Genomic DNA, 57671 nt, shown 5'->3' with positions numbered 1-57671 from the left:
CTGCCTCAGGATGACTTGGAGTGGGAGAACCAGAAGAAGGTGACTGCCGAGGAGCGCCAGCAGAAGGGGCAGGTCGGGGTAGCCAACCTGCGCGCCCTGTTCAAGAAGGACTAGCCCTGTACCGTGATGTTCCGTCCCAGCAAGGGGGGAATATCGATCCCCGGCATGGGCGGAGCGATGAAGCGCCCCTGGCCCTGCTCACACCCCAGCTCGAGTAGTTTTTGGTACTCGAGCTTGGTCTCGATCCCCTCGACGATAAGCCGAAAACCGAGATCCTGACTGATGTCGCGCATGGCGCGGATCAGGGCCAGATCCTTGGGCGATTGCAGCATGCGATGGGTGAAGCTGTCGTCGACCTTGATGTAGTCCACCGGATAGTGGAACAGGGCATTGAGGGAGGAGAAGCCGGTGCCGAAGTCATCCAGGCAGATTTGCAGCCCATGGGCGCGCAGCTCGTGCAATATGGTCAGGGTATCGGTGTCGAGGCGCGACAGCTCCCGCTCGTTGAACTCGAACACCAGATTACCGATCGGCACGCCACTCTCAGTGATGATGGTCAGTAACTTATCGACCAGCTCCTGACTGGCCAAATGCTTGCCAGAGAGGTTCAGCGACACCTTGATGCTGTTACCGCCCAGTTGGGCCAGCCAGTTCTGCAACTGCTGACAGGTGTGGCGCAGGATCAGCCTATCTAGCTCCAAAATGAGGCCGCACTGCTCGGCCAGTGGAATGAAGTCGAACGCATCCTTGAGTATCCCTTCCTGAGTCAGCCAGCGCGCCATCACCTCAAGGCCAGCCAATTGGCCATCGCTCAGCCGGATCACCGGTTGGAAGTAGGGCAGGATGCGCCGCTCCTCAAGGGCCTTGGCCAGCTCCAGCTCGGGCGAGAGCCAGTCTCTGTCTTGGCAGGCCTCCGAGTAAATGACGATGCGATTGCGCCCGCTGCGTTTGGCCTGGTACATGGCTAGGTCTGCCTGGTGCAGCAGCTGGCTTACATCCGAGGTGTGCTCGGTGACGGTGGCGACCCCCATGCTGAGCTGCACTTGCAGTTCGTTGCCAAGCAGCCGGAATGGGGCTGCGTGGCGCTCGAGGATGCGGCTCAATACCGGGCTGATGGTGCTGTTATCTGTGCTGGCATCGAGGTAGATCACAAACTCATCTCCACCGAGGCGGGCCACCAGATCATTTTGTCGCACACAGCTGCTAAGGCGGACGGCGATCTCCTTGAGCAGCAGATCCCCCACCTTGTGACCCAGGGTGTCGTTGATCTCCTTGAAGTGATCCACATCGATAAAGATCAGGGTGAAGCCGGGTGAGCGGTGCCTGTGGTAGTGCTTCATTGCTTGATCGAGTCGGTTCATCAGGAAGGCGCGGTTGGGCAGCATGGTGAGCGGGTCGTGCAGGGCATCGAATTGCAGTTTGCGCTCCAGCTCCTGGTGGCGTTTGAGCTGCTTTTGCAGGCGTAGGTTGGCTTGGCGTAGCTGGTGCAGGCGCAGGTCGATCGACTCAAGGGATCTCAGTTCGGCCAACTGTTCACGGATCCGTTGCAGTTCCATCACCATGGTGAGCTGTCCGCGCAGGAAGTCGATGAGCAGCCGCTCGTCCGGGCCCGGTGCGTGCGGCAGGCTCAGCAGCAGGTGGGCGAAGTAGTGGTGTTGCAGCCGCAGCGGATGGCTGATCCAGAAGCGGCCGTGGCGCTCTGTCTCCATGGTATGGGTGGTGTGACACAGACTCTGTAGCACCGCCTCGCCCAGCTCGGTGTGCTCGGGGTAGAGTGTCCGCCCATGGTACTCCTCCAATTGCAGCAAGATGAAGTCGCAGGCGCCCAGCACGAACTGAGACGCAGCATCGAGCTGGGCGTAGAACGCTTGGGAAGGGAGGCTGTTGGCCAGCCGCATCACCCGGTTCAGGCTCTCCATCTTCTGCTGCCAGTCGGGCTGACGCTGGGCCAGCGGTGAGAGATCCTGGCCTATCTGGGCATCGGTCTGCGCCTCGCTCATGCGGTTGGCCAGGCACTCGAGCAGCAGGTTGAGGGTCGGCTGCTCGCTCGGGGTGGTTTTGGCCAGCAGGCGGATCACCGGCCCGTTACTGACGCTTTGCTGGCACCAGCCGGCTTCCTCTTTGAGGTGGCCGAGCAGATCCAGCATTCGCTCCGGATCCGCCTTGAGCTGCTCTTTCAGGCTGTCGTTGAGGCCGAACTCGTAGATCCATTTCAACCCGGAGCGGGTATAGCCAAGCAGGGCAAAATGGCTGAGGGTGCAGTGGGTCGCGAGGTGTTGGCGCAGCTCGTCGTACTCTGTCGAGGTCGCATGCTCGGGGGAGGGGAAGTTAACGATAGTGGTGACCAGCGCCAGCAGCGATGGTGTCGCTGAGCGCTGGGAACTGTGTGTGCTCATGAGCGGGCCCTTGCTTGACACTCCTTAAAGCGTAGCTGGGCCCGACAGGATAGAAAGGGTTGCACTTGCAGCCCTTTCAAGCAGTTACAGCTTGTCGATCATGAAGTGGATGGCGTTCTCAATCTCTTCATCGCTGCAACTGGCGCAGGTGCCGCGGGGCGGCATCATGCCTAACTTGCCGGTGAAGCCTTCAATGGCGTGTTTCTTGAGGGTATCGAAGCCCTGTGCGATACGCGGCTCCCAGGCCGCCTTGTCACCCCGCTTGGGGGCACCGGCAACGCCGGTATCGTGGCAGGCAAAACAGGCCCCCTTGAAGACCGTCTCGCCGTCGCGTGGGCCACTCGAGGCCGCTGGCGCAGGGGTGGCCGCCGTGGCGATCCCCTCCAGATCCTTGGCGGAATAGACGCTGCCTACCGGCTTGATGCGCTCGGCGATGGCATCGGGTGACAACGCCTGCTCTGCCGATTGTACTGTGGCCGAGAGACAGAGGGCCGCCAGACCGGCAGCTAGCAGATGGTTCAATTTTGGTAACACGCGCTCATTCTCCCAGCAGACATACATTGTCCCTTGTAATGGCGGGATTATAACCGAACAGTTACAGCCATTTAAGCGCTTGTGTGTGAAGTGTTAAGCAATATGGATGTAAAAAAGAAGGGGAGCCAGTGGCTCCCCTTCGTCTGCCTGATGAGCGATCAGTGACCGCCCGCCTTGGCTTTGTGCGGGAGTGACTCGTCGAACACCGGCAGCGGTTTGTGCTCTGAGGCCAGGTAGGTGTAGATCACCGGCAGCACAAACAGGGTGAACAGGGTGCCGATGGCCAGCCCCGCCACGATGACGATACCGATACTGAAACGCTGGGCGGCGCCGGCGCCGGTCGCGTAGAGCAGCGGGATCAGGCCGGCAATCATGGCCGCAGTGGTCATCAGGATCGGGCGCAGACGCACCTTGGCGGCGGCCATGACGGCCTCCATCCGGTTGCGGCCATGCAGCAACTGCTCCTCTTTAGCCACCTCACAGATCAGGATGCCGTGCTTGGTAATCAAGCCGACCAGGGTGATGAGCCCCACCTGGGAGTAGATGTTCATGGTGGCGGCGCCCCAGGCCAGGGCGATCAGCGCCCCGCTGATGGCCAGCGGCACCGAGACCATGATGACCAGCGGATCGCGGGCCGACTCGAATTGGATCGCCAGCACCAGGAAGATGATCGCCAGCGCCAGGGCGAAGGTACCGTACAGGGCGCTCCCTTCGGTGACGAACTGGCGGGCTTCCCCCATGTAGTCGTAGCGATAGCCCTGCGGCAGCTTCTCGTCGGCGGTGCTGCTCAGCCAGTTGATCGCATCGCCCATGGTGGTGCCTGGCATCAGCACGGCCGAGATGGTGGCCGAGTTGAGCTGGTTGAAGTGGGGCAGGGCGCGCGGCTCACCGACCACCTCGATGCTGATCAGGCTGCCAAGCGGCACCGACTGGCCGTCGGCGGCGCGCACGTAATAGCCCTTGATCGACTCCGGGTTGAGGCGGAACTTGCGTTCCACCTGCGGGATCACCTCATAGGAGCGGCCATCCAGATCGATCCGGTTGACGTAGCCGTCGGCCATCATGGTGCCCATGGTGATGCCGATGTCCTGCATGGTGATGCCGTAGGCCCCCGCCTTGTCCTTGTCGATCTTGATCTTCATGGTGGCCGAGTCGTAGTGCAGATCCAGCTCGGAGTAGATGAAGTGCCCGCTCGACTGCACCGCCGCCAGCACTTCGCTCGCCACCTGGTAGAGGCTCTCGAAGTTGTTCGGCGTGGTGATCACAAACTGCACCGGCAGGCCGCTGGAGGCGCCCGGCAGTTCGGGGAACTGGAAGGTGGTGATGGACATGCCAGGCACATCCTTGACCAGTTCGGCCACCCGGTCGAGCACCTCTTTCTGGCTTGCGTCACGCTGGCTCCACGGCACCATGGAGGCGATACCGAAGGCCTGGTTGGCGTTGAAGACCCCGGAGAAGACCTGGGAGAAGGCCACTTCCGGTTGGTCGTCGAGCACCTTGTTTACCTGCTCCATGGTTCCCTGGATATAGTCCAAGTTGACGTTGGAGGGGGCGGTGCCGAGCACCGCCATGACGCCCTTGTCTTCGTTCGGTGCCAGCTCGCTCGGGATAAACTTAAACAGCAGCGGCAGGCTGGCGAACACGATGACGGCGAACACCACCACCACGATGCGTTTTTGCATCACGGCGTGGAGCATGGCGTCATAGCGGGTGGTCATGCGCTCGAGCAAGTGGTGCACTTTGCTCTCGAACTTGCCCGGTGCCTCGTTGGCCCTGAGCATCTTGGAGCACATCATGGGCGACAGGGTCAGGGCGATGACGCCCGAGACGAACACGGCGCCGGCCAGAGTCAGGGCGAACTCCTTGAACAGGGAGCCGGTGATGCCCCCCATCAGGGCGATCGGTGCGTACACGGCCGCCAGGGTCAAGGTCATGGCGATAACCGGTACGGCGATCTCGCGGGTGCCGATGATGGCGGCGCGGAACGGATCCTCCCCCTCCTTGACGTGGCGATCCACGTTCTCCAGCACCACGATGGCGTCATCCACCACCAGACCGATCGCCAGCACCATGGCCAGCAGGGTCATCAGATTGATGGAGAAGCCGAACATCTGCATCACCATGACCACGCCGATCAGACTGAGCGGAATGGTGATGATGGGGATCAGCACGGCCCGGAAGGAGCCGAGGAACAGGGTGATCACCACCAGTACGATGGCGGCCGCCTCGACGATGGTCTTGATAACCTCGCTGATCGACTCGTTGATCGCCACGGTCGAGTCATAGAGGACGTTGGCCTCCATGGTGCTCGGCATGTTGCTCTTGAGATCCGGCAGCATCTCCAGCACATCGTGGGCGATGTTGATCGGGTTGGCGGTCGGGGCGGCGTTGATGGCCAGCACCACGGCTTCGCGGCCGTTGGCGGTGGCGCGGTAGGTGTCGTGGCTCTTCTCCAGCGAGACGTGGGCGATGTCGGCCAGGCGGATCACCTTGCCGTCGCGGGTGGCGACCACCAGACGCTCAAGCTCCTCGGTGGTGTTGACCTGGGTCTCGGCATTGCCGTTGTAGAGGGTGAAGTAGCCGGTGGCCTGGCCGGTGGCAGACTGATAGTTGTTGCTGCTGAGCACGCCGGTCACGTCGGTGGCGGTCAGGTTAAAGGCGGCCATCTTGGCCGGGTCCAGCCATACCCGCAGGGCGTACTTGGTGCCGCCGTACATGTCGACCTTGGAGACGCCGCCGACGGTGAAGAGCTGGGGCTTGATGACCCGCTCCAAGTAGTCGGTGATCTGGCTGGCGTTGAGCTCGGGGCTGGTGAAGCCGATGTAGAGCACCGCTGTGGTTGAGCCGGTGGACATGGTCACCGAGGGGTCTTCTGACTCCTTGGGCAACTGGGATCGCACCGAATTCACCTTGGCCAGAATATCGGAGAGGGCCGCATTCGGGTTGGTGTTGAGCTTCATGTAGGCGGTGATGGTCGAGCTGCCAAGCTGAGTCGACGAGGTCATGAAGTCGATGTTGTCGGCCTGGGCGACGGCCTGCTCCAACGGCTGGGTGATGAAGCCCTGGATCAGGTCGGCGCTGGCGCCATAGTAGCTGGTGCTGACCGTGACGACCGTGTTGGTCATCTCGGGGTACTCTCGCACCTGCATCTTGAACACGGCCTGCAACCCGAGCAGCGCGATCAGGAAGCTGATCGACAGGGCCAGGATGGGCCGTTTGATGAATATGTCGGTAAAGCGCATCTGTCTCTCCGCGTTTTACAGCATGGGGGGCTGGTCGGGGACGTGCAGGCTGTCATCCTGCACCAGCTTGACTCGGGAGCCGTTGCTCAGGCGCACCTGGCCGGACATGACCACCTCGTCGCCGGGCTTGAGGCCGCTGACCACATGGGCATCATTGCCCTTGCGTTCGCTCACCTTGACCACGACCTGTTTGACTCGCTTGATCTTGACCGGCTTGCCCTCTTTGTCCTTCTGCTCTTGTTCGGTGACCACATAGACGTTTTCGCCGTACAGGGTGAAGGTGATGGCAGTTTGCGGCAGGACGACCTGATCCTTGATGGCCGGCAGCTGTATGCTGGCGCGGGCAAACATACCGGAGCGCAGTTGCCCGTCGTTATTGGGGATGTCGGCCTGCACCTGGATCAGGCCGCTCTGATAGTTGACGGCCGGCTCGATGGCACTGATATGTCCCTTGAACGGACGGCTCGGGTAGGCATCGACGTTGATGAGGATCGGCTGATTGAGGCGGATGCGCGAGATGTCGGTCTGCGGCACGGTGAAGCGCAGGCGCATCACGCTGGTGTCTTCCAGGCGTACGATGTCGGTACCCGGTTGCAGATACTGACCGAGGAAGACGTTGCGCAGGCCGACCACACCGGCGAAGGGGGCACGCACTTCACGGCGGGCGATGGTCGACTTGAGGCTCTCGATATCGGCCTCCAGCGAGCGGTAGGTTGCCTCGGTATCGTCAACCTGATCGCGGGAGATCGATCCCTTGGCGAACAGGTTCTGATACCGCTCGAACTTGGCCTTGGCGGCCGGCAGCTTGGCCATGGAGGCCCGCAGATTGGCTCGCTCGACGCTGGCATCCAGGCTCAGCAGCAGCTGATCGGCCTTGATGGTGTCGCCCGATTCGAAGGCGAGGCTGTCGATGGTGCCGGATTGTTCGGTGCTGAGGGTGACCCCCTGGTTCGGCTCGATGAAGCCGATGGCCTCGATGGTCGGTACCCAGTCACGGGCCGCCACCACGTGAGTCGTGACCGGATACTCAGGTTCGGGGCGGTTGGCCAGATAACCGGCGATCATCTTCTGCTTGAACACGTTGAAGCCTATCACGCTGCCGAACAGAGCCAGCGCGATGAGCAGCATGATGCTCATCCATTTCTTCATGGGGGTCACTCCTGAGATGGGGTAGTCGGTTGCAGCACGGCTCGCCAGCTGGCGAGGATCACGCTGTCGATCTGGGATGCGTCGAGCGGCTCATCCATCAGACGGATGAGCTGGGCAATATGCACGACTGAGTCGAGGCTAAGGGTACAGAGCACCCGGCTGGGGAGATCAATGAAGAGCCCCTGCTGGCGTCCGTGTTCGAAGAAGTCATAGAGCGGCTGCCACATCGCCTGGATCTGAGGATCGCGCTCTATCTCCTCGTAATGGGGAGAGGCTTCGTATTGAGACTTACAGCACAGGCAGTCGGCATCCTCGGTAATCAACCGGTAAGCGTTGAGCCAGAAGCGGCGGTACTGCTCGAACGGGGTCAGTTGCGGGTCATGGTCCACATAGAGGGCCTCCAGCGCCTGCGCATTCACGTGTATGTAGAGCTGCCGCAGCAGGTCATTTTTGTCGGTGAAGTAGCGATAGATGGTGCCGGTGGCCACATTGGCATGCTTGGCCACCATAGACATGGAAAGACCATGGAAGCCTTTCTCGGCCAGAAGCTCTTCGGTTGCCTGAAAGATTCGTTCGCGTTTGTCCATAATCGGCGAGGATGTGAATGAACGTTCATTCATTGTAGGTGGGCGAGGCTTGAAGTCAACCCTGCTTCCCCCCACAAGTCATGCCCAGATGGGCATTATTGCCCCTTTTTTCTCCCGAGTGGATTAAAAATCGGCACTCACACCCCAAATTGAAAAAAAGACTGGACAGTACCAGGGGTGCCCATTAGTATTCGCCCCGTTCGACAGCGTGGCGCCCGTAGCTCAGCTGGATAGAGCGCTGCCCTCCGGAGGCAGAGGTCACAGGTTCGAATCCTGTCGGGCGCGCCATTTGTGCGTACCAAAGCGCGGGTGAGAAGTTGTCGAAAACAGCTGTGGTGGCTGTAGCTCAGTTGGTAGAGTCCTGGATTGTGATTCCAGTTGTCGTGGGTTCGAGTCCCATCAGCCACCCCATTTAAGCTGAACCGAATTTGCGAAGGTGGCGGAATTGGTAGACGCGCTAGCTTCAGGTGTTAGTGCCCCCCGGGCGTGAGGGTTCAAGTCCCTCCCTTCGCACCATCACTACCAAGCATTCGGGGCCCGTCAGGGTCTTTTTGCTTTCTAGAATACCCCTCGGTGATTAGCGCAGTCTGGTAGCGCATCTGGTTTGGGACCAGAGGGTCAGAGGTTCGAATCCTCTATCACCGACCACTTTCTTCTCCGGCATTGACCGGGAGATAAAAAACGGGACCTTGCGGTCCCGTTTTTTATTGTGTCGCCGCCATCACACCGCGCTGGCCATCGCGCAGCAACGCTCGAGGTAGTCGGCCACCCCGTCCTCGTCAGCGGTCAGGGCACGCGGATAGCCAGGCAGCGCCTTCACCAGCCGGTCATGGGCATTGCCCATGATGACCCCTCGCCCCACCATGCTCAGCATCTCGACATCGTTCATGCCGTCGCCAAAGGCCACCGCATCCTCAAGGCGCAGGCCACAGCGCGCCAGCACTGCCTTGACCGCGCTGCCTTTGTTGACGCTGCCTTCCATCACCTCCAGGCAGTCCGGCAGGGAGAAGGTGACGTTGAGTCTGTCGCCGTAGCGTTCATTGAGCAGGCGTTCGATCACCAGCAACTTCTCGTGGTCACCGGTGTAGAACACCTTGTTGACCCGATCCAACGGGTGGCTGGCGAAGTCGGTCTTGGTGTAGCTGAAACTGGAATCTTTGTGGAACTCCAGCAGCCAGGGCATCTCCTCCTCAACCAGCCACTCGTCACCGTAATAGACGTTGAGGTGCAAGGAGGGGTCGCGCTCCAGCATCACCAGCTCGCGAGCGGTGGCCTCGGGCAGGGTCTGGTTGAAGATGAGGCGATCCTCGCTGTCGTGCACCACGGCGCCGTTGGAGGTGATGAGGTAGATATCTAGGCCGAGCAAGGCTCGGATCTGACGCACATCGACATAGTGGCGGCCGGTGGCCATCACGAAGGTGACCCCCTGTTGCACCAGTTCGTGCAGGGTGTCACGGGTGCGCCCGGAGATCTGGTGGGCGCTGTTGAGCAGAGTTCCGTCGAGATCGGAGACCACAACCTTATACATCATCACCTCGGCTACAAAAAAATGCGCAGGCAGTGTACTGCAAGCACACCCACCACCCCATTTATTTAGCGGCGCAAAAAATAGCCGCGCCCTGTGTGGCAAGAAAAAAAGACCGGCCATGAGGCCGGTCTTCTTGGTCGGCGGGGATCAGGCCACGAAGACCAGATAAACGGCGAAGGCCACGATGAAGCGATAGATGGCGAAGGGGACGAAGCTCAGTCGGCGGATCAGGGCGAGGAAGGTCTTGATGGCCAGCATGGCAACCACGAAGGCAGTGACGAACCCCACGGCAAACATGGGCAGATCGGCCATCGAGAGCAGCTCCCAGCTCTTGTAGAGATCAAGCCCGGAAGCCCCCAGCATCATGGGCACTGCCAGGATGAAGGAGAACTCGGCAGAGGCCTGACGATTGATCCCCATCAGCATACCGCCGCTGATGGTGGCGCCGGAGCGGGAGAAGCCGGGCCACAGGGCCATGCACTGGAACAGGCCAATGCCGAGGGCCTGTTTGTAGCTGATGTCGTCGAGGGTCTCGGTGCAGATGGGGGGGCGGCGCAGCTCGGCGAGCAGCAGCAGCAGGCCGCCGACTATCAGGGCGCCCATCACGGTCACCGGGCCGAACAGGTGCTCTTTCAGGAAGTCGTGCACCAGAAAGCCGAGGATCACCGCCGGCAGCATGGCGATCAGTATGTGGAGCAGGGTCAGGGTACCGTGGGTGGTCGTGGGCTTTGCCCCAAAGTGGATACCGATGAGGCCAAACATGCGACGCCAGAACACGACCACCACGGCGAGGATGGAGCCAAGCTGTACCAGCACTTCGAAGGTCGCCGCCTTGGGGCCTTCAAAACCCATTAAATGGCCGACGATGATCATGTGGCCGGTAGAGGAAACGGGCAAAAATTCGGTCAGCCCTTCGACAACGCCGAGAATAAAAGCGACGAGCAGGGGATAAGTATCGGTCATAGGTGGTTCATATCCTGAGAGGCAATAAATAACGCGCCCCGGGGTCCTGCCGGGGCGCGCTTATCTTGCGGGATTGTGCGGGCTAATACCACGGGAAAATGGTGACGTTTACGTGTCACGTCCCCAAAAAGCGGTAGCGGGTACGGTGGCGGTAGTGCTCACCAGGCAACAGCCAGGGATCGCCCAGCTCCGGGCGGTTGGGGCTGTCCGGTAGCTGCTGCGCTTCGAGGCAAACCCCGGCGTAATCCTCATGCACACCGCCCTGCCGATCCGGCGTGCCGGCCAGCCAGTTACCGGTATAGAGCTGCACCGAGGGCTGGTCGGTGTACATCTCCATGGTGACCCGGCCATCGCCCGAGACCAGGCGGGCAGCCCACTGGGCCTCACCCGGCGTGAGCACAAACGCGTGATCATAACCACGGGCCTGACGCTGCTGCGGGTGGCTGCCCCAGTCGGCAGCGAGGCGCCGTTCACGGCGCAGATCGAACACCCCCTCTACGACAGCCGCTGACAGTGGGATGCCATCCGGGGTGGTCGGCAGGAAGTGGTCGGCCCTGAGCGTCAGGCTGTGGGCGCGCACATCGCTGCCGCCGTCGAGGTTGAAATAGGCGTGGCTGGTCAGGCTGACCGGGGTGGGGCGATCGGTGCTGGCATCGAACTCGATCAGCAGATCGTTGCCGGCTAGCCGGTAGCAGAGGGTGACCTCCAGGTTGCCGGGAAAGCCCTGATCCCCGTCGACCGAGCTGAGGGCCAGCACCACCCTGTCGCTGGCCTGCTCGACCAGCGTCCACTCGCGGCGGTGAAAACCGCCGCTACCCCCGTGCAGGCAGTGGGGCGGCTGGTTGGCATCGAGGGGCCAGCACTGCCCCTCGCGGCGCAGCTCAGCCCCGCCGATACGGTTGGCAAAGCGACCGGCGACGGCCCCCAGCCACACTTGCTGGCGCGGGTAATCCTGCGGCCGGCAGCCGAGCAGCAGCTCGCGCCGCCCCTCTGCCAGCGGTAGGGTCAGGCTGGTCAGGGCCGCTCCCAGGGTGAGGCCCTCAAGGCGCAGCCCACTCTCGCTCTCCAGACAAAAAGCGTTCATTGGCAGCGCCCCGCCCCATCCTTGGCCTGGCAGACGTAGCAGTCCGCCTGCAATCCGAAGCGGGCCGGGTAGTCGCGCTCGACGGCGGCGATCACCTCGGCCACCTTCTCCGGGCGCAGCAGGGCGACCACGCAGCCGCCGAAGCCGCCGCCAGTCATGCGTACACCGCCCGCTTCGCCGACCTCCCCCTTGATGATCTCGACCAGGCCGTCGATGGGGGGCACAGTGATTTCGAAATCATCGCGCATCGCCGCGTGGGACTGGGCCATCAGGGCCCCCAGCCGTGGCAGATCCCCGGTGCTGAGGGCATCGGCGGCGGCCAAGGTGCGCAGGTTTTCCCCCACCACGTGGCGGGCGCGGCGATAACTGGCCTCGTCGAGCCCGGCCTTGCCCGCCTCCAGCGCGGCCAGGTCGAGATCGCGCAGCGCCTTGACCCCATAGTGGCGGGCGGCGGCCTCACACTGGGCACGGCGGGTGTTGTACTCGCTGTCGACCAGACCACGACGCACGTTGGAGTTGATGATGAGCACCGCCAGATCGTCCGGCATCGGGATCAGGCGGGTCTCTAGGCTGCGGCAGTCGAGTAGCAGGGCGTGGTTAGCTTTGCCGCAGGCGGAGATCATCTGATCCATGATGCCGCAGTTACAGCCGACGAAGTGGTTCTCTGCCTCCTGGCCGTTGAGGGCGATCTCGGCCTGGCTGATGGGGAGGTTGCACGCCTCCTTGAAGGCCTGGCCGATGGCCACCTCAAGGGAGGCGGAAGAGGAGAGCCCGGCTCCCTGCGGCACGTTGCCGGAGACCACCAGATCGAGCCCGTGCAACTGGTGCCCGCGCGCCTGTAGATGCTTGATGACGCCGCGGATGTAGTCGCTCCAGCGCTGCTCGGGGTGGGGGGCTATCGGGGCGTTCAGGTCGAACTCGTCCTGCTGTTCGGCATAGTCGACGGCGATGACGCGCACCTTGTTGTCATCGCGCAGGCCGACCGCCACGCAGGTCTCGTAGTCGATGGCGCAGGGCAGCACGAAGCCGTCGTTGTAGTCGGTGTGCTCACCGATCAGGTTGACGCGGCCGGGGGCGCGCACGCACAGGGTCGCGGCATGGCCGAAGTGGCGCTCGAAAAGCTGGTTCACTCGCTCAAAGGGGGTCATGGCATTCCTCACACAGTCTTGTAATGGTTGGGGCTCAGTGCGCGCAGCCGCTCGGCCGCCTGCTCCGGGGTCAGGTCACGCTGGGCTTCGGCCAGCATCTCGAAGCCCACCATGAACTTGCGCACCGTGGCCGAGCGCAGCAGGGGCGGATAGAAGTGGGCATGCAGCTGCCATGCCTCCCGGTTGTCGCTGTGCGGCGGGGCGAAGTGCCAGCCCATGGAGTAGGGGAAGCTGCACTGGAACAGGTTGTCGTAGCGGCTGGTGAGCTCCTTGAGCGCCACCGCCAGATCGGCCTGCTGGGCCGGGCTGAGATCGAGCAGAGAGGGGAGGTGCGCCTTGGGCAGCAGCAGGGTCTCGAACGGCCAGGCGGCCCAGAAGGGCACCACGGCCAGCCAGTGTTCGCTCTCCACCACGATGCGCGAGCGATCGGCCAGCTCGCGTTCGACATACTCAAGCAGCAGCGGGCGGCCATGCTCGGCCAGCCAGGCGGCCTGCTGGTTCTGCTCGCGGGCGATCTCGTTGGGCAGGAAGTCGCTGCCCCAGATCTGACCGTGGGGGTGGGGGTTGGAGCAGCCCATCACGGCGCCCTTGTTCTCAAATACCTGCACCCACGCCCAGTCGCGGGAGAGGTCGCGCACCTGATCCATCCAGGTGGTGATGACCCCCTCAATGGCAGGCAGTGCCAGCTCGGGCAGGGTCTTGCCATGATCCGGCGAGAAGCAGATGACGCGGCTGGTGCCACGGGCAGCCTCAAGATGCAGCAGGGGATCGGCGGCCTGCTCGGCGGCCGGGGTGTTGTGCATCAGGGCGGCGAAGTCATTGGTGAAGACGAAGGTCCCCGAGTAGTCGGGGTTTTGCTCACCATTGACGCGGCGGTTGCCGGCACACAGGAAGCAGTCGGGATCGTGAGTCTGGGCCGCGCTCTCGGCCACCTTCTCCACCTGCCCCTGCCAGGGGCGCTTGGCTCGGTGCGGCGACACCAGCACGTACTGGCCGGTGAGCGGGTTGTAGCGGCGATGCGGATGATCAACCGGATCGAACATCTTGATACCTCGTTACAGTGATCGTGGGCCGGCCGCAGCGCGCTCTCCGGCCCATGGAGTCAGGGTTGGCTCACGCTTCGTAGCCGTTCGGATTGCGGGTCTGCCAGCGCCAGCTGTCGGCACACATGGCGGCCATGTCGCGGCGGGCCTGCCAGCCCAGCTCGCGTTCGGCCTTGGCCGGGTCGGCCCAGTACTCGGCGATGTCGCCGGGGCGGCGGGCCTCGATCTGATAAGGCAGCGGATGGCCGCAGGCGGCCGCGAAGGCGGCCACCACCTGCAACACGCTGTACCCCTTGCCGGTGCCGAGGTTATAGGTATGCACCCCGCCCGTACCGTGGCAGTGCTCGAGGGCCTTGAGGTGCCCCTCGGCCAGATCCATCACATGGATGTAGTCGCGCACCCCGGTGCCGTCGATGGTGGGATAGTCGCCGCCGAAGATGCTCAGTTGGGGGCGCCGGCCTATGGCCACCTGGGTGATATAGGGCATCAGGTTGTTGGGGATCCCCTGGGGATCTTCCCCCATGGTGCCCGACTCGTGGGCGCCGACCGGGTTGAAGTAGCGCAGCTCGACCATGCTCCACTGGGGCTCGGCGGCCTGCAAATCCTCGAGGATCTGCTCGATCATGAGCTTGGAGCGGCCGTAGGGGCTGTGGGCGCTGCGCGGGAATCCTTCGCGGATCGGCACCGAGGCCGGTTCGCCGTAGACGGTGGCGGATGAGCTGAAGACCAGGGTGCGGACACCGCAGCGCTTCATCGCCTCCAGCAGCACCAAGGTGCCGCCTATGTTGTTCTCGTAGTACTCGAGGGGGATGCGGGTCGATTCCCCGACCGCCTTGAGGGCGGCAAAGTGGATGACCGCCTCGATCTGCTCTTCGCGCAGCACCCGCTCCAGCAGTGCCCCATCACGGATGTCGCCCTCATAGAAGGTGGGGATGCGCCCCTGTAGTGCCTCGATGCGCTGCAATACGGTGCGCTTGCTGTTACACAGGTTGTCGAGCAGTACCGGTTCGTGGCCGGCATCCATCAGGGCCAGGGTGGTGTGGCTGCCGATGTAACCACAGCCGCCGGTTACCAGAATCTTCATGGTGCCTCTCCTTGTCGATGGCCAGAGTCTAGCTGAGGAGGGGGAGGCGATTCTGTGATCAATATAACGCTTATGTGTAATCGGTTACACTTGTTGTGGTGCTTGTATGGCTTGAGCTGGTGGTGGTTTGGATGGGTGTGGTGGGATGTGATGCATGAAAAAGAGTGTAATTTAGTGAAAGTTAGTGTGTCAGCGAAAGCTGGTGACCGCACTCCTCGCCATTAATGCAGATCAAACCCCGCCTTATGAGGATGAAGGGGTTCGTTATAGGCATTTTTCGCAAGGGCATTAGCTGATTCTGTAATCGATTACACGTTGTGTGTAGTAATCCCTCCGCGCTTTTCCCCATCAAGGCTGAGGGAAGCAGGTCAGCGCGGGTAGGTAGAGGGGGCCGCAACCTCAACGCTCCTGCCTCATCATCGGCTCGCTCGCGCATGAGCCGAGCCATGGCGTGAGGTAATGCTGGCTTATCGGGTGTGAGCCGCTGAGGCCGTTTGAGAGGGCGGCGGCAACCAACGGCATTTCCCCTTTGTCTGCGCTAGTAGAGCTGCTCTCACCGGCCACGCTCCTGTGGTGGCCCGGTGGGGCAGGAGTGGTCGGGATTGTCTACCCATTCTCGGCCCGGTGGGGGCCGACCACGCCTTCTCTGTGCATAGGCGCACGCCACGGCCACCATCTAGCGCTTTTCCTGGGACTGACCGCCACTGCATTCGCCACCACGGCAGCCCACCGGGGCATGCTATGGGGTTCGGTGATGCGACAGGCTGGTCGGGGAGGGGCGGCTACGGCTGGGCCCTTGGCTTACGCTCGTCACCGCGCAACGCGCCGGGACTCCCGAAGCGATCCCTGCCGGGGCCAAGGTGTTCAACTGCCGCAGCGCTTGTCCTGCGTGCCGAGCCCGGGTTCATCCGGGGTGGCGCGAGCAACGCTTTAGTGCCCAGTGAGTCTTTGTCGTGGGGGAAGGGCGTCCAGGTGGGCAGCGAAGGCGCCCATAGGGGAGGACGCCTGATGTCTGGGCGAGGGGGTTAGCCGCTTTGCTGATGGCGTTTCGCTAGCCCTGTAGTGGCACGCTGGGGGCTCGATGATTGTTAACAAGGCGGTCGGGGACGACGCTTTTTTATGGGGCTCGATTAGACCTCTGTTTTATTTGTTTTTCATAACATGTTGAAAACAAAAAATAAGGTGTTTATGTAACATAGTGTAATCGCTTTCATTTTGCTGCGGTGATCACAGATGAAATGGCAACATATTGATTACATTTAGGGGCGCTGACTCAATAGCTGGCCATCCTACGACACACCACAAATAGAGACACCGGAGCACACACAATGAAGAAGCTGACCGCCGTCGCCGCCCTGCTGATGGGCATGACCTCCGCCTCTGCCGCCCTGGCCGAGACCACACTGGGATTCACCGTCTACAAGTACGACGACAACTTCATGTCGGTGGTGCGCAAGGCCATCGAGAAGGAGGCCACCGCCTATCCCGACGTCAAGTTGCTGATGAACGACTCCCAGAATGACCAATCCAAGCAGAACGATCAGGTCGACGTGCTGATGGCCAAGGGGGTGAAGGCGCTGGCCATCAACTTGGTTGACCCGGCCGCCGCCTCCGTCGTGATCGAGAAGGCCCGCGTCGACGGGATTCCTGTGGTCTTCTACAACAAGGAGCCGAGCGCCGCCGATCTGGCCAGTTATGACAAGGCCTACTATGTCGGCACTGACTCTAAAGAGTCCGGCATCATCCAGGGGCAGCTGATTGCCAAGCACTGGAAGGCCCATCCGGAGTGGGATCTCAACAAGGATGGCCAGATCCAGTTCGTGCTGCTCAAGGGCGAGCCGGGTCACCCGGATGCGGAGGCCCGCACCACCTACGTCATCAAGACCCTAAGCGACGGCGGCATCAAGAGCGAGCAGCTGCATCTGGACACTGGCATGTGGGACACCGCCATGGCCAAGGACAAGATGGATGCGTGGATCTCCGGCCCCAACGCCAACAAGATTGAGGTGGTCATCGCCAACAACGATGCCATGGCCATGGGGGCCATCGAATCCCTGAAGGCCGCCGGCAAGAGCAGCCTCCCCGTGTTCGGTGTCGATGCTCTACCGGAGGCCCTGGCCTTGGTCGACAGCGGCGCCATGGCCGGCACCGTGCTCAACGACGCCGGTAACCAGGCCAAGGCCACCTTCGAGCTGACCAAGAACCTGGCCGAGGGCAAGGCCGCCGGTGAAGGCACCCAGTGGAAGATGGTCGAGAAGGTGGTGCGTGTCCCCTACGTCGGCGTCGACAAGGCCAATTTGGCCCAGTTCAAGTAATCCCGTCACCGGAACCGTGGGGGGATGCGTCCCCCCACGTCTCCCTGCAAGTAGTTGGCTGCTATGACAACAACAAAGCAATCGGAATGGTTGCTCGAGATGGTCGGCATCAGCAAGGCGTTTCCTGGGGTCAAAGCCCTCGACAACGTTCACTTGCGGGTTCGCCCCCACTCGGTGCATGCCCTGATGGGCGAGAACGGGGCCGGCAAGTCCACCCTGCTCAAGTGTCTGTTCGGCATCTATGAGAAGGACACGGGCTCCATCACCTTTCAAGGGCACGAGGTCAATTTCCGCTCCTCCAAAGAGGCGCTCGACAACGGCATCTCCATGGTGCACCAGGAACTCAATCAGGTGCTGCAACGCAGCGTCATGGACAACGTCTGGCTCGGCCGCTACCCCACCAAGGGGTGGTTTGTCGATCACGACAAGATGTATGCCGATACCCAGCGGATCTTCGAGGAGCTGGAGATCGACATCGATCCCCGCGCCAAGGTGGCGACCCTCTCGGTCTCCCAGATGCAGATGATTGAGATCGCCAAGGCGGTCTCTTACGACGCCAAGATCGTCATCATGGATGAGCCCACCTCCTCCCTGACCGAGAAGGAGGTCAACCACCTGTTTCGCATCATCAACAAGCTCAAGGAGAAGGGATGCGGGATCGTCTACATCTCCCACAAGATGGAGGAGATCTTCAAGCTGTGTGACGAGATCACCATCTTGCGCGACGGCCAGTGGATCGACACCCAGCCGCTGGCCGGTCTTACCATGGATCAGATCATCGGCATGATGGTGGGCCGCGAGCTGACACAGCGTTTCCCCGAGAAGACCAATGTGCCCAAGGAGGTGATCCTCCAGGTGCGCGGGCTCACCTCACTGCGCCAACCCTCGGTTCAGGATGTCAGCTTCGATCTGCACAAGGGGGAGATCCTCGGGGTGGCCGGCCTAGTCGGCGCCAAGCGCACCGACATCGTCGAGACCCTGTTCGGCATCCGCGAGCGCAGCGGCGGCACCATCACGCTGCACGGGCGCGAGGTGCACAACCACAACGCTCACGAGGCGATCCGTAACGGCTTTGCCCTGGTGACCGAGGAGCGCCGCTCCACCGGTATCTACTCCCAGCTCGACATCGCCTTTAACTCCTTGATCGCCAACATGGAGAAGTACCAGGACAAGCTGGGGCTGCTCAGTGACCGGAAGATGAAGAGCGACACCCAGTGGGTGATCGACGCGATGCGGGTCAAGACCCCGAGCCAGAAGACCTCCATCGGCTCTTTGTCGGGGGGTAACCAGCAGAAGGTGATCATCGGCCGCTGGCTGCTGACCCAGCCGGAGATCCTGATGCTCGACGAGCCGACCCGCGGCATCGACGTGGGGGCCAAGTTCGAGATTTATCAGCTGATCCTGGAGCTGGCCAAGAAGGACAAGGGGATCATCATCATCTCCTCCGAGATGCCGGAGCTGCTGGGGATCACCGACCGCATCCTGGTCATGAGCAACGGCCGGGTTGCCGGCATCGTCAACACCAAAGAGACCGACCAGGGCGAGATCCTGCGTCTGGCCTCTCTCTATCTGTAACAGGGGAAGATCCGTATGGAGTGGGTCAAGAATTTCAACCTGATGCGCACGCTCAAAGAGGGCGGCATCTATGCCGTGCTGCTCATCCTGTTGGTGGTGATCGTGGTGCAGGAGCCTTCGTTCCTGAGCCTCACCAACCTCAGCAACATCCTCACCCAGTCCTCGGTGCGCATCATCATTGCGCTCGGGGTGGCGGGCCTCATCATCACCCAGGGGACCGACCTTTCCGCCGGCCGTCAGGTGGGCTTGGCGGCCGTGGTGGCGGCAACCCTGTTGCAGTCGCTGACCAACGTTAACAAGGTGTTCCCCGAGCTTGGTGCCGTGCCGATCCCCGTGGTGATCCTAGCCGTCTGCGCCATCGGCGCCCTTATCGGCCTCATCAACGGCCTGGTGGTGGCGTACCTCAACGTGACGCCCTTCATCACCACGCTGGGCACCATGATCATCGTGTACGGGGTCAACTCCCTCTACTACGACTACGTGGGCGCCTCGCCGATCGCCGGCTTCGATGCCCGCTTCTCGAACTTTGCCCAGGGCTTCATCCGCATAGGGGGCTTTAAGCTCTCTTACATCACCTTCTACGCCATCATCGCCATCGGGCTGGTGTGGGTGTTGTGGAACAAGACCCGCTTTGGCAAGAACATCTTCGCCATCGGCGGTAACCCAGAGGCGGCCAGGGTCTCTGGGGTTAACGTGCCGCTCAATCTGGTGGCCATCTACGCCCTGGCGGGGGCCTTCTACGGCTTTGCCGGCATGCTGGAGGCAGGCCGCATCGGCAGCGCCACCAACAACTTGGGCTTCATGTACGAGCTCGACGCCATCGCCGCCTGCGTGGTGGGTGGGGTGTCGTTTGCCGGCGGGGTTGGCACGGTCGCCGGCGTGGTGACCGGGGTGATCATCTTCACCCTCATCAACTACGGCCTGACCTATATCGGGGTCAGCCCTTACTGGCAGTTCATCATCAAGGGGGCCATCATCATTTTGGCGGTCGCACTTGACTCCATGAAGTACGCCAAGAAGAAGTGATACATCCGGGCGCCGCGGGACGGCGCCCTCTTATTGTAAGGAGGTGCTCATGTCATTTCGGGCCAAGATCCATCTGTTACTGCTGCTTGCGGTGCTGATCACGGTGGCGACCTCCTACCTGAGCGTCAATCACTTCATCAGCGGTTACATCCGCCAGCAGGCGGAGCAGAACATCGCCAGCCAGGTGGCCCTGGTGCGCGAGAAGCTGGAAGGGGACATCAACCAGAAGATCCTGCTGGCCGGTAACCTCAACTTCGGCGTCACCAACGTCAAGAAGACCCTGGAGGAGACCGGTTTTCATAACATTGTCAAACAGATAGGTGACATGGCATTCGATCGGGACGGGGTGATCAACGACCCCAAACGGGTCGACACCCTGCGCGGCGAGGCGGCCAAGGCGGGCGGTAAGGTGCAGGTCAGCCCGTTGCAGACGGTCGACGGCAAGCCGGTGGTGGTGATCTTGGTGCCACGCGGCGCCGATTCGGCCTACTTCTACTACCTCGACATGACCGAGTTTCGCTCCCTGCTCGAGAAGAGTGCGGGGGATGGCAAGCGCTTCGAGCTGAAAGATTCGGCGGGCCACCTCCTCATCAGCCAGCCTGCGGGCGGTGAGACGATCGCCAAGTCCTTCCCCATCAATGTACATGGCAGCGCCTGGAGCCTGACCGGCTACGTGGATCTCGACTACATCGCCGGTCTGACCCGCGACATCAACGGCAAGATCACTGTTGCCCTGCTGCTGGTCGGGCTGGTGGTGCTGGCGGTGTCGCTGCTCGCCCTCAAGCTGGCCTACCGCCCGATCCCGCTCCTGCGGGATCTGGTGCTGGAGCTCTCCCGTGGCAGCGGCGATCTGACCCGTCGCCTGAGCGTGACCAGCCGCGACGATCTGGGCCAGATCTCGGGGGGGATCAATGACTTCATCGCCAGATTGCAGGAGATGATGCTGGCGGTGAGCGAGGCGGCCGAGCGGCTCAACGGCGGCATCGAGGCGGTGGCCGCCCAGAGCCGTACCGCCCGCAGCCTGCTTGAGCACCACGCTGGCGAGACCGGCCAGGTGGTCACCGCCATCACCGAGATGAGCAGCGCCGCCGGTTCGGTGGCCGAGAACGCTGCCGCCACGGCCCAACTGGCGGGGCAGAGCCGGCAGCTGGCCGATCAGTCGCGTCAAGTGGTGGATGGGGCCATGGCCAGCGTCTCGGCCCTGGTCGGGGAGGTCGAAGAGACCGCCCGCTCTGTGCTGGTCATGCAGCAGGATGTGGAGCGGATCGGCGCCGTGCTTGGGGTCATTGGCGGCATTGCCGAGCAGACCAACTTGCTGGCGCTCAACGCCGCCATCGAGGCGGCCCGCGCCGGTGAACAGGGGCGCGGTTTTGCGGTGGTGGCGGACGAGGTGCGCGCCCTGGCAGGGCGCACCCAGCAGAGCACGGCGGAGATCCGCGACATGCTCGAGCGATTGCAGCGTGGCAGCCAGACGGTGGTGGCTGCGATGGAGGGCACCAAGGAGAGCTGCCGGGAGACTGCCGACAAGACGGCGCGGGTGCATGGCTCCCTCGATCAGGTGGTCGATGCCGTGGTGCGCAGCAACGATCTGGTCAGCCAGATAGCGACCGCCGCCGAGCAGCAGAGCCTGGTGGCCGACGAGATCAGCCGCAACATGCACGCCATCGCCGAGGTGGTGAGCCAGCTTGAGCGCAGCGGGGAGGCGGTGGCGGCCGGCGCCGGCACCATGGAGCAGAGCTACCGCGCCCTGCGTGATATCGTCGGGCGCTTCCGGCTGCATTGACGCCAAGTAAAAAGGGGAGCCGTTGGCTCCCCTTTCTCATGGTGTGCCGGCTTACTCCCAGCTCAGCACCACCTTGCCCGACTGGCCCGAGCCCATGGCGTCGAAGCCCTGCTGGAACTCGTCGATGGGGAACCGGTGGGTGATGATGGGGGTGAGATCGAGGCCCGACTGGATCAGGCTGGCCATCTTGTACCAGGTCTCGAACATCTCGCGGCCATAGATCCCCTTGATAAACAGCCCCTTGAAGATCACCTTGTTCCAGTCGATGGCCATGGTGGAGGGGGGGATGCCGAGCATGGCGATCTTGCCGCCATGGTTCATCTTGTCGAGCATCTCCTGGAAGGCGGAGGGGTTGCCGGACATCTCCAGCCCCACGTCGAAGCCTTCGGTCATGCCGAGATCTTCCATCACGTCGGAGAGCGACTCCTTGGCCACGTTGACGGCGCGGGTGGCGCCCATCTTGCGGGCCAGTTCGAGGCGGTATTCGTTGACGTCGGTGATCACCACGTGGCGTGCGCCGACGTGACGGCAGACGGCGGCGGCCATGATGCCGATGGGGCCGGCGCCGGTGATGAGCACGTCTTCCCCCACCAGATCGAAGGAGAGGGCGGTGTGCACCGCGTTGCCGAACGGATCGAAGATGGCGGCCAGCTCATCGGAGATGTTGTCCGGCAGCTTGAAGGCATTGAAGGCGGGGATCACTAAGTATTCGGCAAAGGAGCCAGGGCGGTTCACACCGACGCCGATGGTGTTGCGGCACAGGTGGGTGCGGCCAGCGCGGCAGTTGCGGCAGTGGCCACAGGTGATGTGCCCTTCGCCCGAGACCCGATCGCCGACCGCGAAGCCGCGCACCTCCTGACCCACGGCCACCACCTCACCCACGTACTCGTGGCCGACCACCATGGGGACGGGGATGGTCTTTTGGGACCACTCGTCCCAGTTGTAGATGTGCATGTCGGTGCCGCAGATGGCGGTCTTGCGGATCTTGATCAGCAGGTCGTTGTGGCCCAGCTCCGGCATGGGGACGTCGGTCATCCAGATGCCTTTGGTCGGGTGCAGTTTGGAGAGTGCTTTCATGGTTGTTCCTTCACGATGAACGCCAAAAAAGGGGGCCGCCGGCCCCCTTGATATCAGATGACGCCGAGGTTGCGGCCGATGCGGATGAAGGCATCGATGGCGCGGTCAAGCTGCTCACGGGTGTGGGCGGCCGACATCTGGGTGCGGATGCGGGCCTGCCCCTTGGGCACCACAGGGAAGGAGAAGCCCACCACGTAGATCCCCTCGGCCAGCATGCGGCTCGCCATCTCGGCGGCCAGCTTGGCATCGCCCAGCATCACCGGGATGATGGCGTGATCGGCCCCGGCCAGGGTGAAGCCGGCGGCGCTCATCCGGCTGCGGAAATAGGCGCTGTTCTCTTGCAAGCGGGCACGCAGGTCGTGCCCCTCGGCCAGCATGTCGATCACCTTGATGGTGGCAGCGACGATGGCCGGTGCCAGCGAGTTGGAGAAGAGGTAGGGACGGGAGCGCTGACGCAGCCAGTCGATCACCTCCTTCTTACCGGAGGTGTAGCCGCCGGAGGCGCCCCCGAGCGCCTTGCCGAGGGTGCCGGTGATGATGTCGACCCGCTCCAGCACACCGCAGTATTCGTGGGTACCGCGGCCGTTCTCGCCGATGAAGCCGACCGCGTGGGAGTCATCCACCATCACCAGGGCGTCGTACTTGTCCGCCAGATCGCAGATGGATTTGAGATCGGCAATGACCCCATCCATGGAGAAGACCCCGTCGGTGGCGATCAGCTTGAAGCGGGCGCCGTCGGCGCTGGCCTGCTTGAGCTGCTGTTCAAGGTCGGCCATGTCGTTGTTGGCATAGCGGTAGCGCTTGGCCTTGGAGAGGCGCACACCATCGATGATCGAGGCGTGGTTGAGGGCGTCGGAGATGATGGCGTCTTCGGCCCCCAGCAGGGTCTCGAACAGGCCGCCATTGGCGTCGAAGCAGGAGGAGTAGAGGATGGTGTCCTCGGTGCCGAGGAAGGTGGAGAGCTTCTGCTCTAGCACCTTGTGCATGTCTTGGGTGCCGCAGATGAAGCGCACCGAGGCCATGCCGAAGCCGTGGCTGTCGAGGCCGGCCTTGGCGGCGGCGATCAGCTCGGGGTGGTTGGCCAATCCCAGATAGTTGTTGGCGCAAAAGTTGAGCACCTCCTGACCACCGACCATGATGCCGGCCTGCTGGGCGGAGGTGATGAGGCGCTCCTGCTTGTAGAGGCCGTCTGCCTTGACCTGCTCCAGTTCGGCTGCCAGATGGCGATAAAATGCGTGGGACATCCGTTCTTCCTCGTCGACGTAGGGGCATGGCCCCGGAATGACAAGATTTTACTCTGTCCGTGCAGCGGCGCTATTCAAATTATTTTGCTGAAATTCAACAATTGTGAAACAGATCACCCGGCCAGCTCGCGGTAGTGCTGCTCGAGCTGCTGGATCTGCGGTTTCACCTCGGGATGCAGGTAGGGGCGCAGGATGAAGAGCACCCGCAGCACCCCCTTGTAGAGCAGGGGCTTGGTGACCCGGGTGCCGGGGGATTGGGCAATCTGATAGGCGATCCAGAAGGTGACCACCATCTTGATGGTCTGGCCGAGATCCGGCAGATCCTCGTCCACCACCTCCAGCAGCTTGCCATCACGCAGGCTGCGCAGCAGTCCCTGCACCGAATTGCCAAGCTGCTCCTGGGCCTTGAGGTACTTCTGTTGCAGCCGCTCGTCGCGGCTCAGGATGTCGGGCAGATTGGCGTAGAAGAAGCGGAACTGCCACATCAGGTAGAAGATGGCATCCAGATACCCCATCAGGTGCTCGATGCGGATCTCCCGCTCCTGCACCGGGGCGAAGCTGTCGACCAGATGCTTGGCGTAGTGGTCGAAGATGCTGTGGATGATGTCTTCCTTGTTGCGGAAGTGGTAGTAGAGGTTGCCGGGACTGATCCCAAGATGGGCGGCGATGTGGTTGGTGGTGACGTTGCGCTCTCCCTGTTCGTTGAACAGTTCGGTGGCGCCGTGAATGATGCGATCTCGGGTCTTCATGCACTCAATTCCCTTTGTGTGCCAGTTGATTCATGCCACGCACGAAGGCGTCGCGCTCCACCCAGCAGAACAGCTCATCGGCCCGGATATGGGTCTGCAGGTAGTCATGGGGGCCGTAGTAGTGGTAGCCGTTCTTGCGCACCTTCTGATTCCACCAGCGCTTGAGCCGCTTCTCCAGCCGCAGGGTGGCGCGCAGGTCATGCATGCTGTCGAGGGCCACCACTTTCTGGCGCTGGCGCTCCAGCGAGAGGGGGTGGCTGTAGCACTGCCATGGGCCGAGGGCTGAGGTTGTCGAGAACCAGGGGGGCAGGGTGGTGCGGCCATGCTCCGGGCCATAAGGGAAGTGCTTGCCGTGGTGCAGGTGGTTGGCATAAAGCAGCACCCGTGTCGGCTGGTGGCGGCTGAGGGTCAGCGCCAGCGCCAGTGCTCTGGCGCTAGCCTGGTGATCCCGATGGGGATCGAGCTCGGGGTGGGTCACCACCACAGTGGTGGGGCGGCTGTGCTCGATCAGGGCCACCAGATCGGCGATGAGCCGCTCGCCGCTGTGCTGCGGCGCTGCATCGTTGGGCAGCGGGGTGGGATTCCAGCGGCGAAACGGGGTGGGCAGCAGCGCCGGCAGCCTGGCGTGGGGCTGCGGCCGCTGCGGCTCATCCAGCAGGGCGCTCAAGGTGTCGTTGAAATAGCCGAGGCAGTAGAGCTGGCTGGCGGGCACCCCGGCCAGCTGCGGCGTGGTCACGCTGTTCCAGGCGCGGATCATCCCCTTACGCAGCTGCGCATTGGCAAGGTCGTCATCGAGCCCGGGGATGTACTGCTTGCGCAGGGTGTCGAGCTTTTCGCCTGCGCTCAGGGTGGCAATCCAGCTCTGAGCGGCATGATCGCTATAGAGGCCGAAGGCGGCCAGCTCGGCATCGTCGGGGTGGGGCGAGAGCAGCAGCAGGGGGCCGTCGTCCAGCGCCGGGTTGGCAAACTCGAGCAGCTCGGCCGCCGTGTCCAGTGTGCCGTGGCGGCAGGTGATGCGGCAGGTTGCCAGTGAGCCCACTCCGCTCAGGTTGATAAAGCGGGTGCCGTGCTCGGGTGCCAGGTATTGGCGCCACTGCCGCTGGCCATCCTCAATGGTGACCTCGCCGAGACGACGGCTGGCGCGATAGCCCACTTGCAGCAGCAGGGTCTTGCCGGCCGTGCTGAGGTGCTCGGCGCCCGTGATGCCTGTTTGGGTCAGCGTCACGCAATGGCGCGCGCGTGGGTGCAGTGGATAGCGGTGATCGGTGTCAGTCATGACTCGGGGAGTCCAGTTCGAGATAGCGCTGGGCCAGCTTCCGGTCATCGAAGCGGGTCAGCCAGGTGGCATCGGGGATGACGGGGTCGCTCAGCGCTTCGCACATCTTGGCGGCCAGGGCTGTGGGGGTCGGTTCGGCCAGCAGGCGGCGCTGCTCGCCGACCAGAATTTCGCGAATGCCGCCAGGTACCTCGGTGGCCACCACCTGGGTGCCACAGGCAAGGGATTCAAGAAGCACCATGCCAAGCCCCTCGAAGCTCGAGCTGAGCACGAAGGCACTGGCGCGGGCCACCCAGGGGTAGGGGTTGTCACGATGGCCGAGAAAGCTAACCCGGTCGTTGAGTCCGAGCTCGGCGCTGAGCGACTCGAGCGCCGCCCGCTCGCTGCCATCGCCGATGATGACCAAGGGGCAGGTGAGACCGGACTCCTGATATGCCCGCAGCAGCAGCGCCTGGTTCTTGACCGGCACCAGGCGTCCCACGTGCACCAGATAGGGCGAACTAAATGCCGGTTGTGCCGGCCCCGCCGCCTGTTCCCGAATGCACTGTAGGGGCAGGCCGTTGTAGATAATTTCGGTTCTGGCGGTGGTGACGCCCGTTTCGTTTAGAAACAATTGCAGCGTGCTGGCCAGCCCCTCGGAGACACAGACCACCTGCTTGTCCTGAAACAGCAGACGGCTGAACCAGGCCTGCCAACGGTAGCGGCAGAGCTTGAGCATGGTGCCCTCAACCACCTGCCAGATGCGCGGATCGCGCCAGTCCCACAGCAGCTCAAAGGCACCTTGGCCACGGACGATGATCTGATCGAAGCGGCCGTAACGGGCCTCCATCTCGGCCACCTTGCGCTGAGCCACCCGGCTGGTCGTGCGACCGAGCCAGACGAAGTGGGAGCCGCGAAACAGGAAACGCAGTAGGGCGCGATTGAGCAGGTGCATCAGCAGGCCGGTGCCATATTGACGGGCTTCGCGTTCGATATCCTGGCCCTGATGCAGGTGGACGTTCGGGGCGGGATGCATACGGGCTTCGCCGCGCAGCACCCAGAGGTGCACTTCATGGCCCTGATCGGCGAGGGCGTTGGCGAGGTTGATGCTGGCGGTTTCGATCCCGCCGTGATGAAGACGACGCAGGATGATCAGGATCCGCTTCATGAGCCGGTTTCCTTGGACGAAGGGGTCAGTGGAACAACGGAATTGGGCAAAACGTGCGCCTGCTGTTGGGGTACGGCGAGTGGGAAGGTTAGCTGAGAAGACGTTACCAAACCAGCGTTATGGCGACAACTGCCCCGCTCGTCACGCTGAACACCAAGGATTCGTCTCGGCAGATAGGCCATGGTAAACTTTTCGGCAATTTTCACCGGCCCATTGTGCGCGACCTTGCGGCGTGTCATGCGGTGGGCCGCTCTTAGAGGGTAAGCCCCATGATCGTAGTCACTGGCGGAGCCGGTTTTATCGGCAGCAATCTGGTTAAGCAGCTGAACGAGCAAGGCCGCACCGATGTGGTAGTGGTCGATGATCTCACCGACGGTACCAAGTTTGTCAATCTGGTCGATCTCACCATCGCCGATTACATGGACAAGGACGAATTTGTCGCGCGTATCGTCTCAGGCGATGAGTTTGAGGAGTGGGATGGCATCGAGGTGATCTTCCACGAGGGCGCCTGCTCGGCGACCACTGAGTGGGACGGCAAGTTCATCATGGAGGTCAACTACGAATACTCCAAGGATCTGTTCCACTACTGCATCGATCGCGAGATCCCCTTCATCTATGCCTCCTCGGCGGCCACCTATGGCGGGCGCAACGACAACTTCATCGAAGATCCCCGCTACGAGATGCCGCTCAACGTCTACGGCTACTCCAAGCAGCTGTTCGATCAGTACGTGCGTCGCTGGCTGCCGCAGATCAACTCCCAGGTGGTCGGCCTCAAGTACTTCAATGTCTATGGCCCGCGCGAGCAGCACAAGGGGTCCATGGCCTCGGTCGCCTTCCACCTCAACAACCAGGTGAAGCAGGGCGACAATCCCAAGCTGTTTGAAGGGTGTGATGGCTTCCCCAATGGCGGTCAGATGCGCGATTTCGTGTATGTGGAAGACGTGTGCAAGGTGAACCTTTGGTTCTGGCAGCACCCGCAGCACTCCGGCATCTTCAACTGCGGTACCGGCCGTGCCGAGCCGTTCCAGAACGTGGCTGAGGCGGTGATCAAGCATCACGGCAAGGGCGAAATCGAATACATCCCCTTCCCGGATCACCTCAAGGGGCGCTACCAGAGCTTCACCCAGGCTGACCTCACCCGCTTGCGCGGCGTCGGTTATGACGGCGAGTTCAAGACGGTCGCCGAAGGGGTTGCCGAGTATATGGCTTGGCTGAGCCGTTGAACTCGGCAGCGATGACCCCTCCCGCTCTGCTGCACATCTGCCTCTCCCAGGGATGGGGGGGGCTGGAGATGTACCCAATCCGCACCGGAAAAGGGATGCTTGGCCGCGGTTGGCGGGTGTTCGGCTTGGCGCTGCGTGGTAGCCAGGTGGCCGCCGGCATGCGTGAGGCGGGCATCGAGGTGCTGGAGGTGGGCTCCCGGGCCGAGGCATTGCTGCGCCTGCCCGTGTTGTTGCGCTGGCTGCGGCAGCGGGAGATCGGGGTGGTGCACTGCCACAAGTCCGGCGATCTGCTGCTGGCGGCCCTGCTCAAGTCGTGGCATCCGCTGCGGCTTATCTTCACCGAGCACATGGGAGTGCGCCGGCCGAAGCGGGACTGGTTGCACCGCTGGATCTACGGCAAGGTCGATCTGGTGCTCTCCATCAGCGATGAGACGCTGCGGCGCAACCGGATCGCCCTGCCATTGCCGGCGGAGCGGTTCCGACGGCTTTGGCTGGGTACCGAGCTGCAAGGTTGCAGCGAGCCAGCCGCCGCGATTCGGCGCGAGCTGGGCCTGCCGGATGGGCCCCTCATCGGTATGGTGGGGCGTTTCAGCCGGGCCAAGGGGCAAGGGGAGCTGCTGAAGGCCTTCATCCTGCTGCTTGCGCGTTATCCCACGGCGCAACTGCTGCTGGTGGGAGGCAAGCTGGCCACGGAAGGGGCCAATGAACCCTTTGTGGCCGAGTTGCAGGGGTTCATTGATGAGCATCAGTTGGCCGAACGGGTGCACCTGACCGGTTTTCGGCGCGATACCCGGCGCCTACTCCAGGCGATGGATGTGGTGGTGATCCCCTCCCACAACGAGGCGTTCGGCCTCACGGTGATCGAGGCGATGGCGGCGGGTAAACCCATCGTCGGAGCCGACAGCGGGGCCATCCCCGAGGTTCTGGGGGAGGCCGGTTTGTTGGCCAACGTCTTTGACCCGGCGGCCCTGGCACAGCAGATCATGCGGGTGCTCGATGATCCTGAGCTGGCGGCGTCGTTACAGACGCAGGCTCGCTTGCGCGCCGAGCAGGAGTTTGGTTTGGCGGCCCATCTTATGCGCCTGGAGCGCTGTTATCTCGATCCATGCGATCCTTATCCTTTCTGAGTTGTGACTATGCTGTTATTCGATATTTTCAAGAGCCACTGGCCCTCCGACCGTAGGGCTCAGGTCGAAGCTGTCCTGCGTTATGGCGGTCTGGCCTGCCTCTTTTTCTACGCCCTGAGCCGGCTGGCATTGCCCGGCCTCGGCAAGGGGGTGGAGATAGGTTATGTGCTGGCCGGAGCCATCTTGCTGTTTGGCTGGCGGCGTGAGCTGCTCGGCAGCATCTATATCAAGTTGCTGCTGCTGGCATTGCTGGTGCAGTGCATCCCCTGGGGGATTGGCCACTTCACTTCACTGCCCACCGCCGAGGGGAATCCCGGTCTGGATCGGCTGCTGAAGCTCTATCTGTTTCTCCTGGGCGCCACCTTGCTGGAGGGGCGTGAGCGCAGGGTGTTCTGGCTGTGGGGCTGCGCCGCCCTCGGGCTGCTCGCCGTGGTGCTGGTGCAGCTACCCGAGTGGCAACGCGGGCTGAAGGGGATGCGGGTCGATTTCGGGATCCGTAACGCCCAGCACACGGCCATGTTCTTCGGCATCCTACTGCTGGGGTGTGTCTGCTTTGCCGGGCGCTGGCTCTCGGCGCGGCGGCAATGGCTGTGGCGATTGCCACTGCTGCTGGCGGTGCTGGCGGTGGCGGTGCTGGGTATAGTGGTGACCCAGACCCGGGCCGTCTTTTTGGCCGTCGGGGCTGCCGCCATCCTCGGGGTGGTTCTGTGGGGGCTGATGCAGCGCCCCCACTGGAAGAAGGTGCTGTTGGTGCTGGCGTTAGGGGGTGCACTGATCGGTACCATCCTGCACTATTTCAAGTCTCAGACCATAGGGCGTAGCGGGGCAGAGGCGAATGTCATCGAAATGGTGTGGGAGGGGAAACTGGATCGGATCCCCTATACCAGCGTCGGTGTCCGGGTAAATACCTGGCTGGTGGCGTGGGAGAAGATCAAGGAGCGTCCCTTGTTTGGCTGGGGCCGTGAGGCGCGCAGCTGGGTTATCGAGCAGTCCCCCACGCTGCCGGCCTGGGTGAAGCGAGATTTTGGCCACCTGCACAACTACTTTATCGAGATCCAGCTGAGCTATGGTCTGGCGGGTTCGCTGTGGCTGCTGGGGATGGTGGTGGCGACCCTCTGGGGCTGCTGGGCCGCCTGGCGGCGCGGCGACATGCCGCTCGACGTCTGCCTGTTTGGGTTTTGCTTCGTCTTCTACTTTTTGATCGTGAACAACTTCGAGTCCTATTTCTCCTTCTGGACCGGTGGGCTGGCCTTCAACCTGATCATGGCGGGTTTGGTGTCGCTGGCATGGCGGCGCTCATTTCCAGAGAATGCGCGCCAATGAGTAAAACAACCACCGGCCAATCGGCCGGTGGTTGTTTGGGTCAAGGGTGGAGGCTGCGTTGCAAGCGTTTCAGGTTTTTGCTGAAGCGCCGTTTTAGGCGCCACTGGTAGAGCCAGACCACGAAGCGGGAGAAGTGCTTGTGGGCAAAATAGAGCTCGTTGCGGTAGTAGCTCTCGGCAAAAAAGTGATTGGAGATGCCGGTGTCGACGCCACCGCTGTCACTGCGCAGGTGTTCTAGCTCGGCCTGGGGCCAGAAGATCATCTTCTCGCCGGCCCGATAGCAGCGCAGGCCATAATCTGCGTCTTCCCTGATAGCTAACTGCTGAAAATATTCGTCGAAATAGCCTACCCGCTCGACGACCCCCTGTTCGATGCTGAAGTTGCATCCGGTCAACGTATTGGTCGCCCCCTTGTGTTGGCAGTCGTTGCGCCCTGTGACCTTGATCATCCCGTTCATGAATGGCGGTGTTTGGGCCGGACGCTTATCGGCATCCTTGCTGACCACGACGCGCCCCTGCACCACGGTATAGCCGGCCTGATGGGCATTGACGTGTTCTTGGATGAAGTGGGTCGAGAGGCGGACATCGTCATCGATAAAGATCAGAATGCGGCCTGCTGCCTCGCGCAGGGCCCGGTTTCTGGCCTTGGTGAGACTGGGAGCTTGGTGAAACAACTTGATGCGATCTTGTACCGATGCCAAATAGGCCTGTGTTTCCGGCTGATGGGAGGCGGTCTGATCGACCACGATCACCTCAAAAGAGGGGTAGGTCTGATTGAGCACATCACGGATGGTATCAACCAGCATCGCTTCCCGGTTATAAGTACAAATCAGGACACTGACATCCAGCATAAACCGCCCATTGCTTCATGATTGAACGCAGGATTATCTTGAGTGCACCCCTGTGCGTCAAGGTAATGTAAAACATCGTAAATTCACTTACGTTTTGGCCTGACCGCGATAAGGCGGGCTGGGTCACCATGATGGCGATTAAGCCCCTCGCTTGCTACAGCAAAAACACTGTGGCCAGCCCCAGGAAGATGAAAAAGCCGCCGGTGTCGGTGATGGCGGTGATCATCACGCTGGAGCCGAGGGCCGGATCGCGGCCTAGGCGGTTCATGGTCATGGGGATGATGACCCCCATCAGCGCCGCCACCAGCAGGTTGAGCATCATGGCCAGGGTCATCACGGCGCCGAGCGCCAGATCCTGATAGAGCAGGAAGGTGACCAGCCCCATGATCCCCCCCCAGATAAGGCCATTGATGAAGGCCACCCCCAGCTCGCGCAGTAGCAGGAAGGAGAGGCTGCCGCTTTGGATCTGCTGCAACGCCAGGGCGCGCACTATCATGGTGATGGTCTGGTTGCCAGTGTTGCCGCCGATGCCGGCGACGATCGGCATCAGGGCCGCCAGCGCCACCAGTTGCGAGATGGTGTTCTCAAACATCCCGATCACCCGCGAGGCGACAAACGCCGTGCACAGGTTGATGGCCAGCCAGGCCCAGCGGCGGCGCACCGCCTGCCCCACCGGAGCATAGACATCCTCTTCTTCGCTCAGGCCGCCCATGCGGCGCAGATCGGTGTCGCTCTCTTCATAGACCAGGTCGACCACCTCTTCGACCGTGAGGCGGCCCATCAGCTTGCCCTTGGCATCCACCACGGCGGCGGACAGCAGGTTGTCCCGCTCGAAGGTGCGGGCGGCTGCCTCGTCGTTCTCTTCTGGATCGAAGGTGACCGGATTGTGCTCCATCACCAGATCGACCCGGGTGTGTGGCTGGTGCAGCAGTATGGTGGCCAGCGTCAGCTCACCGAGCAGGCGGTTGCGGCGATCGGTGACAAACAGCTTGTCGGTGTTGGCCGGCATGTTGCCGCGTCGGCGCAGGTAGCGCTGCACCGTGCCGAGCGAGACATCGGGGCGCACCGTCACCAGATCGAAGTCCATCATGGCGCCGACCGAGTGCTTGCCGTAGCGGATCACCTCGCGCACCCGCTCCCGATCCGATGGTGCCATGGTGGTGAGCAGGCGTCCCATCAGGTTGCGCGGCAGCGACTGGCCCAGATAGATCTGATCGTCGATGTCGAGGGTTGCCAGCGCCTGCAACAGCTCCTTGTCGCTCATGTCGCTGATGAGGCTCTCCCACACCGTCTCGGAGGCCTCGACCAGCACCCGCCCCCGCTTGTCCGGGTCAACCAGCGCCCACAGGGCGTGGCGCTCATCGGGGGGCAGTGACTCCACCGCATCGGCGATGTCGGCCGCCGGCAGGCGGTTGACCAGGGTGGCAATCTCGCTGGCCCGCTCGCGTAGCACCGCATCGAGCGGCGCATCGACGTCGCGCAGGCTGTCGGTGAGATCGTCGTCGGCCAGCAGCATGGTCAGGATGCGATAGCGATCCTGCTCGCGTTGCTTGGCGCCGTTGCGGATGGTGAGAGACATAGAAGAGGTGTTCCTGAATGCGACTGGACTCTGAAGATGGGCCATAGGATACCAGACCGACGCGCCCATGTTATGACAGTCCGCACGTGAACGAGTCGATGCCGGTCGTATGTCGGTGCTCGGTCAGCGATTGAGGTGGCAAGAGAAAAAAGCGCCTCAATGAGGCGCAGTGAGGGATCAGGCGCGGGCTTGCAGCGGGGTGGGGGCGGTGCCAAACCAGGCGAGCTGGTCGGCCAGGGTCACCACCGAGCCCACCATGATGAGGGCCGGACTCTCGACGCCTTGCGCCAGCGCGGGCAGCTCATCGAGGGTGCCGCGAATGACCCGCTGGCTGGGCTGGGTGCCGCGCTCGATGAGGGCCGCCGGGGTGTTGCCCCCCTTGCCGTGGGCTAGCAGCTGCTCGCGGATAGTGGAGCAAGAGGAAAGCCCCATATAGAACACCAGGGTCTGCCGATCTTTGGCCAGCAGCGGCCAGTCGAGATCCTGGGCGCCCCCTTTGCCGTGGGCGGTGACAAAGCGCACGCTCTGGGCGTGATCCCGGTGGGTCAGGGGAATGCCGGCATACGCCGCGCAGCCGCTGGCCGCCGTGATCCCCGGCACCACCTGAAAGCCGATGCCGCTACCGACCAGCGTTTCTAGCTCCTCGCCACCACGGCCGAAGATGAAGGGGTCGCCCCCCTTGAGGCGCACCACCCGTTGCCCCTTCTTTGCCTCGTCCAGCAAGAGCTGGTTGATCCCCTCCTGCGGCACGCAGTGGTTGCCCGCCTGCTTGCCGACGAAGATGCGTTTGGCGTCCCGGCGCACCAGCGCCATCACCTCGTCCGAGACCAGCCGGTCATAGACCACCACGTCCGCCTGCTGCATCTGGCGCAGGGCGTGCAAGGTGAGCAGGCCCGGATCACCGGGGCCGGCCCCTACCAGCACCACCTCGCCAGCGCTCTGGCTTTCGTCGGCAAACAGGTTGTCGGCCAGTTGGTGGGCAGAGGCGCTATCCCCCCGCGCCAGCGCCTGACCGAGCCGATCCGCCCCGAGCAGCCGCTCCCAGAAGCGGCGCCGCTCGCCCATGGTGGCAAAGCGGGCCTTGACCCTAGCGCGCAGGCTGCCGGCGAAGGTCGCCACGGCCCCCAGATGTTGCGGCTGCAGGGCTTCGAGTTTTTCCCGCAGCAGACGGGCCAGCACCGGGGCCTTGCCGCCGGAGGAGATGGCCACCATCAGGGGCGAGCGGTCGATGATCGACGGCATGATGAAGCTGGAGCGTTTCGGGTCATCCACCACGTTGGCAAAGATCCGCGCCCGGTTGGCGCTTTGGTAGACCAGTGCATTCACCTCGCGCCTGTCGGTAGCGGCCACCACCAACCACTTGCCCGTCAGGTGCGCCGGCACAAATTCACCGGCCAGCCACTCGATGGCGCCGTCGGCCGCGAGCTTTGCCAGCTCGGGGTCGAGCTCGGGCGCGACTACGGTGAGCTGGGCACCGGCATCCAGCAGCAGGCGCGCCTTGCGCTCGGCCACCTCGCCGCCGCCGACCAGCAGCACGGGTTTGTTATCGAGTCGGCAAAAGAGGGGCAAGTAGTCCATGGGGCCTCCGGATCAGGCGGTGTGGGTCTGGCTGGCGGTGGTGACGGCGTTGCTCACCGCGACCGGGCGCTCCGCCTTCGGCGTGGCATACCAGTAGCCGAGGCCCATGAAGAGGGCGCCGGAGACGGTGTTGCCGAGCGTCACCCACAGCAGGTTGTAACCGATGCCGCCCAGGGTGTAGGCCTCTGAGTGGTTGCCGAACCAGGAGAGGGCGAACAGGGTCATGTTGGCGACCGAGTGCTCGTAACCGGAAGCGATGAAGGCCAGCAGGCACCACCAGATGGCGATGAACTTGGCCGCGCCTTCGGTGCGCAGCGCCATCCAGATGGCGAGGCAGACCAGCCAGTTGCACAGCACGCCCTTCATAAACAGGGTCAGGGCCGGCGCCTGGGTCTTGGCCAGCGCTACCTTGTGGGCCAGGCTGCCCGCGTCCGGCAGCAGGCTGCCGCCGTAGGAGTAGATCAGCGCGACGAAGATGGAGCCGAGCAGGTTGCCGGCCCAGGTCTGCGGCAGGATGCGCAGCAGGTCGCTCATGGCAATCTTGCCCGCTTTCACCCCGAAGGTGAGGAACATGGTGTGGCCGGTAAACAGCTCGGAGCCGGCGATGACAACTAAGGTCAGGGCGATGCCGAAGGTGGCCCCCATCACCAGCGGGCGCACGCTGGGGTCAACCAGGTTGCCGAGGGTGAAGATGAGGATGATACCAAGGCCTACATAGGCGCCAGCCATGGCAGAGCTGAGCCAGAAGCCGAGCTTGTCGCTGCGCTCGAAGCGGTTGATGCGGGCCGCGTTGGCGGCGCACTTGTTGATGGTGTCGGTGTACATTGTTTGCGTCCTTAACAGGGCTGCCCGAGGGCAGCCCACTGTGTGGGAATCAGAGGCCGATCCATACTTCACGGCCGCGCAGGGCTACCGGGTAGCTGGGCACCGAGACGGCGGGGTTGTCGAGGCAGAGGCCATCGCACAGGCGAAAGCGCTGCTTCTTGAGGGGGCTGGCGACCCAGAACTCCCCCTCGTGCTCGCCGATGAGGCCGCGCGACAGCACGTTGGCCTGATAGAAGGGATCCTGGTTGCCGATGGCAAACAGTTGCTCCTCTGCGGTTGGCCGGAAAATGGCCACCTGGCGCCCTTCGATCAGGGCGCAGACGCCGGTACCCGGCAGGATGTCGTCGAGTTGACAGGCAAGGTGCATGCTCAGGCCTCCATGTCGATCTGGTAAACGGGGATGCGCTCGGCCGGGGTGGCCGGTCGGTGCTGGTCGCGCTCATTGATGAACTGCACCTCGGGGTCGCGGCGATCGCTGTTGATGAAGTGGGCGAAGCGCTTCAAGGCCTCTGTATCGGAGAGGGTGCGCGACCACTCGCATTCGTAGCTGTCGATGAGCTGCTGCATGTCGGCTTCGAGCTGCTCGGCCAGGCCCAGCTTGTCGTCGATGATCACCTCGCGCAGGTAGTCGATGCCCCCCTCCAGGTTGCCGATCCAGGTGGCGGTGCGCTCGAGTTTGTCAGCGCTGCGCACATAGAACATCATGAAGCGGTCGATGTACTTGAGCAGGGTTTCCCGGTCGAGATCGGCAGCCAGCAGCTCGGCGTGGCGCGGCTTCATGCCGCCGTTACCGCCCAGATAGAGGTTCCAGCCGGCGTCGGTGGCGATGATGCCGATGTCCTTGCCCTGGGCCTCGGCACACTCGCGGGTGCAGCCGGAGACACCGAACTTCATCTTGTGCGGGGTGCGGATACCCTTGTAGCGGTTCTCGAGGTAGACCCCGAGGCCGACGCTGTCCTGCACGCCGAAGCGGCACCAGGTACTGCCGACACAGGTCTTGACCATGCGCAGCGCCTTGGCATAGGCCTGACCGGTCTCGAAGCCGGCTTCCAGCAGACGAGTCCAGATGGCGGGGAGATCCCCCTTGTGGGCGCCAAACAGGCCGATACGCTGGGCGCCGGTCACCTTGGTATAGAGCTTGAAGTCGCGGGCCACCTCGGCCAGCGCCAGCAGCGCTTGTGGGGTCACCTCGCCACCGGCCATGCGCGGGATCACCGAGTAGGTGCCGTCCTTTTGCATGTTGCCAAGGAAGATGTCGTTGGTGTCTTGCAACGGGGTGTGCAGCGGGCTCAGTACGTATTCGTTCCAGCAAGAGGCGAGAATGGAGCCGACCGTCGGCTTGCACACCTCGCAGCCGTGCCCCTTGCCATGCTTGGCGATCAGCTCGTCAAAGCTCTTGATCCCCTCGACTTTCACCAGATGCAGCAGCTCCTGGCGCGAATGGGGGAAGTGCTCGCACAGGTGGTGGTTCACCTCGATGCCCTGCTTGGCCAGCTCGGCGTTGAGCACCTGGCTGATGAGCGGCACGCAGCCGCCGCAGCCGGTGCCGGCGCCAGTGTGCTGCTTGATGGCGGCCAGGGTGGTGTGACCGTCGGCCACGGCCTTGGCGATGTCGCCCTTGGAGACGTCGAAGCAGGAGCAGATCTGGGCGCTTTCGGGCAGGGCGTCGACCCCCAGAGTCGGCTTGGCACCGGCGTAGGAAGGTAAGATCAGCGCGTCCGGGTGTTCCGGCAGCGGCAGGGCATTGAGCATCATCTGCAACAGGTTGCCGTAATCGTCCACATCCCCCACCAGCACGGCGCCGAGCAGGTGGCGGTTGTCTTCGCTCACCACGATCTTTTTGTAGACGCCAGCTTGGTCATCCTGAAACACATAGCTGTGGCTGCCCGGAGTGCGGCCATGGGCATCACCGATGGAGCCGACCGAGACGCCGAGCAGCTTGAGCTTGGCGCTCATGTCGGCGCCGGCAAACTGGTTGTCGCCACCGAGCAGTTGATCGACCGCTACCTGAGCCATCTTGTAGCCGGGGGCCACCAGACCGAAGAAGCGGCCCTGCCAGGAGGCACACTCGCCGATGGCGTAGATGTCGGGGTCGGAGGTGCGGCAGTGGTCATCGATGATGATGCCGCCGCGCTCGGCCACCGCCAGATCCCCGTAGCGGCCCAGGGTATCTTGCGGGCGGATACCGGTAGAGAAGACCACCACGTCCACCTCGAGCTGGGTGCCGTCGGCAAAGGCGAGGCGGTGTTTGGCCTCCTTGCCGCCGTGCATCAGGATCTCGCGGGTGTTCTTGCTGGTGTGCACCTGCACGCCCATGGATTCAATCTTGCGGCGCAGTAGCTGGCCGCCCTGGCCGTCGAGCTGCTCGGCCATCAATACGGGGGCGAACTCCACCACATGGGTCTCGAGACCGAGCGCCTTGAGGGCGCCGGCGGCTTCAAGGCCAAGCAGGCCGCCGCCGATCACCACGCCGCTCTTGCCCTCTTTGGCCGCATCACGGATCGCCTTGAGATCCTCGATGGTGCGGTAGACGAAGCACTCGTGGTGCTGGCTGCCCTGGATGGGCGGCACCCAGGGGTAGGAGCCGGTGGCCAACACCAGTTGGTCGTAGGGGACGACGCTCTCCTTGTTGGAGTGGATCTCGCGCCGCTCCCTGTCGATTTTTTTCACCGCTTCGCCAAGCAACAGACGGATGCCGTGCTTCTCGTAGAAACCCGGTTTGACCAGGGAGAGATCTTCGCTTGTATGGTGGGAGAAATAGGAGGAGAGGTGGACGCGATCATAGGCGGGACGGGGCTCTGCACCGAAGACGGTGATCTCGAAGCGGTCGCCGCCGCCACGTTCGATCAGCTCTTCGATGAAGCGGTGCCCCACCATGCCGTTGCCCACGACGACCAGTCTGATTTTGCTCATGGTTGCCTCAAGTTGGAGTAATAAAACATCACAGTTGGGGCAAGGCTACCGAGTGGCGCACTGGTCACGATTGATGCAAATCAAGTGTCCATTTATATATCTCGTCAGGGGTAATTTTATAAAATTCAATGATATACCTAAATAGGTATACCAGTGGCCTATTCCTGCGTGCCGTGCGGCCATAAAAAAACGCCTCCGCAAAGGGAGGCGTTTTGTGCCGGCGTCGCGGGCGCTTAGAGGATGAAACGGCTCAGATCCTCGTCCTCGATCAGAGTGCCGAGGTGAGCGTTGACGTAGGCGGCGTCGATGGTGAAGGTCTGGCCCGACTTCTCGGAGGCGTCATAGGAGATCTCCTCCATCAGCCGCTCCATTACGGTGTGCAGGCGGCGGGCGCCGATGTTCTCGGTGCGCTCGTTGACCTGCCAGGCCGCTTCGGCCAGCCGGCGGATGCCGTCGGCGGTGAAGGTGATGGTGACCCCTTCGGTGGCCATCAGCGCCTGGTACTGATCGGTCAGGGAGGCGTTCGGCTCGGTCAGGATGCGCTCGAAGTCCTCGGTGCTGAGGGCGCCGAGTTCAACACGGATCGGCAGACGACCTTGCAGCTCGGGGATGAGATCGGACGGACGGGCCACCTGGAAGGCGCCGGAGGCGATGAACAGGATGTGGTCGGTCTTGACCATGCCGTGCTTGGTGTTGACGGTGCACCCTTCGATGAGCGGCAGCAGGTCGCGCTGCACCCCCTCGCGGGAGACGTCGGGGCCGGAGACCTCACCACGCTTGCAGATCTTGTCGATCTCGTCGATGAAGACGATGCCGTTGTTCTCGACCACTTCGATGGCCTTCTGCTTGAGCTCCTCGGGGTTGACCAGCTTGGCGGCCTCCTCCTCGGTCAGGGCCTTGAGGGCCTCCTTGACCTTGAGCTTGCGCTTCTTCTTCTGCCCCTGGCCCAAGTTCTGGAACAGCCCCTGCAACTGGTTGGCCATCTCTTCCATGCCCGGCGGGGTCATGATCTCGACCCCCATCGGGGAGGCGGCCAGATCCAGCTCGATCTCCTTGTCATCGAGCTGCCCTTCGCGCAGCTTCTTGCGGAAGATCTGACGGGTGTTGGAGTTGTCGGCCTTCTCCTCCTCGCCCCAGCTGTTGCGCGGGTTGGGCAGCAGGGCGTCGAGGACGCGCTCCTCGGCGGCCTCCTCGGCGCGGAACTTCATCTTCTCGACCTCGCTCTCGCGCACCAGCTTGATGGCGGCGTCGGTCAGATCGCGGATGATGCTGTCCACCTCCTTGCCCACATAGCCCACCTCGGTGAACTTGGTGGCTTCAACCTTGATGAAGGGGGCATTGGCCAGCTTGGCCAGACGGCGGGCGATCTCGGTCTTGCCCACGCCGGTCGGGCCTATCATCAGGATGTTTTTCGGGGTCACCTCGTGGCGCATCGCCTCATCGAGCTGCATGCGGCGCCAGCGGTTGCGCAGCGCCACGGCCACGGCACGCTTGGCGTCGGCCTGGCCGATGATGTGTCTGTCCAGTTCGTGGACGATTTCTCTCGGGGTCATCTCGGACATGATGGGGTTCCTGTGTCGGGGGCGGCGTGGCCGCCCCGCAGAAGAGGGGAGCGCTTATTTCGGCTCGTAGTCCAGCACTTCGATGGTGTGGTGCTGGTTGGTGAAGACGCAGATGTCGCCGGCGATCTTGAGCGCCTTCTCGACGATGCTCTTGGCATCGAGCTCGGTGTTCTCGAGCAGGGCGATGGCGGCGGACTGGGCAAAGTTGCCTCCCGAGCCAATGGCGATCAGGTCGTGCTCCGGCTGCACCACGTCACCGTTACCGGTGATGATGAAGGACTTATGTTCGTCGGCGACCGCCAGCAGCGCCTCGAGGCGGCGCAGGGCGCGGTCGGTGCGCCACTCCTTGGCCAGCGCCACGGCGGCGCGCTCCAGGTTGCCCTGATGGGCTTGCAGCTTGGCTTCGAAACGCTCGAGCAGGGTGAAGGCGTCGGCGGTGCCGCCAGCAAACCCGGCCAACACCTTGCCGTTGTAGAGGCGGTGAACCTTGCGGGCATTGCCCTTCATGACGGTGTTGCCAAGGGAAACTTGGCCATCGCCACCGATGACGACCTGACCGTTGCGGCGAACTGAAACTATGGTGGTCACTTGTTGTACCTCGCTTGGGGCCATAACCCCGGAGCTGCGGGGTCGACTGTGCATGGAGACAGAAGTGGGGACGGGTGGCAGCCTTTTCAAGGCAAAAAAAAACGCCGGCAGCGCCGGCGTTGGTCACGGGATTACTGTTTGCGCGGGATGCAGCCGCTGATGCCGGAGGCCTGCAACTGCTTGTTGGCCGCGTCGGCGGCCGCCTTGCCGTTGAACGGGCCGACCACCACCTTGTAGACGGTGCCATTGGCGCCGTTGACGATCTGCAAGCTCGACGAGAGGCCGGCGGTGAAGGCGATGCGCGCCTTGAGCGACTCGGCAGAGTCCTGCGAGCGCAGCGCCGCACACTGCATGATGTAGCGTCCGCTGTCGGCGCTGGACGCGGCAGCCTTGGCTTTTTCGGCCTTCTCGCGCTCCAGCTCGGCCCGCATCTCGCGCTCGAGACGCTCACGCTCGGCCTTGCGATCGATCACCTGCACCTGCGCCTCGCTCACCGGTGCGGCGGTGCCCAGCTTGACCGTGGGCTTGGCCGGCTCGACCGGACGCACCGTCTGGCCGGGCTGGGTCAGCGGGGTACCCGGTTGCGGCACCTGGGTCTCGACCGGCTTGGGCAGCCGCTCGGGTTGCAGGGTCACGGTCTCGGCCGGCTGGGGCGGCAGTACGCCCGGCTGGGGTGGCGGCTCGATGATGTCGACCTGCTTGTTCTCCAGCCGCTCCATGTAGCTCCACTTCTCCTGCGGCAGCCCCGGCTTTTCGGGCTTGGGCTTGTTGGCGCGCACCTGCTCCTCGATGGAGGGGCTGGAGCTGCCTTTGCCGCTGATCATGTAGAGGAAGCCACCGAAGCCGGCCAGCAGCACGGCGGCTGCCAGAACCGGGATCAGCGGGAAGCCGCGCTTGGGGGCCGCCCGCTTGCTGTTACGCCCACCGGCCCGCCTGCGCGGGCCGCTGCCGACATAATCCCGTGTCGCCATAGGTTACATGCGCTCCAGGGTGTGGATACCCAGCACATCGAGACCCAGCTTGAGCACCTTGGCGGTGGCGGCGCACAGCAGCAGACGGCTCTGGCGGCTGGCTTCGTCGACGCCGTCCTTGTTGATCGGGCAGGCTTCGTAGAAGGTCATGAAGTTGCCGGACAGCTCGTACAGGTAGGTACACAGCAGGTGCGGCATCCCCTTGTCGGCCACGCCGTTGACCGCATCGCTGAACTGGAGCAGCTTCTGCGCCAGCACCTCTTCGGCCTCTTCGGTCAGGACGATGTGGCCACTGAGGGTGGCGGCATCGACCTCGGCCTTGCGGAAGATGGACTGGATCCGGGTGTAGGCGTATTGCAGGTAGGGGGCGGTGTTGCCCTCAAACGACAGCATCAGATCCCAGTCGAACACATAGTCGGTGGTGCGGTTCTTGGAGAGATCCGCATACTTCACCGCCCCCATGGCGATGGCGTTGATCACCTTGGCACGCTCTTCGCCCTGGATGTCGCTGTTGCGGCTGTCGAGCAGGGCGCCGGCGCGCTCCTCGGCTTCGTTCAGCAGATCCTTGAGCTTGACGGTGCCGCCGGAGCGGGTCTTGTAGGGACGGCCATCCTTGCCCAGCATCATGCCGAAGGCGTGGTGCTCAAGGGGCACGGACTCGGGGACATAGCCGGCGTTGCGCACTATGGTCCAGGCCTGCATCAGGTGCTGGTGCTGGCGGGAGTCGATGAAGTACATGACGCGCTCGGCCTTGAGGGTCTCGTAGCGGTACTTGGCACAGGCGATGTCGGTGGTGGTATAGAGGAAGCCGCCGTCGCGCTTTTGGATGATGACGCCCATGGGCTCGCCATCCTTGTTCTTGAACTCGTCGAGATAGACCACCAGGGCGCCGTCGTCCTCGACCGCCAGTCCGCGTGCCTTCAGATCGTCGGCAATGGCGGGCAGCATGTCGTTGTACATGGACTCGCCCATGATGTCCTTGTTGGTCAGGGAGACATTGAGGCGGTCGTAGTTGCGCTGGTTCTGCTCCATGGTCATGTCGACCAGCTTCTTCCACATGGTGCGGCAGTACTCATCGCCCCCTTGCAGCTTGACCACATAACCACGGGCCCGCTCGGCGAACTCGGCGTCCTCGTCGTAGCAGCGCTTGGCCTGGGTGTAGAAGGCTTCCAGATCCTGCAACTCCATGTCGGAGGCGCTCTCGTTCTCCATCTTCTCCAGATAGGCGATCAGCATGCCGAACTGGGTGCCCCAGTCGCCGATGTGGTTGGCGCGGATCACCTTGTGGCCGAGGAACTCGAGGGCGCGGGTTGCCACGTCACCGAGCACAGTCGAGCGGATGTGGTGCACCGCCATCTCCTTGGCCACGTTCGGCGCGGAGTAGTCGACCACCACGGTCTGCGGCGCCGGCATCTTCACACTGGCAGTGGCGGAGGCGTTGATGGCATCCACTTGGGCAGCCAGCCAGGCCTTGTCGAAGAAGAAGTTGATGAAGCCGGGGCCGGCGATCTCGACCTTGGCAACCTGGCTGGAGGCGGGCAGGTGCTCGATGATGGCGGCAGCCAGCTCACGGGGATTCTTGCCGGCCGGCTTGGCCAGCAGCATCGCCAAGTTGGTGGCCAGATCGCCGTGAGCCTTCTCCTTGCATCGATCGACTTGAATGCGGGCTTCCAGGTCGGCCGGCAGCAGACCGGCGGATTTGAGGTTGGCAACCGTCTGTTCAAGTAGATGATGAATATGCTCTTTCATAACTGACCACCAATGCTATGCGTCGAAAATGACTTGATTTAAGGGCGTGAATTTTACCCGCATCGGGCCGAGAAAACCACCACGGGGGCGGCGGGGGAGTGGCGCGAACGGGGGCTGTCACGAATGGCGACCGTTTTGCGTAGCAGCTTGTGTCAATAAAAGCGGTCGTTATCCATTTCTACTGCATAACTACGGCTTTTAACAGGATGATTGTCCCAGTTACTGATAATTAAGGCAGCATATTGCGCTGCATCAATCCTCGCGCCTGTGCGGGAGGGGAGACGCGGTGCGGCGATCGCACAGGCGACGCATCAGCCACTCAAGCGGGCCGCGACCGAAGCGACGTTCCCATTGTCTGGCAAACAGGGCGGCTGCCAGCAGATAGAGGAGGGCGGCCAGCAGCCCCTGCCACGGCGCTTTTCCCTGTAACCCGCCGAGCGCCTCCAGCGCGCCCATGCCGAGCAGGATGTGGGCCATGTAGAGGGTGAGGCTCTGTCGCCCCATCGGCAGCAGTAGGGCCAGAGCTGGCGGGCGCCAGGCGCTTCCCATCAGCAGCAGGCACAAGCCGATGAGGGCGCAGGCGGCGCCACCGGCGAACAGCAGGTAGAGCGGTAAGGGCGGCAGGGGGGCCAGCGCAAACAAGGAGGCCCAGGCTGGAAACAGGGCAGAGAGCGTCTGCGAGCTTCCCTTGGCCAGCAGGGCGGCCAGCGAGCCCCCCAACACCATGCGCCACTGAGTGCGGCGCTCGCCGAGGGGCTGGCGGCTCAGCCACAGGCCGGCCAGCAGGAAGGCGAACCAAGGCACCACGGGGTACCAGCCGTTGAACAGCAGGTTGCGTGCAAAGCCCACCGGTTGCCAGAACTCGGGGTAGCTGAGATCCGCCCAGCGCCAGCCGGCCTGATAGTCGAACAGGAAGATCAGGGTGACGAAGAGGTCGGCCAGCCCCATCGCCAGCATCACCAGCAAGGAGGAAGGCAGGCGCAGGCAGAGGGCGGCGAGCAGGAAGTAGACCCCGTAGTAGTGGAGTATGTCGGCCGGAAACAGCAGCACGTTGAGCAGCCCAAGCCCCAGCAGGAACAGGCCACGCCGCGCCGTGTGGGCCGCCGCCTCACCCCAGATCATGCGGCGGGTGCCGAGCCCGAGGCCAATCCCGGCCAGCATCACGAAGGTGGCGGCCGAGCGCCCTTCCAGCGCACTGAACAGGGCGGCGAGCCAGCCGGGCTGGCCCTGGGGCGCCCCCATGGCGAGGTGGACGTTGACCAGCACCATGGCGCACAGGGCCAGCGCCCGCGCCAGATCCAGACCCTCGAGCCGCGTTGTCATCGGATTTCCCCCAGCAGATGAGTGAGCAGGGCGTCGAGATCGCCACCCCCATGCCGAGCGTGTCGCGCAGCGCCTGCCCCTCGATGGCGTCGATCAGCCAGCGGGCCAGTTGCCGTGGCTCGGCGCCCACGGGCACGCCCCCTCTGCTCGCCCGCGAGTGATGGCGCCGGCTCTTTGCCTAAGGGGTAGCAACACAGAGCCCGGCGTTGGCCGGGCTCTGTGGGGCATTACTCGGCAGCCGGGGTGTCGGCGGCCGGCGCTTCGGGCAGCGGGCCGGGGACGATGGCCACGGCGGGCTTGGCGACGATGGAGCGGGTCTCCTCCACCACCTCGGCCAGCTTCACGGCGAGGGTCTGGCCCAGCTCCATGATCGGCTCCTTGTCGAGGAAGACGCGGCCGCTGTCCCAGTTGCACTCCAGGCGATCCTTGTTGTCGAGGATCAGCTTGGCGGGCACGAAGGCGACGGCGCCGTTCTCGCGCAGGCGCACCTTGAGGCCAGCTCGCATCACGTCGATGATCTCGCCCTCAAACACCTTGTCGGTTGCCACCACAGGAGCCAGGAAGCGGGCATAGAGCCAGTCGGCGATGTCGCGCTCCACCATGCGGTGCAGGCGGCGGCAGTCGGTCAGGTGCTGGGTCAGTTCCTCGCTCGGACGCGGCCCCGGCTGCTGGCCGGTGATCACGGCCTTGAGCAGGCGGTGGTTGACCATGTCGCCGTACTTGCGGATCGGCGAGGTCCAGGTGGCGTAGGCATCCAGCCCCAGGCCGAAGTGGGCCCCCGGCTCGGACGACATCAGGGCATAGCTCTGGAAGCGGCGGATCTTGCCATCCAGCCAGCGGGTGTCGAGGTCGTCGATCCAGCGGCGCAGGGCGCAGAAGCCCCCAAGGGTGGCGATCTCTTCTTTCTCGAACGGGGCCTCGGCCCCCTTGAGCAGCTCGATGGCGCCGTCGAGGGAGTCCTCATCGAAGCCGGTGTGGACGTTGAAGATGCCGTAGCCGACGCTCTTGCCCAGCACGCGACCGGCGCAGATGTTGGCGGCGATCATCGACTCTTCCACCATGCGGTTGGCGATGCGGCGCGGCGACATGTGGATGGCCAGCACCTCGCCGTTCTCGCCCAGCTCGAAGTCGTAGTCGGGTCGGTCCGGGAACACCAGGGCGTGCTCGGTGCGCCAGTTGATGCGCGCCTCGGTCATGGCCTTCATCAGCGGCAGTTGGGCCAGCACGGCGGCGTCCACGTCGAGCGGCTTGTCGTGCTCGAACAGATCGGAGACGTCGTCATAGTTGAGGCGGGCGTGGGAGCGGATGCGGGCGGCGAAGAACTCGGTCTGTTCGTCCAGCAGGCCATCTTTGTGGATGGTGAGGCGGGCACACAGGGTGTCGCGCACTTCGCCTTCCTTCAGGGAGCACAGCTCGTCGGAGAGGGTGCGCGGGATCATCGGCACGTTGCGCCCCGGCATGTAGACGGTGAAGGCGCGCTGGGCGGCCTCCTTGTCCAGCTCGCTCCCCTCCGGCACATAGGCGGTCGGGTCGGCGATGGCCACCAGCAGCTCCCAGCCCTGCTCGGTTTCGCGGATGGCGAGGGCGTCGTCCATGTCCTTGGTCTTGGGGCCGTCGATGGTGAAGAAGGCGACGTCGGTGAGATCCTGGCGCGGCAGATCGGTTTCCAGATCCTGCCACTCGGGCAGATCGGCCGGCTCGATCTGGGCCAGGTTGTGGCGCGCCAGCACCACCCACCAGGGCACGTTGTGATCGTCCTTATCGGCGATCTTCTCGATGATCTCGGCGAAGAAGCCGTTGTCATTGAGGGCATGACGCTTGAGGGTGGCGACCACCCAGTCCCCTTCCTGGAACGCTTTCTCATCCAGCCCCTTCTTCGGACGAGCCTTGATGGCGTCCTTGATGAGCGGGTGATCCGGCACCACGTTGAGGCGATCGCGGAACATCTTCACGCGCGCCACAAAACGGGTCAGCCCCGGTTCCAGCAGTTCATCCGGCTCGGCGACCTCCTTCTCCTTTTCGGTGCGGATCAGGGCGACCACGCGGTCACCGTGCAGCACTTTCTTCATGTAGGGGGGCGGCACGAAGTAGCTGGTCTTCTCATCGACTTCGAGGAATCCGAAGCCCCGGTCGGAGGCGCGGATCACGCCCTCTTTCTTGGGGATATTCTCGCGGATTTGTTGCTTGAGCTGGGCCAGCAGCGGATTGTCTTGGAACATAATGGGGGACCTGAGTGATAAACGCCCAGCACTATACGGCCTTGGCCTCCCGATGCCAAGAAACGCGCCATGGAGACGGGGCGCGGTTGCCGCCAAAGGCGGCTTGGCACTCCTCTCTTGGCGCGCCCTGCGTCCAACCTTGACCTCTGGCGGGACAGCGCGGCCATGGCGCCGGCTGCGCCCACGCCGCGTCACGGGATCGGCATGGCCCGCTTTAGCGCAGGGGTAGCCCCAGTCCCCGATCGGCATTGAGCCGCATCAGCAGCCACTGCATCCCGGCGAGGTGCTGATGGTCATGGCTGACCAGCAGGCGCACCAGCCCATCTAGGGTGATCTCCCCATAGTTGCCGTAACGGGCCCGTCGCGCCCAGGCCGAGGCGGGCAGCGCCTGAAGCCGCTCGACCGTCTCGCTGCGGGCGGCGCGAAAGCGGGCCAACTGCACGGCGGGGTTTTGCTGGGGGTAGTGATTGTCGTGGGCCAACTGATAGCCATCGAGGGACGCCAGCTCGGGCAGCGTCTCCGTCAGGGTGCGCATAACGCGCACCTGATAGCCTTGGGTTTCGATATCCAGCAGGTGGCAGAGGTGGCCCAGCGCCGAGAAGCGCTCGGAGGGGATGCCGGCCCAGTTGTCCGGCTCCCAGTTCAGGTGATCGTCAGGTACCTGGGCCAGTAGCTGCTCGAATCGGTCAGGCATGGCCAGCAGGGTGGTGAAGAGGGGCATGTTGGTCTCCTGTTCCTTGAGTCATCAGGGCCGCCTCTCCTGGCGGCCCAAGGGGGATGGTGCGGCGTCACGCCTGGGGTGAGGCCCCCAGATGGCGGGCGTGAAAGCGCAGGTGCGCCTCGATGAAGCTCGCCACGAAGTAGTAGCTGTGGTCGTACCCGGCATGGCGCTCTATTTGTACCGGCCAGCCGGCGGCGCGGGCGGCCTCGGCCAGGGTGTCGATGCCGAGCTGCTCGGCAAGGAAAGGATCATCGAGTCCCACCTCGACCCGGCACGGCAGGGTGGGGGCGCCGCGCTCGCGCAGCAGTTGCACCGAATCCCACTCGCGCCAGCGATCTTGCTCCGTCCCTAGGTAGGCGGTGAAGGCCTTCTGCCCCCAAGGGCAGTCCATGGGGTGGCTGATGGGGCTAAACGCCGACACCGAGCGGTAGCGCCCCGGCTCGCGCAAGGCGGCGATGAGCGCCCCGTGGCCGCCCATGGAGTGGCCGCTGATGGCGCGCTGGCCGCTCACTGGCAGGGTGGCCTCGAGCAGGGTCGGCAGCTCGCGGGTGACGTAGTCGTACATGCGGTAGTGGGCCGCCCAGGGGGTCTGGGTGGCGTTGAGGTAGAAACCTGCCCCCATGCCGAGGTCGTAGGCCGGATCGTCGGCCACCCCTTCACCGCGCGGGCTGGTGTCCGGGGCGATGAGGGCGATGCCGAGTTCGGCGGCGACGCGCTGGGCGCCGGCCTTCTGCATGAAGTTTTCATCGGTGCAGGTGAGGCCAGAGAGCCAGTAAAGCGCCGGCACCGGGCCTTGCTCGGCCTGGGGCGGCAGGAAGACGGCGAGGCGCATGGGGCAGCCCAGGGTCTCGCTGTGGTGGCGGTACTGGCGATGCCAGCCGCCGAAGCTCTTGTTGCTGCTGACCATTTCCAGGGTCATGGAGTCCTCCAACAACAGGCGCCCCGTGCGGGGCGCCGTGGTCACATCAGTAGTGGATGACGGAGCGGATGCTCTTGCCTTGGTGCATCAGCTCGAACGCCTCGTTGATCTGCTCAAGGGGCATGGTGTGGGTGATGAAGTCGTCCAGCTTGAACTCCCCTTGCATGTAGCGCTGCACATAGCTCGGCAGCTCGCTGCGACCGCGTACCCCGCCAAAGGCGCTGCCGCGCCACACCCGGCCGGTGACCAGTTGGAACGGGCGGGTGCTGATCTCTTGGCCGGCGCCGGCCACGCCGATGATGACCGACTCGCCCCAGCCCTTGTGGCAGCACTCGAGCGCCGCACGCATCACCTTGACGTTGCCGATGCACTCGAACGAGAAGTCGACGCCGCCGTCGGTCATCTCGACGATCACCTCCTGGATGGGCTTGTCGTAATCGTTCGGGTTGATGCAGTCGGTGGCGCCGAGCTTGCGGGCCAGCTCGAACTTGCTCTCATTGATGTCGATGGCGATGATGCGGCCGGCCTTGGAGAGGCGCGCGCCTATGATGGCGGAGAGGCCGATGCCGCCGAGACCGAACACGGCGACGCTCTCACCCTCTTTGACCTTGGCGGTGTTCATCACGGCGCCGATGCCGGTGGTGACGCCGCAGCCGAGCAGGCACACCTCTTCGAGCGGAGCGGTCGGGTCGACCTTGGCCACGGCGATCTCGGGCAGTACCGTGTATTCACTGAAGGTCGAGGTGCCCATGTAGTGGTAGATGGGCTGGCCGTCTTTGGAGAAGCGGGTGGTGCCGTCCGGCATCAGCCCCTTGCCTTGGGTGGCGCGGATCTTCTGGCACAGGTTGGTCTTGCCAGATTTGCAGAACTTGCACTCGCGGCACTCCGGGGTGTAGAGGGGGATCACGTGATCGCCCACCTTGACGCTGGTGACGCCCTCACCGACGGATTCGACGATGCCGCCCCCCTCGTGGCCGAGGATGCAGGGGAAGACCCCTTCCGGATCGTCACCGGAGAGGGTGAAGGCGTCGGTGTGGCAGACGCCGGTCGCCACCAGCTTGATGCGCACCTCGCCCGCTTGGGGCGGCATGACCTCGATCTCTTCGATGGAGAGGGGCTGACCCGGCCCCCATGCGATGGCCGCCTTGCACTTGATGCTCTGAACCTGTGCCATGAACTCGTCCTCCTGTGGGTTTGCGTTTGGCGCTCGGGCTAGAGTGTAGTTTCCCTCGTTTTTGGTGATAATCACCGTAAATATCAAATCACTTTTACATGTGAGCAATAATGCTGGGTTGGGAAGGGATCTGCGAATTCGTCAGCGTGGCCGAGCAGGGGGGCTTTACCCCGGCGGCGCGTAAACTGGGGTGCTCGGTGGCGCAGGTGAGCCGTCAGGTGGCGGGGCTGGAGGACAGGCTGCAAGCCAAGTTGCTGCTGCGCACCACCCGCCAGGTGCGCCTGACCGAGCTCGGCGAGATCTACTACCGCCACTGCCGCCAGTTGCTCGATCAGCTGCACGAGGCCGAGCTGGCCCTCGGCCGCCACCAGTCGGTGCCCCAAGGGAGCCTGCGCCTCACCGCGCCGGTCGCCTACGGCGAGAGCCGGGTCGCGCCACTGGTCAACGACTTCATGACCCACTACCCCCAGCTCGAGGTGACCCTGACCCTGACCAACCAACTGCTCGATCTGGTGCAGGAGGGGTATGATCTGGCCATCCGCCTCGGCCACCTCAAGGACTCCAGCCTGATGGCGCGCCGCCTCGGCTCGCGCTTGCCGTTCGTCTGCGCTGCGCCGGACTACGTGGCCCGCTGCGGCGCGCCGGCCACCCCAGACGCTCTGACCCATCACACCTGTCTGGTGGGCAACAGCGACGAGTGGCACTTCACCCGAGGTGGCGCCCCCGCTACGGTGCGGGTGCGCGGCCGGTTGCGCTGCCCAAGCGGCCACGCCCTGGTCGACGGCGCCCTCAAGGGGATCGGCATAGTGCAATTGCCCGACTACTACGTGGCCGGCCATCTGGCCTCGGGTCGGCTGGTGGAGCTGCTGCCCGAGTGGCGCGCACCGGAGGAGGGGATCTGGGCCCTCTATCCCCACAACCGCCACCTCTCCCCCAAGGTGCGCCTGCTGGTGGACTACCTGGCCGAGCGCCTCTGCCACACCGACTGGCCCGACTTACAGCCCCCCATTCCGCTCTGATCCGGCCGCCGGGAGGAGAGTGAAAAAAGATCGAGTGGATCGCGTCTTGGTATTTTTATACGAGCGTATAATCAGGCCGTGAACCACTTTACAGGGAGACGGCGGCATGCACCCGACCCGCCAGAAACTGCTCGATACCGGGCTCGCCCTCGCCACCGAGAAGGGGCTGCGCGGCCTCACGGTACGCGAGCTGGCGGCCGCCGCTGGGGTTAACCTCGGCACCTTCGTCTATCACTTCGGCAACCGCGATGCCTTCATCGGCGAGCTGGTCGAGCTCTGGTATGTCCCGCTGTTTGAGGATCTCAAGGCGGTGGCGGCGCGCGGCGCCTACCCCTCGGCCCTGGCGGCATTCGAGGCGACCATGCAGGCGCTGATCACCCTAGTGGGGCGCCAGCGCGGCTTTGTTACCCACCTGCTCGGCGATGCCATGGCCGGCGAGGCGGCTGCCCAGCGCTTTCTGTTGGCACTGCCAGAACGTCATCCCCTGCTGCTGCTCGATCTCATTCGTCGTGCCCAGGCCGAAGGGTCGCTGGTGGCCGGCCATCCGCTGCAACTGATGATCTTCATCATGGGGGCGGTCGGCCTGCCGCTGGTGATTGCTGGCGGTAGCCGCCAGCTTGACTGGCTGTCTGCGCAGTCGGCCCCTTTCTTGGCCCAACTCGATAACCCCGAGGCCGCCATGCAGCGGCTGGCATGGGCACTGCGCGGACTGGGTCCGCAAGGAGATCCCCTATGAAGCAACGCATCGCCATCGCCGCCGTGCTACTGGCTCTGGTCGGGGCTTACCTCTGGTGGCAGGGGCGGCCCGCCGACGGCTCTGTGCTCTATGGCAACGTCGATATCCGCGACGTGAATCTGGCGTTTCGGGTCGGCGGCCGGGTCAGCGAGGTGCTGGTGGACGAGGGGGATTCGGTCAAGGCGGGCCAACCGCTGGCCCGCCTCGATCCGGCGCCGCTCATCCATAGCCGCGACAGCGCCCGTGCCAACCTGGCCGCCCTCACTGCCGCCAATGCCTTGGCCCATCAGGGCTATCGCAGCGAGGAGACGGCGCGCGCCCGCGCCGCACTGGTCGCCGCCGAGGCAGCAGCGCTTGAGGCCGATAGGCAGTGGCGCCGTCAGAGCGCACTGGCCGCCAGCGGCGCCATCTCTCGCGGCCAACTCGACACCGCCCGCTCCCTGCGCGATCAGACTCAGGCCCAGGTGGTTTCGGCCCGCGAGCAGTTGAGCCAGCTCGAGACCGGTTTTCGCCCCGAGGAGATAGCCCAGTCCGACGCCCAGCTCGAGGGGGCCAAGGCGGCGCTGGCCAGCGCCGAGCTGGCGCTCGCCGATGCCATCCTCACCGCCCCGAGCGAGGGGGTCATCCTCACCCGCGCCATCGAGACGGGCAGCATGGTGCAGGCCGGTGCCAGCGCCTTCAATCTCTCCCTCACCGCGCCGGTCTGGGTACGCGCCTATGTCGAAGAGCCCTGGCTCGGCCACTTCCCGAGCGGCGCTAAGGTGCTGCTCAGCACCGATTCGCGCCCCACCACCCCCTATCAGGGGGTGGTGGGGTTTGTGTCCCCCACCGCCGAGTTCACCCCTAAGTCGGTCGAGACGCCGGATCTTCGCACCCACCTGGTCTACCGGCTGCGCATCGTGGTGCAAAACCCGGACTCGGCCCTGCGTCAGGGGATGCCGGTCACGGTCAGGCTGGCCCCATGAGCGGCGCCATCGTCATCGAGGGGCTGACCAAGCGCTTTGGCGAGCGTCTGGCCCTCGATGCCATCTCGGCGGCGATCCCGGCAGGCGGCATCACAGGGCTGGTGGGGCCGGACGGGGCGGGCAAGAGCACCTTGCTGCGCCTGCTGGCCGGCCTGCTGGTGCCGGAGGCCGGGTCGGTGCGGGTGCTCGGCCTCGATCCGGTGCAGGAAGGGGACGCCCTGCGGCTGCGCCTTGGTTACATGCCCCAGCAGTTCGGCCTCTATGAAGATCTCAGCGTGCTGGAGAACCTCACCCTCTATGCCGATCTGCGCGGCGTGGTGGGGGCGGAGCGCGAGCGCACCTTCGCCCGGCTGCTCGATTTCACCGATCTGGCCCGCTTCACCGCGCGCCCGGCCGGCAAGCTCTCCGGGGGGATGAAGCAAAAACTCGGGCTGGCCTGCGCCCTGCTCGGCCAGCCCGAGGTGCTGCTGCTCGACGAGCCAGGGGTCGGGGTCGACCCCATCAGCCGCCGCGCCCTGTGGCAGATGGTGCGCGAGCTGGCTCAGGGGGGGATGACGGTGCTTTGGAGCACCGCCTATCTGGACGAGGCCGAGCGGTGCGATCACGTGCTGCTGATGGCACAGGGGCAGCTACGCGCCAGCGGCACCCCAGCCCGGTTGATGGGGGCCATGGCGGGGCGCTGCTGGCTGCTCGAGTCGCCTGGGCTGGACGGGCGGGCGCGGCGCGCCTTGCTGCGGCGGGCCCTGGCTCATCCGCAGGTGATGGACGGCGCCGTGGCTGGCGAGCGGGTGCGCCTGCTGCTGCGCCCCGCTGCGTCGCCGCCTCCGCTGGCCGAGCTGGGGCTGGGCGAGGGGGCCTTCGTGGCGACGCAGGCTCGACTGGAGGATGCCTTCATCGATCTGCTTGGCGGCGGCCCCGGCGGCGACTCCCCCCTAGCGGCCCTGTTGCAGGAGGCCGCGCTGCCCGCAGGGGTGTCGCCCGAGGCGGTGATCGAGGCGCGTCATCTGACCAAGCGCTTTGGCGATTTCACCGCCACCCGAGCGGTGAGCTTTGCGGTGCGCCGCGGCGAGATCTTCGGCCTGCTCGGCCCCAACGGGGCCGGCAAGTCGACCACCTTCAAGATGGAGTGCGGCCTGCTGCGCCCGAGCGAAGGGCAGGCGCTGGTGAGCGGCATCGATCTGGCCCGTAGCCCCTCGGCGGCGCGCCAGCGCCTTGGTTACATGGCGCAGAAGTTCTCCCTCTACAAGCAGCTCAGCGTGGGGCAGAACCTGGCCTTCTTTGCCGGCGTTTACGGCCTTTACGGGCGGCGCCAGCAGGCGCGCATCGAGGCCATGACGGCGGCGTTCGCCCTCGGCCCCTGGCTCGGCCAACAGGCCGACTCCCTGCCGCTCGGACTGCGCCAACGCTTATCGCTCGCCTGCGCCCTGCTGCACGAGCCGCCGATCCTGTTTCTCGACGAGCCCACCTCGGGGGTCGATCCGGTGACCCGGCGCGAGTTTTGGGCCCATATCAACGCCTTGGCCGATCGCGGGGTGAGCGTGCTGGTCACCACCCACTTCATGGACGAGGCGGAGTATTGCGACCGCATCGCCCTCATCGACCGTGGTCGCTTGCTGGCGCTCGGCACCCCGGACGAGCTGAAGGGGATGGCGGCCGGCAGCGGCGCCATGCCCACCATGGAAGAGGCCTTCATCACTCTGGTCGAGCGGGCCAGCGAGGAGCAGCCATGAGCATCAACCGTCGCCGCCTGCTGGCCTTGTGCCGCAAGGAGTCGCTGCAAATCGTGCGCGATCCGAGCAGCATACTGGTCGCCTTCATCATGCCGGTGCTGCTGCTGGTGGTGATGGGGTACGCCATCAACCTCGACGTGGATCAGCTGCGCCTCGGCGTCTGGCGTGCCGACAGCGGCGCCCCGGCGGTGCGCCTCGAGCAGGCCCTGCGCGGCTCGACGGCGCTGGAGGTGCGTGGCGGCGCGAGTAAAGAAGCGCTGCTGGAGCGCTTGGCGCATGGCGAGATCCGGGGGCTGCTGGTGATTGACGCAGACTTTTCCCGCGCGCTGGGGCAGGGGAGCGCGGCGCCCATCGTGCTGCTCACCGACGGCGCCGAGCCCAACACGGCCAACTTCGTCAGCAACTATGTGCAGGGGATCTGGCAGGGCTGGCTGGCGCAAGAGGGGGTGGCCGCCGCGCCGGTGGCGGTGGTGACCCGCGCCTGGTTCAACCCGGCGCTGGTGAGCCGCAACTTTCTGGTGCCGGGCTCGATCGCGGTGGTGATGACCATCATAGGCGCCCTGCTCACCTCGCTGGTGGTGGCCCGCGAGTGGGAGCGCGGCACCATGGAGGCGCTGCTGGCCACCCCCATCACCAAGGCCGAGCTGCTGCTCTCGAAGATCCTGCCTTACTACGGGCTCGGCATCATCGCCATGTTCATCTGCCTGCTCTTCTCTGTGCTGGTGATGGGAGTGCCGTGGCGCGGCTCGCTGCTGGCCCTGTTCTTGCTCTCCAGCCTGTTTCTCGGCAGTGCGCTCGGCCTCGGATTGTTTCTCTCCACCCTGATGCGCAGCCAGTTCAACGCCGCCCAGGCGGCGCTGACGGCGGCCTTCCTGCCGGCCATGATGCTCTCGGGTTTCGTGTTCGAGATAGCCAGCATGCCGCCTTTGCTACGCGCCATCACCCACCTGATCCCGGCCCGTTACTTCGCCAGCGCCTTGCAGACCCTCTATCAGGCGGGCAATGTGTTGTCGATCCTGCTGGTCAACGGCCTGTTCCTGCTGCTGTTGGCCGCCTTCTGGCTCATCCTCACCGCCCGCACGCTGCGGCGTACCCTGGAGTGAACATGCTGACCCGACTCTGGTGGCTGGTACACAAAGAGCTGGCGATCCTGCTTGGTAATCGGCAGGGGCGCTTTTTACTCATCATGCCGGTGCTGTTGCAGGTGGCCCTGTTCCCGTTTGCCGCCACCTTGGAGGTGACCGGCAACACGCTGGCCATCGACAACCGGGACGGCGGGGCACAGAGCCGCGAGCTGGTGCAGCGGCTGACCCACATGCCCGCCTTCAGCCGCGTGCTACCGGTGGCGGGAGCGGCAGGAATGAAAGAGGCCATCACGACGCAGCAGGCGCTGCTCGGGATCACCATTCCGGCGGACTTCTCGCGCCGGCTGGCCCGTGGTGAACGGGCGCAATTGCAGCTCATCGTCGATGGGCGCCGCTCCAACGGCGGTCAGGTGGCGGCGGGCTACATCAATCAGGTGGTGGCGGCCTGGCAGGGAGAGGCCCACCCCCTGCCGGTGCTCAACGTGCGCCACCTCTACAACCCCAACCTCGAGTTTCGCTGGCACGTGCTCCCCTCCTTGGTGGCCATCATCACCACCATCGGCTGCCTCATCGTCACCGCCCTTTCGGTGGCGCGCGAACGGGAGGAGGGCACCTTCGACCAACTGCTGGTCTCGCCCCTCACCCCCGGCTGGATCATGGCCGGCAAGGCGGTGCCCGGCATTCTGGTGGCGGTGGGGCAGGGCTGTATCGTCGCGCTGGCGGCCCGCTTCGTCTATCAGGTGCCGTTTGCTGGCAGCCTGACCCTGCTGCTGGCCGGCATGGTCTGCTACGGTCTGGCGCTGGCCGGCATCGGGCTCTTTATCTCGTCGCTCTGCTCGACCCAGCAGCAGGCGTTTCTCGGGGTGTTCTGCTTCATGGTGCCGGCGGTGATCCTCTCGGGCTATGTCGCGCCGATCGAGAACATGCCGCTGCCGTTCCAGTGGCTGGCCCAGCTCGACCCGCTCAGCCACTTCATCGTGCTGCTCAAGGGGGTGTTCCTCAAGGGGCTTGGCTGGGGCGGTGCCTGGCCGCAACTGGGGCTGTTGCTTGCCATCGGCGCCGGGTCGCTGCTGCTGGCGCTGGTCACCTTTCGCCGCCACAGCGCCTGAGGGGCGCGCTCGGCGTTGGTCATCGGGCCGCCACTTCCGTATAATCGCCGCCTGTATAAATAAACAGGAGTGGTGATGGACGTTTCAAGCCTGCTCGATGGCCTTAACGACAAGCAACGGGATGCGGTGGCAGCACCGCGCGGCAACCTGCTGGTATTGGCGGGGGCCGGCTCGGGCAAGACCCGGGTACTGGTGCACCGGATCGCCTGGCTGATGCAGGTGGAACGCTGTTCACCTTTCTCCATCCTGGCCGTGACCTTCACCAACAAGGCGGCGGCCGAGATGCGCGGCCGGGTCGAGCGGGTGCTGGGGGGGGATCAGCGCGGCATGTGGATCGGCACCTTCCACGGCATAGCCCACCGCTTGCTGCGCGCCCACCACCTGGATGCCGGCCTGCCGCAGGATTTTCAGATCCTCGACTCGGACGACCAGTACCGCCTCATTCGCCGGGTGGTCAAGGCGCTCAACCTCGACGAGAAGCACTGGGCCCCGCGCGAGGTGATGGGCTACATCAATCGCAAGAAAGACGAGGGGCTGCGCCCCGGCGACATCGATCTCTACGGCGACCCGGTCACCCGCACCTACCAGAAGATCTACCAGACCTACCAGGAGACCTGCGATCGCGCCGGCTTGGTGGACTTTGCCGAGCTGCTGCTGCGCGCCCACGAGCTGTGGCTGAGCAAACCGCACATCCTCGAGCACTACCGCGACCGCTTCCAGAACATACTGGTGGACGAGTTCCAAGACACCAACGGCGTGCAGTACGCCTGGCTGCGGGTGCTGGCCGGCGATAGCGGCAAGGTGATGATAGTGGGCGACGATGACCAGTCCATCTATGGCTGGCGCGGCGCCAAAATCGAGAACATCCAGCGCTTTCTCACCGACTATCCGGGGGCCGAGACCATCCGCCTCGAGCAGAACTACCGCTCCACCGCCACCATCCTCAAGGCCGCCAACTGCGTCATCGCCAACAACGCCGAGCGCCTTGGCAAGGAGCTGTGGACCGAGGGGGCCGAGGGGGAGCCGATTTCGCTCTATGCCGCCTTCAACGAGGTGGACGAGGCGCGCTTCGTGGTGGGGCGCCTGAAAGAGTGGCGCGACAAGGGGGGCATGCTGGCCGACTGCGCGATCTTGTATCGCTCCAACGCCCAGTCACGGGTGCTGGAAGAGGCGCTGATGCAGGACGCCATGCCGTACCGTATCTACGGCGGCCTGCGCTTCTTCGAGCGCCAAGAGATCAAGGACGCGCTGGCTTACTTGCGCCTTATCAACAATCGCGGCGACGACGCCAGCTTCGAGCGGGTGGTCAACACCCCGACCCGTGGCATCGGCGATCGCACCCTCGACATCATCCGCGGCCATGCCCGCGATCGCGGCCTCAACCTGTGGCAGGCGGCGCGCGAGCTGCTCGAAGGCAAGGTGCTCTCGGGCCG

47 protein-coding genes and 4 tRNA genes (2 of these 51 only partly in view) are annotated in these 57671 nt (G+C 63.9%); 20 read left to right on the top strand and 31 right to left on the bottom strand.

Going from position 1 to position 57671, the window contains the following annotated elements; genetic code table 11:
• Positions 1 to 114: the end of a DNA helicase Rep gene (rep, locus tag FE240_RS16810; RefSeq protein WP_193002599.1), read on the top strand. Its footprint begins 1899 nt before the window's first position; only the last 114 of its 2013 coding nucleotides appear in the window; the start codon falls outside the window, past its left edge; its stop codon occupies positions 112 to 114.
• On the opposite strand, the gene FE240_RS16805 is transcribed toward rep, so the two are convergent.
• The 5 genes from FE240_RS16805 to FE240_RS16785 form a co-directional block, all read right to left on the bottom strand.
• Positions 111 to 2396 (bottom strand): putative bifunctional diguanylate cyclase/phosphodiesterase, encoded by a 2286-nt coding sequence (locus tag FE240_RS16805; RefSeq protein WP_193002597.1) that lies wholly within the window; start codon positions 2394 to 2396, stop codon positions 111 to 113. The genes rep and FE240_RS16805 overlap by 4 nt on opposite strands.
• A gap of 84 nt (positions 2397 to 2480) precedes the next feature.
• Positions 2481 to 2957: a c-type cytochrome gene (locus FE240_RS16800; RefSeq protein WP_193002595.1), complete on the bottom strand. Its 477-nt coding sequence runs from the start codon at positions 2955 to 2957 to the stop codon at positions 2481 to 2483.
• A gap of 131 nt (positions 2958 to 3088) precedes the next feature.
• On the bottom strand, positions 3089 to 6172 hold the full coding sequence (locus FE240_RS16795; RefSeq protein ID WP_193002593.1) for a multidrug efflux RND transporter permease subunit: 3084 nt from the start codon (positions 6170 to 6172) through the stop codon (positions 3089 to 3091).
• 15 nt (positions 6173 to 6187) lie between these two features.
• Positions 6188 to 7321, bottom strand: coding sequence for an efflux RND transporter periplasmic adaptor subunit (locus tag FE240_RS16790; RefSeq protein WP_193002591.1), 1134 nt, complete (start codon positions 7319 to 7321; stop codon positions 6188 to 6190).
• Positions 7322 to 7326: 5 nt separating this feature from the next.
• Positions 7327 to 7836, bottom strand: a complete 510-nt coding sequence (locus FE240_RS16785) for a TetR/AcrR family transcriptional regulator (protein ID WP_264293146.1) — start codon at positions 7834 to 7836, stop codon at positions 7327 to 7329.
• A gap of 283 nt (positions 7837 to 8119) precedes the next feature.
• Between FE240_RS16785 and FE240_RS16780 the strand changes: the two genes are divergently transcribed.
• The 4 genes from FE240_RS16780 to FE240_RS16765 all read left to right on the top strand — a co-directional run bounded on the left by FE240_RS16780 (position 8120) and on the right by FE240_RS16765 (position 8556).
• Positions 8120 to 8196, top strand: a tRNA-Arg gene (locus tag FE240_RS16780).
• A gap of 47 nt (positions 8197 to 8243) precedes the next feature.
• A tRNA-His gene (locus FE240_RS16775) sits at positions 8244 to 8319 on the top strand.
• A gap of 19 nt (positions 8320 to 8338) precedes the next feature.
• Positions 8339 to 8424: transfer RNA gene (locus tag FE240_RS16770), tRNA-Leu, on the top strand.
• 55 nt (positions 8425 to 8479) lie between these two features.
• Positions 8480 to 8556 (top strand) — tRNA-Pro (locus FE240_RS16765).
• Positions 8557 to 8629: 73 nt separating this feature from the next.
• Here FE240_RS16765 and FE240_RS16760 read toward each other — a convergent pair.
• The 6 genes from FE240_RS16760 to galE form a co-directional block, all read right to left on the bottom strand.
• A complete protein-coding gene (locus tag FE240_RS16760; RefSeq protein ID WP_193004591.1) occupies positions 8630 to 9436 on the bottom strand; it encodes a Cof-type HAD-IIB family hydrolase in 807 nt (268 codons plus the stop codon).
• A 147-nt stretch (positions 9437 to 9583) separates the two neighbouring features.
• Positions 9584 to 10399, bottom strand: coding sequence for an undecaprenyl-diphosphate phosphatase (gene bacA / locus FE240_RS16755; RefSeq protein WP_193002587.1), 816 nt, complete (start codon positions 10397 to 10399; stop codon positions 9584 to 9586).
• Positions 10400 to 10514: 115 nt separating this feature from the next.
• On the bottom strand, positions 10515 to 11483 hold the full coding sequence (locus FE240_RS16750; RefSeq protein ID WP_193002585.1) for a galactose-1-epimerase: 969 nt from the start codon (positions 11481 to 11483) through the stop codon (positions 10515 to 10517).
• A complete protein-coding gene (gene galK, locus FE240_RS16745; RefSeq protein ID WP_193002583.1) occupies positions 11480 to 12631 on the bottom strand; it encodes a galactokinase in 1152 nt (383 codons plus the stop codon). The genes FE240_RS16750 and galK overlap by 4 nt, the downstream gene beginning before the upstream one ends.
• A gap of 8 nt (positions 12632 to 12639) precedes the next feature.
• Positions 12640 to 13674, bottom strand: coding sequence for a UDP-glucose--hexose-1-phosphate uridylyltransferase (locus tag FE240_RS16740; protein WP_193002581.1), 1035 nt, complete (start codon positions 13672 to 13674; stop codon positions 12640 to 12642).
• Positions 13675 to 13744: 70 nt separating this feature from the next.
• On the bottom strand, positions 13745 to 14758 hold the full coding sequence (galE, locus tag FE240_RS16735; protein WP_193002579.1) for a UDP-glucose 4-epimerase GalE: 1014 nt from the start codon (positions 14756 to 14758) through the stop codon (positions 13745 to 13747).
• Positions 14759 to 16086: 1328 nt separating this feature from the next.
• Between galE and mglB the strand changes: the two genes are divergently transcribed.
• The 4 genes from mglB to FE240_RS16715 are packed head-to-tail and all read left to right on the top strand — an operon-like array spanning position 16087 to position 21457.
• Entirely contained in the window at positions 16087 to 17073 is a 987-nt protein-coding gene (mglB, locus tag FE240_RS16730; protein ID WP_193002577.1) for a galactose/glucose ABC transporter substrate-binding protein MglB, read from the top strand.
• A gap of 54 nt (positions 17074 to 17127) precedes the next feature.
• On the top strand, positions 17128 to 18648 hold the full coding sequence (mglA, locus tag FE240_RS16725; protein WP_226798883.1) for a galactose/methyl galactoside ABC transporter ATP-binding protein MglA: 1521 nt from the start codon (positions 17128 to 17130) through the stop codon (positions 18646 to 18648).
• Positions 18649 to 18663: 15 nt separating this feature from the next.
• Positions 18664 to 19674: a galactose/methyl galactoside ABC transporter permease MglC gene (gene mglC / locus FE240_RS16720; RefSeq protein ID WP_193002573.1), complete on the top strand. Its 1011-nt coding sequence runs from the start codon at positions 18664 to 18666 to the stop codon at positions 19672 to 19674.
• A gap of 49 nt (positions 19675 to 19723) precedes the next feature.
• On the top strand, positions 19724 to 21457 hold the full coding sequence (locus tag FE240_RS16715) for a methyl-accepting chemotaxis protein (RefSeq protein WP_193002571.1): 1734 nt from the start codon (positions 19724 to 19726) through the stop codon (positions 21455 to 21457).
• 51 nt (positions 21458 to 21508) lie between these two features.
• Here the strand turns inward: FE240_RS16715 and tdh are convergent, their stop codons facing one another.
• From tdh to FE240_RS16690, 5 genes are all read right to left on the bottom strand, one after another.
• The gene (tdh, locus tag FE240_RS16710) at positions 21509 to 22534 is read right to left on the bottom strand and encodes an L-threonine 3-dehydrogenase (protein WP_193002569.1); all 1026 of its coding nucleotides are present in this window, start codon (positions 22532 to 22534) and stop codon (positions 21509 to 21511) included.
• Positions 22535 to 22587: 53 nt separating this feature from the next.
• A complete protein-coding gene (locus FE240_RS16705) occupies positions 22588 to 23778 on the bottom strand; it encodes a glycine C-acetyltransferase (RefSeq protein WP_193002567.1) in 1191 nt (396 codons plus the stop codon).
• A 113-nt stretch (positions 23779 to 23891) separates the two neighbouring features.
• Entirely contained in the window at positions 23892 to 24527 is a 636-nt protein-coding gene (locus FE240_RS16700; protein WP_042048041.1) for a TetR/AcrR family transcriptional regulator, read from the bottom strand.
• A 4-nt stretch (positions 24528 to 24531) separates the two neighbouring features.
• Positions 24532 to 25803 carry a PIG-L deacetylase family protein gene (locus tag FE240_RS16695; RefSeq protein ID WP_193002565.1) on the bottom strand — a complete coding sequence of 424 codons (1272 nt, stop codon included), beginning with the start codon at positions 25801 to 25803 and terminating at the stop codon, positions 24532 to 24534.
• On the bottom strand, positions 25796 to 26950 hold the full coding sequence (locus FE240_RS16690; protein ID WP_193002563.1) for a glycosyltransferase: 1155 nt from the start codon (positions 26948 to 26950) through the stop codon (positions 25796 to 25798). The genes FE240_RS16695 and FE240_RS16690 overlap by 8 nt, the downstream gene beginning before the upstream one ends.
• Before the next feature lie 269 nt (positions 26951 to 27219).
• On the opposite strand from FE240_RS16690, the gene rfaD reads away from it, so the two are divergent.
• Genes rfaD through FE240_RS16675 form a run of 3 tightly spaced genes read left to right on the top strand, consistent with a single transcriptional unit; the run spans position 27220 to position 30623 of the window.
• Positions 27220 to 28173, top strand: a complete 954-nt coding sequence (gene rfaD, locus FE240_RS16685; RefSeq protein ID WP_042048043.1) for an ADP-glyceromanno-heptose 6-epimerase — start codon at positions 27220 to 27222, stop codon at positions 28171 to 28173.
• Positions 28174 to 28184: 11 nt separating this feature from the next.
• Positions 28185 to 29300: a glycosyltransferase family 4 protein gene (locus FE240_RS16680; protein WP_226798881.1), complete on the top strand. Its 1116-nt coding sequence runs from the start codon at positions 28185 to 28187 to the stop codon at positions 29298 to 29300.
• A gap of 9 nt (positions 29301 to 29309) precedes the next feature.
• A complete protein-coding gene (locus tag FE240_RS16675) occupies positions 29310 to 30623 on the top strand; it encodes an O-antigen ligase family protein (RefSeq protein WP_193002561.1) in 1314 nt (437 codons plus the stop codon).
• A 40-nt stretch (positions 30624 to 30663) separates the two neighbouring features.
• Here the strand turns inward: FE240_RS16675 and FE240_RS16670 are convergent, their stop codons facing one another.
• The 11 genes from FE240_RS16670 to FE240_RS16620 all read right to left on the bottom strand — a co-directional run bounded on the left by FE240_RS16670 (position 30664) and on the right by FE240_RS16620 (position 44561).
• A complete protein-coding gene (locus tag FE240_RS16670; protein ID WP_193002559.1) occupies positions 30664 to 31428 on the bottom strand; it encodes a glycosyltransferase family 2 protein in 765 nt (254 codons plus the stop codon).
• A 199-nt stretch (positions 31429 to 31627) separates the two neighbouring features.
• The gene (mgtE, locus tag FE240_RS16665; protein WP_193002556.1) at positions 31628 to 33052 is read right to left on the bottom strand and encodes a magnesium transporter; all 1425 of its coding nucleotides are present in this window, start codon (positions 33050 to 33052) and stop codon (positions 31628 to 31630) included.
• A gap of 177 nt (positions 33053 to 33229) precedes the next feature.
• On the bottom strand, positions 33230 to 34630 hold the full coding sequence (gene cysG / locus FE240_RS16660) for a siroheme synthase CysG (protein WP_193002554.1): 1401 nt from the start codon (positions 34628 to 34630) through the stop codon (positions 33230 to 33232).
• 12 nt (positions 34631 to 34642) lie between these two features.
• Positions 34643 to 35455, bottom strand: coding sequence for a nitrite transporter NirC (nirC, locus tag FE240_RS16655; RefSeq protein WP_193002552.1), 813 nt, complete (start codon positions 35453 to 35455; stop codon positions 34643 to 34645).
• A gap of 49 nt (positions 35456 to 35504) precedes the next feature.
• On the bottom strand, positions 35505 to 35822 hold the full coding sequence (gene nirD / locus FE240_RS16650) for a nitrite reductase small subunit NirD (RefSeq protein ID WP_193002550.1): 318 nt from the start codon (positions 35820 to 35822) through the stop codon (positions 35505 to 35507).
• A 2-nt stretch (positions 35823 to 35824) separates the two neighbouring features.
• Positions 35825 to 38368, bottom strand: coding sequence for a nitrite reductase large subunit NirB (gene nirB, locus FE240_RS16645; protein ID WP_193002548.1), 2544 nt, complete (start codon positions 38366 to 38368; stop codon positions 35825 to 35827).
• 233 nt (positions 38369 to 38601) lie between these two features.
• Positions 38602 to 39930 (bottom strand): HslU--HslV peptidase ATPase subunit, encoded by a 1329-nt coding sequence (hslU, locus tag FE240_RS16640; RefSeq protein ID WP_193002546.1) that lies wholly within the window; start codon positions 39928 to 39930, stop codon positions 38602 to 38604.
• A gap of 54 nt (positions 39931 to 39984) precedes the next feature.
• A complete protein-coding gene (gene hslV, locus FE240_RS16635) occupies positions 39985 to 40518 on the bottom strand; it encodes an ATP-dependent protease subunit HslV (RefSeq protein WP_042048054.1) in 534 nt (177 codons plus the stop codon).
• A gap of 131 nt (positions 40519 to 40649) precedes the next feature.
• Positions 40650 to 41489 carry an SPOR domain-containing protein gene (locus FE240_RS16630; RefSeq protein ID WP_193002544.1) on the bottom strand — a complete coding sequence of 280 codons (840 nt, stop codon included), beginning with the start codon at positions 41487 to 41489 and terminating at the stop codon, positions 40650 to 40652.
• Between the two features lie 3 nt (positions 41490 to 41492).
• Positions 41493 to 43238, bottom strand: coding sequence for an arginine--tRNA ligase (gene argS, locus FE240_RS16625; protein WP_193002542.1), 1746 nt, complete (start codon positions 43236 to 43238; stop codon positions 41493 to 41495).
• A 252-nt stretch (positions 43239 to 43490) separates the two neighbouring features.
• Positions 43491 to 44561 (bottom strand): heparan-alpha-glucosaminide N-acetyltransferase domain-containing protein, encoded by a 1071-nt coding sequence (locus FE240_RS16620; protein ID WP_193002540.1) that lies wholly within the window; start codon positions 44559 to 44561, stop codon positions 43491 to 43493.
• Between FE240_RS16620 and FE240_RS16615 the strand changes: the two genes are divergently transcribed.
• A complete protein-coding gene (locus FE240_RS16615) occupies positions 44555 to 44722 on the top strand; it encodes a hypothetical protein (protein WP_193002538.1) in 168 nt (55 codons plus the stop codon). The genes FE240_RS16620 and FE240_RS16615 overlap by 7 nt on opposite strands.
• Positions 44723 to 44788: 66 nt before the next feature.
• Here the strand turns inward: FE240_RS16615 and FE240_RS16610 are convergent, their stop codons facing one another.
• The 4 genes from FE240_RS16610 to FE240_RS16595 form a co-directional block, all read right to left on the bottom strand.
• Entirely contained in the window at positions 44789 to 46780 is a 1992-nt protein-coding gene (locus FE240_RS16610; RefSeq protein ID WP_193002536.1) for an exoribonuclease II, read from the bottom strand.
• 214 nt (positions 46781 to 46994) lie between these two features.
• Positions 46995 to 47501, bottom strand: a complete 507-nt coding sequence (locus tag FE240_RS16605; RefSeq protein WP_193002534.1) for a DinB family protein — start codon at positions 47499 to 47501, stop codon at positions 46995 to 46997.
• Positions 47502 to 47568: 67 nt separating this feature from the next.
• Positions 47569 to 48420, bottom strand: coding sequence for an S-formylglutathione hydrolase (fghA, locus tag FE240_RS16600; protein ID WP_193002532.1), 852 nt, complete (start codon positions 48418 to 48420; stop codon positions 47569 to 47571).
• A gap of 46 nt (positions 48421 to 48466) precedes the next feature.
• On the bottom strand, positions 48467 to 49594 hold the full coding sequence (locus FE240_RS16595) for an S-(hydroxymethyl)glutathione dehydrogenase/class III alcohol dehydrogenase (protein WP_193002530.1): 1128 nt from the start codon (positions 49592 to 49594) through the stop codon (positions 48467 to 48469).
• A gap of 110 nt (positions 49595 to 49704) precedes the next feature.
• Here FE240_RS16595 and FE240_RS16590 point away from each other — a divergent pair, with 110 nt between their 5' ends.
• The 7 genes from FE240_RS16590 to uvrD form a co-directional block, all read left to right on the top strand.
• Entirely contained in the window at positions 49705 to 50613 is a 909-nt protein-coding gene (locus tag FE240_RS16590; RefSeq protein ID WP_193002528.1) for a LysR substrate-binding domain-containing protein, read from the top strand.
• 106 nt (positions 50614 to 50719) lie between these two features.
• Positions 50720 to 51349, top strand: a complete 630-nt coding sequence (locus tag FE240_RS16585) for a TetR/AcrR family transcriptional regulator (RefSeq protein ID WP_193002526.1) — start codon at positions 50720 to 50722, stop codon at positions 51347 to 51349.
• Positions 51346 to 52314 carry a secretion protein HlyD gene (hlyD, locus tag FE240_RS16580; RefSeq protein WP_193002524.1) on the top strand — a complete coding sequence of 323 codons (969 nt, stop codon included), beginning with the start codon at positions 51346 to 51348 and terminating at the stop codon, positions 52312 to 52314. Before FE240_RS16585 ends, hlyD begins: the two co-directional genes overlap by 4 nt.
• The gene (locus FE240_RS16575; RefSeq protein ID WP_193002522.1) at positions 52311 to 54044 is read left to right on the top strand and encodes an ATP-binding cassette domain-containing protein; all 1734 of its coding nucleotides are present in this window, start codon (positions 52311 to 52313) and stop codon (positions 54042 to 54044) included. Before hlyD ends, FE240_RS16575 begins: the two co-directional genes overlap by 4 nt.
• Complete coding sequence (locus FE240_RS16570) at positions 54041 to 55147, top strand: ABC transporter permease (protein ID WP_193002519.1); 1107 nt, start codon at positions 54041 to 54043, stop codon at positions 55145 to 55147. The genes FE240_RS16575 and FE240_RS16570 overlap by 4 nt, the downstream gene beginning before the upstream one ends.
• A gap of 2 nt (positions 55148 to 55149) precedes the next feature.
• Positions 55150 to 56238, top strand: coding sequence for an ABC transporter permease (locus FE240_RS16565; protein WP_042048070.1), 1089 nt, complete (start codon positions 55150 to 55152; stop codon positions 56236 to 56238).
• A 75-nt stretch (positions 56239 to 56313) separates the two neighbouring features.
• Positions 56314 to 57671, top strand: partial view of a DNA helicase II gene (gene uvrD / locus FE240_RS16560; protein ID WP_193002517.1) — the 5' portion only. Its footprint extends 814 nt past the window's final position; 1358 of the gene's 2172 nt are visible here — the first part of the coding sequence; it begins with the start codon at positions 56314 to 56316; its stop codon lies off the right edge, out of view.

This window comes from Aeromonas simiae (assembly GCF_014892695.1).
Taxonomy (GTDB): domain Bacteria; phylum Pseudomonadota; class Gammaproteobacteria; order Enterobacterales; family Aeromonadaceae; genus Aeromonas; species Aeromonas simiae.
Note: the sequence above shows the minus strand (reverse complement) of the source record. Positions and strands in the feature narration are given on the sequence as shown.

Excerpts from the sequence above, each read along its gene's own strand:
- FE240_RS16805 (WP_193002597.1), bottom strand. The coding sequence starts at position 2,396 with ATGAGCACACACAGTTCCCAGCGCTCAGCGACACCATCGCTGCTGGCG.
- FE240_RS16800 (WP_193002595.1), bottom strand. The coding sequence starts at position 2,957 with ATGTATGTCTGCTGGGAGAATGAGCGCGTGTTACCAAAATTGAACCAT.
- FE240_RS16795 (WP_193002593.1), bottom strand. The coding sequence starts at position 6,172 with ATGCGCTTTACCGACATATTCATCAAACGGCCCATCCTGGCCCTGTCG.
- FE240_RS16790 (WP_193002591.1), bottom strand. The coding sequence starts at position 7,321 with ATGAAGAAATGGATGAGCATCATGCTGCTCATCGCGCTGGCTCTGTTC.
- FE240_RS16785 (WP_264293146.1), bottom strand. The coding sequence starts at position 7,836 with ATGTCTATGGTGGCCAAGCATGCCAATGTGGCCACCGGCACCATCTAT.
- FE240_RS16760 (WP_193004591.1), bottom strand. The coding sequence starts at position 9,436 with ATGTATAAGGTTGTGGTCTCCGATCTCGACGGAACTCTGCTCAACAGC.
- bacA (WP_193002587.1), bottom strand. The coding sequence starts at position 10,399 with ATGACCGATACTTATCCCCTGCTCGTCGCTTTTATTCTCGGCGTTGTC.
- FE240_RS16750 (WP_193002585.1), bottom strand. The coding sequence starts at position 11,483 with ATGAACGCTTTTTGTCTGGAGAGCGAGAGTGGGCTGCGCCTTGAGGGC.
- galK (WP_193002583.1), bottom strand. The coding sequence starts at position 12,631 with ATGACCCCCTTTGAGCGAGTGAACCAGCTTTTCGAGCGCCACTTCGGC.
- FE240_RS16740 (WP_193002581.1), bottom strand. The coding sequence starts at position 13,674 with ATGTTCGATCCGGTTGATCATCCGCATCGCCGCTACAACCCGCTCACC.
- galE (WP_193002579.1), bottom strand. The coding sequence starts at position 14,758 with ATGAAGATTCTGGTAACCGGCGGCTGTGGTTACATCGGCAGCCACACC.
- mglB (WP_193002577.1), top strand. The coding sequence starts at position 16,087 with ATGAAGAAGCTGACCGCCGTCGCCGCCCTGCTGATGGGCATGACCTCC.
- mglC (WP_193002573.1), top strand. The coding sequence starts at position 18,664 with ATGGAGTGGGTCAAGAATTTCAACCTGATGCGCACGCTCAAAGAGGGC.
- FE240_RS16715 (WP_193002571.1), top strand. The coding sequence starts at position 19,724 with ATGTCATTTCGGGCCAAGATCCATCTGTTACTGCTGCTTGCGGTGCTG.
- tdh (WP_193002569.1), bottom strand. The coding sequence starts at position 22,534 with ATGAAAGCACTCTCCAAACTGCACCCGACCAAAGGCATCTGGATGACC.
- FE240_RS16705 (WP_193002567.1), bottom strand. The coding sequence starts at position 23,778 with ATGTCCCACGCATTTTATCGCCATCTGGCAGCCGAACTGGAGCAGGTC.
- FE240_RS16700 (WP_042048041.1), bottom strand. The coding sequence starts at position 24,527 with ATGAAGACCCGAGATCGCATCATTCACGGCGCCACCGAACTGTTCAAC.
- FE240_RS16695 (WP_193002565.1), bottom strand. The coding sequence starts at position 25,803 with ATGACTGACACCGATCACCGCTATCCACTGCACCCACGCGCGCGCCAT.
- FE240_RS16690 (WP_193002563.1), bottom strand. The coding sequence starts at position 26,950 with ATGAAGCGGATCCTGATCATCCTGCGTCGTCTTCATCACGGCGGGATC.
- rfaD (WP_042048043.1), top strand. The coding sequence starts at position 27,220 with ATGATCGTAGTCACTGGCGGAGCCGGTTTTATCGGCAGCAATCTGGTT.
- FE240_RS16680 (WP_226798881.1), top strand. The coding sequence starts at position 28,185 with ATGACCCCTCCCGCTCTGCTGCACATCTGCCTCTCCCAGGGATGGGGG.
- FE240_RS16675 (WP_193002561.1), top strand. The coding sequence starts at position 29,310 with ATGCTGTTATTCGATATTTTCAAGAGCCACTGGCCCTCCGACCGTAGG.
- FE240_RS16670 (WP_193002559.1), bottom strand. The coding sequence starts at position 31,428 with ATGCTGGTTGATACCATCCGTGATGTGCTCAATCAGACCTACCCCTCT.
- mgtE (WP_193002556.1), bottom strand. The coding sequence starts at position 33,052 with ATGTCTCTCACCATCCGCAACGGCGCCAAGCAACGCGAGCAGGATCGC.
- cysG (WP_193002554.1), bottom strand. The coding sequence starts at position 34,630 with ATGGACTACTTGCCCCTCTTTTGCCGACTCGATAACAAACCCGTGCTG.
- nirC (WP_193002552.1), bottom strand. The coding sequence starts at position 35,455 with ATGTACACCGACACCATCAACAAGTGCGCCGCCAACGCGGCCCGCATC.
- nirD (WP_193002550.1), bottom strand. The coding sequence starts at position 35,822 with ATGCACCTTGCCTGTCAACTCGACGACATCCTGCCGGGTACCGGCGTC.
- nirB (WP_193002548.1), bottom strand. The coding sequence starts at position 38,368 with ATGAGCAAAATCAGACTGGTCGTCGTGGGCAACGGCATGGTGGGGCAC.
- hslU (WP_193002546.1), bottom strand. The coding sequence starts at position 39,930 with ATGTCCGAGATGACCCCGAGAGAAATCGTCCACGAACTGGACAGACAC.
- FE240_RS16630 (WP_193002544.1), bottom strand. The coding sequence starts at position 41,489 with ATGGCGACACGGGATTATGTCGGCAGCGGCCCGCGCAGGCGGGCCGGT.
- argS (WP_193002542.1), bottom strand. The coding sequence starts at position 43,238 with ATGAAAGAGCATATTCATCATCTACTTGAACAGACGGTTGCCAACCTC.
- FE240_RS16620 (WP_193002540.1), bottom strand. The coding sequence starts at position 44,561 with ATGACAACGCGGCTCGAGGGTCTGGATCTGGCGCGGGCGCTGGCCCTG.
- FE240_RS16610 (WP_193002536.1), bottom strand. The coding sequence starts at position 46,780 with ATGTTCCAAGACAATCCGCTGCTGGCCCAGCTCAAGCAACAAATCCGC.
- FE240_RS16605 (WP_193002534.1), bottom strand. The coding sequence starts at position 47,501 with ATGCCCCTCTTCACCACCCTGCTGGCCATGCCTGACCGATTCGAGCAG.
- fghA (WP_193002532.1), bottom strand. The coding sequence starts at position 48,420 with ATGACCCTGGAAATGGTCAGCAGCAACAAGAGCTTCGGCGGCTGGCAT.
- FE240_RS16595 (WP_193002530.1), bottom strand. The coding sequence starts at position 49,594 with ATGGCACAGGTTCAGAGCATCAAGTGCAAGGCGGCCATCGCATGGGGG.
- FE240_RS16590 (WP_193002528.1), top strand. The coding sequence starts at position 49,705 with ATGCTGGGTTGGGAAGGGATCTGCGAATTCGTCAGCGTGGCCGAGCAG.
- FE240_RS16585 (WP_193002526.1), top strand. The coding sequence starts at position 50,720 with ATGCACCCGACCCGCCAGAAACTGCTCGATACCGGGCTCGCCCTCGCC.
- hlyD (WP_193002524.1), top strand. The coding sequence starts at position 51,346 with ATGAAGCAACGCATCGCCATCGCCGCCGTGCTACTGGCTCTGGTCGGG.
- FE240_RS16575 (WP_193002522.1), top strand. The coding sequence starts at position 52,311 with ATGAGCGGCGCCATCGTCATCGAGGGGCTGACCAAGCGCTTTGGCGAG.
- FE240_RS16570 (WP_193002519.1), top strand. The coding sequence starts at position 54,041 with ATGAGCATCAACCGTCGCCGCCTGCTGGCCTTGTGCCGCAAGGAGTCG.
- FE240_RS16565 (WP_042048070.1), top strand. The coding sequence starts at position 55,150 with ATGCTGACCCGACTCTGGTGGCTGGTACACAAAGAGCTGGCGATCCTG.